The 54,169-nt window shown below is 64.2% G+C and carries 62 protein-coding genes and 1 pseudogene (1 of these 63 cut by a window edge); 28 read left to right on the forward strand and 35 right to left on the reverse strand.

Translation table 11 applies throughout. The features are described from left to right. Positions 1–721, reverse strand: a pseudogene (locus WBN73_RS20275) (hypothetical protein); the annotation flags it as partial. A 167-nt stretch (positions 722–888) separates the two neighbouring features. Continuing rightward, entirely contained in the window at positions 889–1,512 is a 624-nt protein-coding gene (locus tag WBN73_RS20280) for a hypothetical protein (RefSeq protein ID WP_207595419.1), read from the reverse strand. Positions 1,513–1,895: 383 nt separating this feature from the next. Between WBN73_RS20280 and WBN73_RS20285 the strand changes: the two genes are divergently transcribed. Both WBN73_RS20285 and WBN73_RS20290 read left to right on the forward strand, forming a co-directional pair. Beyond that, complete coding sequence (locus WBN73_RS20285) at positions 1,896–2,771, forward strand: PRC and DUF2382 domain-containing protein (protein ID WP_337341177.1); 876 nt, start codon at positions 1,896–1,898, stop codon at positions 2,769–2,771. Between the two features lie 113 nt (positions 2,772–2,884). Next, positions 2,885–3,145: a hypothetical protein gene (locus tag WBN73_RS20290; protein ID WP_337341176.1), complete on the forward strand. Its 261-nt coding sequence runs from the start codon at positions 2,885–2,887 to the stop codon at positions 3,143–3,145. On the opposite strand, the gene WBN73_RS20295 is transcribed toward WBN73_RS20290, so the two are convergent. Continuing rightward, positions 3,114–4,973 (reverse strand): glycoside hydrolase family 15 protein, encoded by a 1,860-nt coding sequence (locus tag WBN73_RS20295; RefSeq protein WP_337341175.1) that lies wholly within the window; start codon positions 4,971–4,973, stop codon positions 3,114–3,116. The two genes, WBN73_RS20290 and WBN73_RS20295, sit on opposite strands and share 32 nt — an antisense overlap. 10 nt (positions 4,974–4,983) lie before the next feature. Further along, positions 4,984–5,649, reverse strand: a complete 666-nt coding sequence (locus WBN73_RS20300; RefSeq protein WP_337341174.1) for a TetR/AcrR family transcriptional regulator — start codon at positions 5,647–5,649, stop codon at positions 4,984–4,986. 136 nt (positions 5,650–5,785) lie between these two features. Between WBN73_RS20300 and WBN73_RS20305 the strand changes: the two genes are divergently transcribed. Continuing rightward, entirely contained in the window at positions 5,786–6,838 is a 1,053-nt protein-coding gene (locus WBN73_RS20305) for an NAD(P)-dependent alcohol dehydrogenase (RefSeq protein WP_337341173.1), read from the forward strand. 65 nt (positions 6,839–6,903) lie between these two features. Here WBN73_RS20305 and WBN73_RS20310 read toward each other — a convergent pair whose 3' ends face one another. Continuing rightward, positions 6,904–7,776: an EamA family transporter gene (locus tag WBN73_RS20310; protein WP_337341179.1), complete on the reverse strand. Its 873-nt coding sequence runs from the start codon at positions 7,774–7,776 to the stop codon at positions 6,904–6,906. Positions 7,777–7,826: 50 nt separating this feature from the next. Beyond that, a complete protein-coding gene (locus tag WBN73_RS20315; RefSeq protein ID WP_337341172.1) occupies positions 7,827–8,450 on the reverse strand; it encodes a helix-turn-helix domain-containing protein in 624 nt (207 codons plus the stop codon). 130 nt (positions 8,451–8,580) lie between these two features. Here WBN73_RS20315 and WBN73_RS20320 point away from each other — a divergent pair, with 130 nt between their 5' ends. Together WBN73_RS20320 and WBN73_RS20325 are read left to right on the forward strand one after the other, a co-directional pair. After that, a complete protein-coding gene (locus tag WBN73_RS20320) occupies positions 8,581–9,477 on the forward strand; it encodes an SDR family oxidoreductase (RefSeq protein ID WP_337341171.1) in 897 nt (298 codons plus the stop codon). 120 nt (positions 9,478–9,597) lie between these two features. Then, complete coding sequence (locus WBN73_RS20325) at positions 9,598–9,858, forward strand: DUF6458 family protein (protein WP_089596786.1); 261 nt, start codon at positions 9,598–9,600, stop codon at positions 9,856–9,858. A 126-nt stretch (positions 9,859–9,984) separates the two neighbouring features. On the opposite strand, the gene WBN73_RS20330 is transcribed toward WBN73_RS20325, so the two are convergent. Further along, positions 9,985–10,782: a ZIP family metal transporter gene (locus tag WBN73_RS20330; protein WP_337341170.1), complete on the reverse strand. Its 798-nt coding sequence runs from the start codon at positions 10,780–10,782 to the stop codon at positions 9,985–9,987. Between the two features lie 115 nt (positions 10,783–10,897). Between WBN73_RS20330 and WBN73_RS20335 the strand changes: the two genes are divergently transcribed. Next, on the forward strand, positions 10,898–11,491 hold the full coding sequence (locus WBN73_RS20335; protein ID WP_337455661.1) for a TetR family transcriptional regulator C-terminal domain-containing protein: 594 nt from the start codon (positions 10,898–10,900) through the stop codon (positions 11,489–11,491). Between the two features lie 34 nt (positions 11,492–11,525). Further along, positions 11,526–11,810: a hypothetical protein gene (locus tag WBN73_RS20340; protein WP_337341168.1), complete on the forward strand. Its 285-nt coding sequence runs from the start codon at positions 11,526–11,528 to the stop codon at positions 11,808–11,810. Between the two features lie 9 nt (positions 11,811–11,819). On the opposite strand, the gene WBN73_RS20345 is transcribed toward WBN73_RS20340, so the two are convergent. Together WBN73_RS20345 and WBN73_RS20350 are read right to left on the reverse strand one after the other, a co-directional pair. Beyond that, complete coding sequence (locus WBN73_RS20345; protein ID WP_337341167.1) at positions 11,820–12,494, reverse strand: GAP family protein; 675 nt, start codon at positions 12,492–12,494, stop codon at positions 11,820–11,822. Next, positions 12,491–12,982: a TetR/AcrR family transcriptional regulator gene (locus WBN73_RS20350; RefSeq protein WP_337341178.1), complete on the reverse strand. Its 492-nt coding sequence runs from the start codon at positions 12,980–12,982 to the stop codon at positions 12,491–12,493. Before WBN73_RS20350 ends, WBN73_RS20345 begins: the two co-directional genes overlap by 4 nt. A gap of 166 nt (positions 12,983–13,148) precedes the next feature. Between WBN73_RS20350 and WBN73_RS20355 the strand changes: the two genes are divergently transcribed. Continuing rightward, entirely contained in the window at positions 13,149–13,400 is a 252-nt protein-coding gene (locus WBN73_RS20355) for a hypothetical protein (RefSeq protein ID WP_207595409.1), read from the forward strand. Between the two features lie 87 nt (positions 13,401–13,487). On the opposite strand, the gene WBN73_RS20360 is transcribed toward WBN73_RS20355, so the two are convergent. The 5 genes from WBN73_RS20360 to WBN73_RS20380 all read right to left on the reverse strand — a co-directional run bounded on the left by WBN73_RS20360 (position 13,488) and on the right by WBN73_RS20380 (position 19,452). Further along, positions 13,488–14,081 carry a histidine phosphatase family protein gene (locus tag WBN73_RS20360; protein ID WP_280624519.1) on the reverse strand — a complete coding sequence of 198 codons (594 nt, stop codon included), beginning with the start codon at positions 14,079–14,081 and terminating at the stop codon, positions 13,488–13,490. An 81-nt stretch (positions 14,082–14,162) separates the two neighbouring features. Then, a complete protein-coding gene (locus WBN73_RS20365; RefSeq protein ID WP_337341166.1) occupies positions 14,163–15,074 on the reverse strand; it encodes an alpha/beta fold hydrolase in 912 nt (303 codons plus the stop codon). 63 nt (positions 15,075–15,137) lie between these two features. Next, complete coding sequence (locus WBN73_RS20370; protein ID WP_337341165.1) at positions 15,138–16,763, reverse strand: amidohydrolase; 1,626 nt, start codon at positions 16,761–16,763, stop codon at positions 15,138–15,140. Then, the gene (locus WBN73_RS20375; RefSeq protein WP_337341164.1) at positions 16,760–17,998 is read right to left on the reverse strand and encodes a serine hydrolase domain-containing protein; all 1,239 of its coding nucleotides are present in this window, start codon (positions 17,996–17,998) and stop codon (positions 16,760–16,762) included. The genes WBN73_RS20370 and WBN73_RS20375 overlap by 4 nt, the downstream gene beginning before the upstream one ends. After that, on the reverse strand, positions 17,995–19,452 hold the full coding sequence (locus tag WBN73_RS20380; protein ID WP_337341163.1) for a purine-cytosine permease family protein: 1,458 nt from the start codon (positions 19,450–19,452) through the stop codon (positions 17,995–17,997). The genes WBN73_RS20375 and WBN73_RS20380 overlap by 4 nt, the downstream gene beginning before the upstream one ends. Before the next feature lie 112 nt (positions 19,453–19,564). On the opposite strand from WBN73_RS20380, the gene WBN73_RS20385 reads away from it, so the two are divergent. Together WBN73_RS20385 and WBN73_RS20390 are read left to right on the forward strand one after the other, a co-directional pair. Next, the gene (locus tag WBN73_RS20385) at positions 19,565–20,206 is read left to right on the forward strand and encodes a TetR/AcrR family transcriptional regulator (RefSeq protein WP_337341162.1); all 642 of its coding nucleotides are present in this window, start codon (positions 19,565–19,567) and stop codon (positions 20,204–20,206) included. Between the two features lie 231 nt (positions 20,207–20,437). Then, complete coding sequence (locus WBN73_RS20390) at positions 20,438–21,811, forward strand: serine/threonine-protein kinase (RefSeq protein WP_337341161.1); 1,374 nt, start codon at positions 20,438–20,440, stop codon at positions 21,809–21,811. A 49-nt stretch (positions 21,812–21,860) separates the two neighbouring features. Here WBN73_RS20390 and WBN73_RS20395 read toward each other — a convergent pair whose 3' ends face one another. Continuing rightward, the gene (locus tag WBN73_RS20395; RefSeq protein WP_337341160.1) at positions 21,861–23,090 is read right to left on the reverse strand and encodes a GAF domain-containing sensor histidine kinase; all 1,230 of its coding nucleotides are present in this window, start codon (positions 23,088–23,090) and stop codon (positions 21,861–21,863) included. Between the two features lie 78 nt (positions 23,091–23,168). On the opposite strand from WBN73_RS20395, the gene WBN73_RS20400 reads away from it, so the two are divergent. Next, complete coding sequence (locus WBN73_RS20400) at positions 23,169–24,578, forward strand: MFS transporter (RefSeq protein WP_337341159.1); 1,410 nt, start codon at positions 23,169–23,171, stop codon at positions 24,576–24,578. Between the two features lie 150 nt (positions 24,579–24,728). After that, on the forward strand, positions 24,729–25,106 hold the full coding sequence (locus WBN73_RS20405; RefSeq protein WP_207595399.1) for a DUF7793 family protein: 378 nt from the start codon (positions 24,729–24,731) through the stop codon (positions 25,104–25,106). A gap of 116 nt (positions 25,107–25,222) precedes the next feature. Here WBN73_RS20405 and WBN73_RS20410 read toward each other — a convergent pair whose 3' ends face one another. The 14 genes from WBN73_RS20410 to WBN73_RS20475 form a co-directional block, all read right to left on the reverse strand. After that, positions 25,223–26,227 (reverse strand): hydroxyacid dehydrogenase, encoded by a 1,005-nt coding sequence (locus tag WBN73_RS20410; protein ID WP_337341158.1) that lies wholly within the window; start codon positions 26,225–26,227, stop codon positions 25,223–25,225. After that, positions 26,224–27,135 carry a carbohydrate ABC transporter permease gene (locus WBN73_RS20415; protein WP_337341157.1) on the reverse strand — a complete coding sequence of 304 codons (912 nt, stop codon included), beginning with the start codon at positions 27,133–27,135 and terminating at the stop codon, positions 26,224–26,226. The genes WBN73_RS20410 and WBN73_RS20415 overlap by 4 nt, the downstream gene beginning before the upstream one ends. Continuing rightward, positions 27,132–28,112: a carbohydrate ABC transporter permease gene (locus tag WBN73_RS20420; RefSeq protein ID WP_337341156.1), complete on the reverse strand. Its 981-nt coding sequence runs from the start codon at positions 28,110–28,112 to the stop codon at positions 27,132–27,134. The genes WBN73_RS20415 and WBN73_RS20420 overlap by 4 nt, the downstream gene beginning before the upstream one ends. A gap of 60 nt (positions 28,113–28,172) precedes the next feature. Next, the gene (locus WBN73_RS20425) at positions 28,173–29,486 is read right to left on the reverse strand and encodes an ABC transporter substrate-binding protein (RefSeq protein WP_337341155.1); all 1,314 of its coding nucleotides are present in this window, start codon (positions 29,484–29,486) and stop codon (positions 28,173–28,175) included. A 141-nt stretch (positions 29,487–29,627) separates the two neighbouring features. Then, complete coding sequence (locus WBN73_RS20430; RefSeq protein ID WP_337341154.1) at positions 29,628–30,731, reverse strand: substrate-binding domain-containing protein; 1,104 nt, start codon at positions 30,729–30,731, stop codon at positions 29,628–29,630. Positions 30,732–30,810: 79 nt separating this feature from the next. Beyond that, positions 30,811–31,173 (reverse strand): hypothetical protein, encoded by a 363-nt coding sequence (locus tag WBN73_RS20435; protein WP_337341153.1) that lies wholly within the window; start codon positions 31,171–31,173, stop codon positions 30,811–30,813. After that, complete coding sequence (locus WBN73_RS20440; protein ID WP_337341152.1) at positions 31,170–31,805, reverse strand: Asp23/Gls24 family envelope stress response protein; 636 nt, start codon at positions 31,803–31,805, stop codon at positions 31,170–31,172. The genes WBN73_RS20435 and WBN73_RS20440 overlap by 4 nt, the downstream gene beginning before the upstream one ends. Further along, complete coding sequence (locus tag WBN73_RS20445; protein WP_207595392.1) at positions 31,802–32,386, reverse strand: RNA polymerase sigma factor; 585 nt, start codon at positions 32,384–32,386, stop codon at positions 31,802–31,804. Before WBN73_RS20445 ends, WBN73_RS20440 begins: the two co-directional genes overlap by 4 nt. Before the next feature lie 82 nt (positions 32,387–32,468). Further along, the gene (locus WBN73_RS20450) at positions 32,469–32,699 is read right to left on the reverse strand and encodes a CsbD family protein (protein ID WP_337341151.1); all 231 of its coding nucleotides are present in this window, start codon (positions 32,697–32,699) and stop codon (positions 32,469–32,471) included. 78 nt (positions 32,700–32,777) lie between these two features. Beyond that, complete coding sequence (locus tag WBN73_RS20455; RefSeq protein ID WP_337341150.1) at positions 32,778–33,419, reverse strand: hypothetical protein; 642 nt, start codon at positions 33,417–33,419, stop codon at positions 32,778–32,780. Then, positions 33,416–33,997 (reverse strand): hypothetical protein, encoded by a 582-nt coding sequence (locus tag WBN73_RS20460; RefSeq protein WP_337341149.1) that lies wholly within the window; start codon positions 33,995–33,997, stop codon positions 33,416–33,418. Before WBN73_RS20460 ends, WBN73_RS20455 begins: the two co-directional genes overlap by 4 nt. Continuing rightward, the gene (locus WBN73_RS20465; protein ID WP_337341148.1) at positions 33,994–34,371 is read right to left on the reverse strand and encodes a hypothetical protein; all 378 of its coding nucleotides are present in this window, start codon (positions 34,369–34,371) and stop codon (positions 33,994–33,996) included. Before WBN73_RS20465 ends, WBN73_RS20460 begins: the two co-directional genes overlap by 4 nt. Continuing rightward, positions 34,368–34,559: a DUF2273 domain-containing protein gene (locus WBN73_RS20470; protein ID WP_207595387.1), complete on the reverse strand. Its 192-nt coding sequence runs from the start codon at positions 34,557–34,559 to the stop codon at positions 34,368–34,370. Before WBN73_RS20470 ends, WBN73_RS20465 begins: the two co-directional genes overlap by 4 nt. After that, a complete protein-coding gene (locus WBN73_RS20475) occupies positions 34,556–35,056 on the reverse strand; it encodes an Asp23/Gls24 family envelope stress response protein (RefSeq protein ID WP_337341147.1) in 501 nt (166 codons plus the stop codon). The genes WBN73_RS20470 and WBN73_RS20475 overlap by 4 nt, the downstream gene beginning before the upstream one ends. A gap of 186 nt (positions 35,057–35,242) precedes the next feature. On the opposite strand from WBN73_RS20475, the gene WBN73_RS20480 reads away from it, so the two are divergent. From WBN73_RS20480 to WBN73_RS20505, 6 genes are all read left to right on the forward strand, one after another. Further along, positions 35,243–35,521: a hypothetical protein gene (locus WBN73_RS20480; protein ID WP_337341146.1), complete on the forward strand. Its 279-nt coding sequence runs from the start codon at positions 35,243–35,245 to the stop codon at positions 35,519–35,521. A 97-nt stretch (positions 35,522–35,618) separates the two neighbouring features. Beyond that, positions 35,619–37,520 carry a DUF2264 domain-containing protein gene (locus WBN73_RS20485; protein WP_337341145.1) on the forward strand — a complete coding sequence of 634 codons (1,902 nt, stop codon included), beginning with the start codon at positions 35,619–35,621 and terminating at the stop codon, positions 37,518–37,520. A 119-nt stretch (positions 37,521–37,639) separates the two neighbouring features. Continuing rightward, positions 37,640–37,828 carry a hypothetical protein gene (locus tag WBN73_RS20490; RefSeq protein ID WP_207595383.1) on the forward strand — a complete coding sequence of 63 codons (189 nt, stop codon included), beginning with the start codon at positions 37,640–37,642 and terminating at the stop codon, positions 37,826–37,828. A 138-nt stretch (positions 37,829–37,966) separates the two neighbouring features. After that, positions 37,967–38,767 carry a DUF1206 domain-containing protein gene (locus WBN73_RS20495; protein WP_337341144.1) on the forward strand — a complete coding sequence of 267 codons (801 nt, stop codon included), beginning with the start codon at positions 37,967–37,969 and terminating at the stop codon, positions 38,765–38,767. A gap of 104 nt (positions 38,768–38,871) precedes the next feature. Further along, the gene (locus WBN73_RS20500; RefSeq protein WP_337341143.1) at positions 38,872–39,798 is read left to right on the forward strand and encodes an SDR family oxidoreductase; all 927 of its coding nucleotides are present in this window, start codon (positions 38,872–38,874) and stop codon (positions 39,796–39,798) included. Between the two features lie 22 nt (positions 39,799–39,820). Next, positions 39,821–40,390, forward strand: a complete 570-nt coding sequence (locus WBN73_RS20505; protein ID WP_337341142.1) for a cysteine hydrolase family protein — start codon at positions 39,821–39,823, stop codon at positions 40,388–40,390. Here the strand turns inward: WBN73_RS20505 and WBN73_RS20510 are convergent. The 3 genes from WBN73_RS20510 to WBN73_RS20520 form a co-directional block, all read right to left on the reverse strand. Continuing rightward, the gene (locus tag WBN73_RS20510; RefSeq protein WP_337341141.1) at positions 40,387–41,256 is read right to left on the reverse strand and encodes an AraC family transcriptional regulator; all 870 of its coding nucleotides are present in this window, start codon (positions 41,254–41,256) and stop codon (positions 40,387–40,389) included. The genes WBN73_RS20505 and WBN73_RS20510 overlap by 4 nt on opposite strands. Positions 41,257–41,550: 294 nt before the next feature. Beyond that, positions 41,551–41,811: a hypothetical protein gene (locus tag WBN73_RS20515; protein WP_207595379.1), complete on the reverse strand. Its 261-nt coding sequence runs from the start codon at positions 41,809–41,811 to the stop codon at positions 41,551–41,553. Continuing rightward, positions 41,804–42,073 carry a GlsB/YeaQ/YmgE family stress response membrane protein gene (locus WBN73_RS20520; protein ID WP_089596629.1) on the reverse strand — a complete coding sequence of 90 codons (270 nt, stop codon included), beginning with the start codon at positions 42,071–42,073 and terminating at the stop codon, positions 41,804–41,806. Before WBN73_RS20520 ends, WBN73_RS20515 begins: the two co-directional genes overlap by 8 nt. 583 nt (positions 42,074–42,656) lie before the next feature. On the opposite strand from WBN73_RS20520, the gene WBN73_RS20525 reads away from it, so the two are divergent. After that, positions 42,657–43,103 carry a hypothetical protein gene (locus tag WBN73_RS20525; protein WP_207595378.1) on the forward strand — a complete coding sequence of 149 codons (447 nt, stop codon included), beginning with the start codon at positions 42,657–42,659 and terminating at the stop codon, positions 43,101–43,103. A gap of 56 nt (positions 43,104–43,159) precedes the next feature. On the opposite strand, the gene WBN73_RS20530 is transcribed toward WBN73_RS20525, so the two are convergent. Further along, the gene (locus WBN73_RS20530) at positions 43,160–43,888 is read right to left on the reverse strand and encodes an alpha/beta fold hydrolase (protein WP_337341140.1); all 729 of its coding nucleotides are present in this window, start codon (positions 43,886–43,888) and stop codon (positions 43,160–43,162) included. A gap of 192 nt (positions 43,889–44,080) precedes the next feature. On the opposite strand from WBN73_RS20530, the gene WBN73_RS20535 reads away from it, so the two are divergent. From WBN73_RS20535 to WBN73_RS20565, 7 genes are read left to right on the forward strand one after another with little or no spacing between them, the layout of a single operon-like run. Then, on the forward strand, positions 44,081–45,592 hold the full coding sequence (locus WBN73_RS20535; RefSeq protein WP_337341139.1) for a fumarylacetoacetate hydrolase family protein: 1,512 nt from the start codon (positions 44,081–44,083) through the stop codon (positions 45,590–45,592). After that, positions 45,585–46,271, forward strand: coding sequence for a GntR family transcriptional regulator (locus WBN73_RS20540; protein ID WP_207595375.1), 687 nt, complete (start codon positions 45,585–45,587; stop codon positions 46,269–46,271). Before WBN73_RS20535 ends, WBN73_RS20540 begins: the two co-directional genes overlap by 8 nt. 35 nt (positions 46,272–46,306) lie before the next feature. Next, positions 46,307–47,818 (forward strand): 5-carboxymethyl-2-hydroxymuconate semialdehyde dehydrogenase, encoded by a 1,512-nt coding sequence (gene hpaE / locus WBN73_RS20545; protein ID WP_207595374.1) that lies wholly within the window; start codon positions 46,307–46,309, stop codon positions 47,816–47,818. Between the two features lie 37 nt (positions 47,819–47,855). Continuing rightward, positions 47,856–48,947 (forward strand): 3,4-dihydroxyphenylacetate 2,3-dioxygenase, encoded by a 1,092-nt coding sequence (gene hpaD / locus WBN73_RS20550; protein WP_207595373.1) that lies wholly within the window; start codon positions 47,856–47,858, stop codon positions 48,945–48,947. Positions 48,948–48,950: 3 nt separating this feature from the next. Further along, positions 48,951–49,736, forward strand: coding sequence for a 2-oxo-hept-4-ene-1,7-dioate hydratase (gene hpaH, locus WBN73_RS20555; protein ID WP_018779811.1), 786 nt, complete (start codon positions 48,951–48,953; stop codon positions 49,734–49,736). Beyond that, positions 49,721–50,524: an HpcH/HpaI aldolase/citrate lyase family protein gene (locus WBN73_RS20560; protein ID WP_337341138.1), complete on the forward strand. Its 804-nt coding sequence runs from the start codon at positions 49,721–49,723 to the stop codon at positions 50,522–50,524. The genes hpaH and WBN73_RS20560 overlap by 16 nt, the downstream gene beginning before the upstream one ends. Positions 50,525–50,576: 52 nt before the next feature. Next, the gene (locus tag WBN73_RS20565; protein ID WP_337341137.1) at positions 50,577–51,014 is read left to right on the forward strand and encodes a hypothetical protein; all 438 of its coding nucleotides are present in this window, start codon (positions 50,577–50,579) and stop codon (positions 51,012–51,014) included. Between the two features lie 11 nt (positions 51,015–51,025). Here the strand turns inward: WBN73_RS20565 and WBN73_RS20570 are convergent, their stop codons facing one another. Beyond that, the gene (locus tag WBN73_RS20570) at positions 51,026–51,379 is read right to left on the reverse strand and encodes a nuclear transport factor 2 family protein (protein WP_337341136.1); all 354 of its coding nucleotides are present in this window, start codon (positions 51,377–51,379) and stop codon (positions 51,026–51,028) included. Between the two features lie 54 nt (positions 51,380–51,433). Next, positions 51,434–52,000, reverse strand: a complete 567-nt coding sequence (locus tag WBN73_RS20575; RefSeq protein ID WP_337341135.1) for a hypothetical protein — start codon at positions 51,998–52,000, stop codon at positions 51,434–51,436. A gap of 278 nt (positions 52,001–52,278) precedes the next feature. On the opposite strand from WBN73_RS20575, the gene WBN73_RS20580 reads away from it, so the two are divergent. Then, entirely contained in the window at positions 52,279–53,487 is a 1,209-nt protein-coding gene (locus tag WBN73_RS20580) for an aspartate transaminase (protein ID WP_337341134.1), read from the forward strand. Between the two features lie 33 nt (positions 53,488–53,520). Next, on the forward strand, positions 53,521–54,169 hold the 5' portion of the coding sequence (locus tag WBN73_RS20585) for a 4-carboxy-4-hydroxy-2-oxoadipate aldolase/oxaloacetate decarboxylase (protein WP_337341133.1). It continues 26 nt past the right edge of the window; 649 of the gene's 675 nt are visible here — the first part of the coding sequence; it begins with the start codon at positions 53,521–53,523; the stop codon falls past the right edge of the window.

The raw sequence follows: 54,169 nt of genomic DNA on the forward strand, positions 1-54,169 counted from the left end.
CTTCTCCGATGCCGATCCGCAACCGTGCGCGCAGGAACTGGGCCGCGTTCCGGTACCCGTCATCCAGAACACTGGCCGCTCCCGGAACCGTTACGCCCGGATCCGTTTCGCCCTTGGCCGGTTCGGTCCAGCCGGTCCGCCATTGCGGTGCTGCAGCCGAGGGTCCGGGCTTGGTTTGCTGGGCTTCGGTCCGGGTCCGTTCCACAGCCTGCGCCGCGACCACCTGCAAGTACTCCACCGACCGGGCGATCTCCTCGACCTTGCCGGCAAAATCCGCCGCTTCAACAAACCCAAACAGCCGCGCCTCACTGGCAGCTATCGATCGCAACGCGTCGGCTGCGGCGGCACCCTCAAATAGCGCCGCTTCCAATGTGGGCACGTCAGGTAATGACGGCTCGGCGGACAACGGGCCCCGACCTTCCCCTGGCGCGGATTTCGATCCCGCGGTCAGCGCCGCCCTTCGTGGCGCCACTGGCGCGGATGCCCCGGGTTTGGGCCACGCCTCAGGCACCTTTGGGGGCGCAGATCCCCGGTATTCGCGCGAGCCCGCGGACACCGCCGCCTCCAGCAATGCCTCAGGCAGAGGTTCACCGGGAGCGGGCAACGAATCGAGTCGAGGAAGCAGCCCGGAATTCAGGTCGGTAACAGCATCGCCGGCTGCCGGCGTCGGGCACGTGCGGACAGCGGGTCCGGTAATCGAGTCCAGAGAGAATGATGACATGTGAGGGGCGCCGGACGAACCTGCCCGCCGCGCCACGATCTGCCCTATGCCATCCATAAATCAAGCCTGTCACGATGGCTTGACCGCTATAAGCCCTCATCTGCGCTATGTGGAAAACTACCGTCGGAGGCTCCTGCAATACCTGCAGGCCACCGTCTAGAAGGCTTTTATCCGGCGACTCCGGTTTGGTGGTCGATGCCTGCTTGGTCCACCTTTCGGTGGAAACGCATGCCGGCCTTTCCGCCGACGATGGCGCCCAGAAGCGGGACGATCAAGGCGATGACGAGCCCGATGATGCCGCTGGCAGTCATCAGGCTTCCGTCGAGGGGAATCTGGGGTGCGCCGTTGAGGTCGTCGAGGATGTTGAACTGGTTACCTGCTACTGCCGCGAGGATCGCCACGAGAATGGCGACAATGATGCCCCACAACCACACAGCGAGCCCTTGCTTCGCACCATCGAAGCGGGCCATCCGGCCGGCGACGTAGCCGCCACAGTAGTAGGCCAGGAACAGGACGACTGCCAGCACGATTCCACCGACGATCCCCAGGGTTTCTGCGTTCTGCCGGGCCTGATCTGCTGCCTGACCGGCGCCTGACGGGTTCGCCGCTCCTACGCCAACCCCGATGGCCGTAGCCAAGGCGGTGAGAAGGACGGTCATCCCGACGGCCGTTAGCCAGCCAAAGAAGGCCGAGCCCCATTTGATGCCGCCAAAACGGTCCTTTTCCGCCCGGACGACCTCGTCCCTGCGGGCTTTGGGAGTGCTTGATCCCGAGTCATATCCATCAACCATGTCAGCTCCTGATCCGGTTGCCTGAACTTTGGTAAACCAAGCAAAACACCATCTTCAGCTAGAAAGCAAGGATGCTTACTAAAATGCTGTTACAGCAGTGGCGAGGGCAGGCCACGGCCAGCCCGCCAAGGATAGCGGCGGGTAGCACACAAGCGCACGACGGCGGCAGCTCGCCGTTGTGGGTTATCTAGCCTGCCTGCGCGGCGGATTCCGCTGGTTCTCACATTGAGTCTTGTCAAGCAAACACTAAGCATGCTTACTGTATTGGTGTTCCTTAAAGCCGACGGGTTGAATTTCTTCCCCGCTCCGGCGTTCGGAAACCATGCCTGGTGATGCAGCCCGCTTGGCAACCACATAAGAGAACCGCATTCCAAGGAGACATCATGCTCGCTAGGGAAAACATTGACCGGTTGATGGGCCTCAACGGACACGTCCGTACCACTGAAGGTGACAAGGTGGGCTCGATCGGCACGTTTTACACCGATGATGACACCGGCGAACCCACCTGGGTGACCGTCAAGACCGGACTTTTTGGCAGTTCGGAATCGTTCATACCGCTTCAGGACGCCGCCGTGGATGGTGACGACGTAGTGGTTCCCTACAGCAAGGACCACATCAAAGATGCTCCCCGGGTGGCCGAAGACGGGCACTTGGATCCGGGTGAGGAGAGTCGCCTGTACAACCATTACGGACTCGAGGGCGAGCGCGGCTTCAGCGGTCACGGCGATGATATGCGCGCCGACTCGACAACTGATCGTGATGCACATTTCGCCGGCACCGTGGGTACGCGGGACCCGGTGGGAACCCAGGATACGCTCGGCACCAGGGACGCGATGGACACGGGAGGCGCCTATCGTCCGGAGGCTGACAGGAACGACGACGACGCCATGACCCGCTCTGAAGAAAGGTTGAACGTCGGCACGGAGAAGCAGGCCACGGGTCGGGCACGCCTCAGGAAGTACATCACCACTGAGAACGTCACCACGACGGTCCCCGTGCAGCGCGAGGAAGTCCGTGTGGAGCGGGAGCCCATTACGGACGCGAACGCAGGCGATGCCATGTCCGGTGCCGAACTGACGGAGAGTGAGCACGAGGTCACCCTCCACGAGGAGAGGCCCGTGGTGGACAAGGAGACCGTCCCGGTGGAGCGCGTCCGCCTCGAAAAGGACACAGTGACCGAGGATGTTCGGGTGGACGAGGAAGTCCGGAAGGAGCGCATCGAAACCGAGGGGACCAGTTCGGACGACGTCCGCCGCTAAACGCATGGTGTGAGGCCCACTCTACGTACCACGTGCCCGGGTACGGGCGCAGAGCGGGCCCCGCATCGCGAATTTCGCTATCGCAAAAGGGCGGGGGATGGGACGATCTCCTTATGGGCGAACATGAGAAGGACCGGACTGCTGCGCGCTCGGACGCCGCACAAACGGACACGGGACAAACAGCCGCCGCACAAACGGACGCCGCGCCATCAGCCGCCGCGCCGGAGGACAGGGCAGACCCCACCACCCAGCAGTTGAGGACCGTCGGCCAGCGGCGGCGTGAGGCCGAACGCAAGTTGGATATCCACTTGGAAGAAGCGAGCCATAAAGGCGAAACCCCGCCTAACGCAGGCGAGGGTCATTCCGAAGGGTAGAACCGCTGGAGTGCCCCGGATGTTTTGGGTGCCCCAGCGGGGTGTCGCTCTTGTGTGCCTCTCCCTGATGCAGTTGCAAGGCGCTGTGAATGAGGGGGAAATGGCTGAAGGCCTGGGGAGTATTGCCCAGTTGCCGTTGGGCACGGGGGTCCCACTCCTCGCTCAGCAAACCCACATCGTTGCGCAGGGTGAGGAGCCGCTCAAAGAGCCCGGTTGCCTCGGTGGAGCGGCCGATGCCCAGCAGCGCATCCACCAGCCAGAATGAACAGGCAAGGAAGACTCCTTCGTCGCCAGGCAGGCCGTCGTGCCCGGACTGGGTTCTGTAGCGGAGGACCAGGCCGTCATCCGTGAGTCCTTTTTGGATGGCTTCCACTGTCCCTGCGACGCGTGGATGCCTGTGCGGGAGGAAGCCGACGCGGGGGACCAGAAGCAGGCTGGCATCCAGTTCCTTGCTTCCGTAAGACTGGACGAAGGTGTTGAGTTCCTCGTCGAACCCCTTGGTCATGACGTCGTGATGGATTTCGCTGCGGAGTGCTGCCCAGCGGTCATGCGGGCCGGGTAGTCCGGAGCTCCGGACGCCTTTGACCATGCGGTCTGCTGCCACCCATGCCATGACCTTGGAATGGGTGAAATGCTGCCTCGGTCCGCGCATTTCCCAGAGCCCGTTGTCCGGCTGGTCCCAGGCTCCTTCGAGGTACTCCATCAGGGCCACCTGGATGTCCCAGGAACTGTCCACGGTGCCGTCCTGGAAAGCCGCCCGGGTCAGGGAAAGGCCGTCCAGGACCTCGCCCCACACATCAAGTTGTAACTGCGGGGCTGCGGCGTTTCCGGTGCGGACGGGCAGTGAACCTTCGTAACCGGAGAGCCACGGGATGTCTGCCTCGGGGAGTCTCCGCGCGCCGTCGAGCCCGTACACAATCTGAAGCTCCGACGGGTCGCCGGCGATAGCGCGCAGCAGCCAGTCCCGCCATGCGGACGCCTCCTCCGTGTACCCGGCGGCGAGCAGTGATTGCAGGGTCAGGGTAGCGTCGCGCAACCAGCAGTAGCGGTAGTCCCAGTTCCGGGGCCCGCCGATCTGCTCGGGCAGGGACGTGGTTGCCGCTGCCACAATGCCTCCGGTGGGCGCATACGTCAGTGCCTTGAGGGTGATGAGGGACCGCTCCACCGGTTCCTTGTACTTCCCGGCCATTTCGCTGCGGCCAATCCACTCCAGCCAGAACGACTCGGTCACTGAGAGTGCACGGAAGGGGTCGATCCGTCGCGGCTCCCGCTCATGGCTCGGCGCCCAGCGCAGCACGAACGGGACCCGATCACCCGCGCGGACCGTGAATTCGCTGTAGGTGCGCTTGTCCCGGCCCTCGAGCGGGACGGGGGTGGTGAGGTAGGCCGAGTCGGGACCCGCTACCGCGCTGATGCCGTGCTTGCTGTGCCGGACCCACGGCACCACGCGGCCGTAATCGAAGCGCAGGACCAACTCCATCTGCATGGTGACTTCGCCGGAGATGCCCTCCACGATCCGCACCAGGTCCACGGCGTCGTCCCGGACCGGCATGAAGTCGATCACCCGGACCTTGCCGCCGTCCACTTCCCACTCTGTCTCCAGGATGAGGGTGTCCTCGCGGTAGCGGCGTCGGGTGCAGTTGCCGCCGTCGGGTGTGCCGGCGGGCGCCAAAAGCCAGCGGCCGGCGTCGGGCGTGTGCAGCAGTGACGCGAAGCAGGCGGGGGAGTCGAACCGTGGCAGGCACATCCAGTCAATGGACCCGCTCCGCCCTACCAAGGCAGCGGTGTTCAGGTCCCCGATGATCGCGTAGTCCTCAATCCTGGCCATGGATCAGATCCTAGTCCGCGTCTCCCGCCAGACGGCTCAAGCCGTCCAGAATGAGGTTCAGGCCGAACTGGAATTCGTCGCCAAAGTCGTAGCCGGGCTTAAGGACATGCTCGACGGCGATCTCCACCATGCGGGGATACTCACCGGTGGCGAAGCGCTCCAGGATGGGGCTGGTGATCTCGGCTGCGGTGTCCCGCCCCTCGAACGGGAGGGCCGCTTCCTGCACGGCAAAGCCGTAAATGTAACTGTCCAGCAGGGCGTAGGCGTGGGCAGTGAGCTGGACGGAGAATCCTGCGGTCCTCAGCGTCGCGAGCGTTGCTTCGTGATGCCGGAGCGTTGCAGGGCCAGGCGCGGACCGGCTCTCCAGCAACCCGACTGCCCAGGGGTGGCGCCTGAGTGCCGACCGCATCCGGTGGGCCCTCAACTCCATCTCCTTGCGCCAGTCCCCGTCAGGTGCCGGCAGCTCGATTTCGCTGAACACCATATCCACGATGCCGTCCAGGATCTCGTCCTTGTTGGCGACGTAGTAGTAGAGGGACATGGGTTTGGTTCCCATGCTGAGGGCGAGCGTGCGGATGGTCAGGGCGTCGATTCCGGACTCGTCGGCGAGGGTGACGGCGCATTCAAGGACCCGCTCCCGGCTCAGCGGGCTTCGCTGCGATGCTGCGGCGGGCACGGGCACTCCTCGACTGGTTGCTGGGCTCTAGCGGATTAGTACAGTGTACGGTAATCTCATTGGTACAGCGTACGAAAACCACACCAAACCACTGCTGCATCACTCACCCACCGCACAAGCACTGAAAGGTCCGGCCATGACCACTGGTCAGCAAGCCAAAGAATCCCGTCGCCACAAGGATCGGGCGTTGCCGGGTCCCACCATGCGTGCCATCGTGCAGGACGGCTACGGTTCCGCCGACGTTCTCCATGATGCCCGGGTTCCGCGTCCTGTCATCGCGGAGAACGAAGTACTGGTGAAAGTCCAGGCGGCCGGGCTGGATCGCGGCACCTGGCACATAGCCACCGGCCTGCCCTATGCGCTGCGCCTGGTGTATGGATTCAAGGCTCCCAGGCAGCCCGTCCCCGGGCTGGACCTCGCGGGAACCGTTGAAGCGGTGGGAGCAAAGGTGACCCGCTTTGCGGTGGGTGACCAAGTGTTCGGCTCGGGCAGGGGAACGTTTGCCGAGTATGCCGCAGCCCGCGAAAACCAGTTGGCCCACAAGCCGGCGAACATCACCTTCGAGCAGGCCGCGGTGGTGCCGGTGTCCGCGTGCACGGCGCTGATCGCCCTGCGTGCGGGCGGCATCGAGCCCAGCCAGGACCACCCGGCGCAAGGGCTCAAGGTCATGGTCACCGGAGCTTCGGGCGGCGTAGGCAGTTATGTGGTGCAGTTCGCCAAAGCTGCCGGGGCTGAGGTCACCGGAGTGGCCAGTGCTGCGAAAGTGCCGATGCTGAGGACCCTCGGTGCCGACCACGTGATCGACTACACCACCCAGGACTTCCTCGACGGCACTGAGCAGTACGACGTCATCATCGACATCGCGGGCAACCCGTCGGTTACACGTTTACGCCGGTCACTCACCCCGTCCGGGACTGCCGTGATCACCGGCGGCGAGGAGGGCGGCTCGTGGACGGGAAGCATGGACAGGCAATTGCGCGCCGTGGCGCTCTCGCCCTTCATCCGCCAGCGCCTCACCATGATCGTGGGTACCCAAAACGCACCGGATCTTGAGTACTTGGCCGGACTTCTCGAGGCGGGAACCATTACTCCCGTCATCGACCGGACGTACCCGCTGGCCCAGGTCCCGGACGCCATGCGCTACTTGGATGCCGGCAAGGTCCGCGGCAAGGTCGCCATCACCCTCTAAGCGGTGGGTGCAAGGCAAGAGCCAAAAGAAGGAGGCGGACGACGGCGGGAGGTCGCCGTCGTGCGTTAGTTCTCTTTGCCGGGACCGGTGGCGGATAAGGTCTCAGATGCGGGTCCCATGGTGGTGGGCTCGGCCAGGGGAGGCAGTTTCCTCTCGCCCCCGCGCTGGGAGGCGACGCCGGCAACAACAACCAGCGCGATACCGATGAATTGGACGATGGTGGGTTGCTGGTGCAGCACCAGCAGTCCCAGGAGAACGGCGAAGGCAGGTTCCAACGACATCAGCGTGCCGAAAGCCGTGGACGTCATCCGGCGCAGTGCTTTCAGCTCCAACACGAACGGCAGGACCGGCATCAGGATGGCGACGCCCAGGGCACCTGCCAGGATGCCCCAGTTGAGGTGCCCGGCAGCCTGTGGAATGCCGACGACGGCGGCCGTCGCGGCGGCGATGGGGACCGTCAGGGAGAGCGCTCCGATGCCGGTGAAACGGTCGCCGATCAGCTGCGTCAGCAGGATATAGGCGCCCCACCCAGCGGCGGCGATGGCCGCGAACATGATTCCCAGGAAGTCGACGCGGCCATGCCAGGGTTCGGTCAGCAGGACCACTCCCAGCAGCGCCAGCACCGGCCATGCCAAGGCGCGGCGGTTATGGCTGCGGATGGCCGCCACCGTCAGTGGGCCCAGGAACTCGATGGCGACGGTGGTGCCCAACGGGATCCGCTCCACGGCAGCGAGGAACATGATGGTCATGAGCCCGGTAGCGATGCCGAGGCCCAGGAGTGGCAGGATGTCCGGCCGACGAACCGATCGCAGGGGTGGGCGCGCGATGGCAAGGAAGATGATGGCACCCAGGCTGAGCCGCAACCATGCTGTTCCGGCCGCACCCACCTCCGCGATGAGGCCCACCGAGAGGGCGGAGCTGAGCTGCACCGAGAACATGGCTGCAACAGCAAGGCCCCAAGGCGGAATGGGGCCGCCTTTGCGGGCGCTCACTTGTTGATTCCCATGCCGCTGGGATCCGTGTCCTGCCGATGCCCTGAGCCCACGCCGGGCTCAAAAACAGCAAGGATGAATCGGGCCGGCGTAGCGCCAAGGTTGGCGTAGGAGTGGGCGATGTCGCCTGGGAAGGTCATGGCATCGCCACCTTCGAGGGTTACGGAGTGCTCCCCTGCATCTACGGTCACCGCACCGGCTTGAACCTGCAGGAGTTCCTTGGTGCCCGCCGTGTGGGCCTCGCTGGCATGGCTGTCGCCGGGGCCCAGGGTCCAGTCCCAGAGTTCCACTACGTCCGGTGATTCGGTCCCGGCCACCAGGATTCCCTGGCCGCCCTGTCCGCTGCTCCAGAGTGTTGCGCCTTCGCCGCTGCGGGTGATCTTGACGGGCTTGGGGCGCGGGGACTCCACCAGGGCCGGGAGCCCAACTCCCAGGGCGTCGCTGATCCGCAGCAGTGTTCCGATGCTGGGGTTCGCGGCTCCTTGCTCCACGTTGACGATCATCCGGCGGCTCACGCCTGCAGCCTCGGCCAGGTGGTCCAAGGTCCATCCCCGGGCTTGGCGTTCCTGCTTGACCCGGGTGCCGATGGCCAGGGAGAGGGTGGTGGTGCTGTCATCCATAAGTGCAGCATACTGCACTTTCGGTGCACTCTCGCTATCAGCGAGGCCGGAGGCGGGGTGAACCGGGGGCTGGCTGCCGTCCCGCGCTCGTGCTACCACTGACCCTAGGAACAAAACCAAAGGAGAAATCGTGGCCGAAGACCTTCCTGTCCTTGTTATTGGTGCCACGGGATTCCTCGGTGGCCAAGTGGTGGATGAGCTCCTGAAGCTCGGCAAGAACGTCCGGGCCTTGGTGAGGCCCAAATCCAATGCCGCCAAGGTCGAGGCCAAGGGAGTTGAGATCGTCCGCGGGGACATGCTGGACGCCGCCTCCTTGATCGCCGCGATGACGGGCGTTTCGGCGGTTGTCTCGACAGCCGCCGGCTATACGCGAAATGACAAGAACGCCCAGGCCATCGACACCTTTGGCAACAGCAACCTGGCCGTCGCCGCCAAGTATGCCGGCGTGCCCCGCTTCGTGCTGATCAGCATCGTCACCAGCGACCAAACGCCACAGATCCCGCATTTTTGGAACAAGAAGCTGGCTGAGGACAAGTTCCGGGAGTTCGGCGTTCCCTTTGTGGCTCTCCGCCCGGGTGCTTTCTTTGACCAGGCGGTGGGCATGGGCGGCGACCCCTTCGCCAAGGGCCGCTTTGTATGGCTAGGCTCCAAGGACGCCAGGCTCACTTTTGTCCTGGCCAGCGATGTGGCACGGTACCTCGCGGAGGCTGTTGACGCGGACATTGTTGAGGGGGAGCACATTGATGTTGGCTGGAGCCGCCCCGTCAGCATTCAGGACGCTGCGGACATTGCCGGCCAGCGGGCAGGCAAGCAGATCAAGGTGATGTCCATTCCCGCGGGCGCCATTGCCGGGCTCGGCAAGGTGACCTCGAAAGTCCTTCCGCTGGTAGGAGACATGGCCAGCATGGTGGCGTGGTTCGAGACCGGCAAATATGTTGCGGACACCACCCGCCAGGAGCAGGTGTTCGGGCCCGCGCCGACTCCCGAGGACGCCATCGCCCGGGTGGCCGCACGCTACGGCCACTGATGCAGGGCCCGTCGGAGGGCTTCGTATGGCTGGTGGGAGCCGTGGTTCATAAGTATGCTGACTGTATAGATTCGGCCGACGATCCCTGACCACGCGCCGAACGGACACGAGGAGCACGCTATGAGAATTGGTTCTTCCATTGCCCTGATTGCCATCGGCGCTATTTTGGCCTTCGCGCTCGCCCCGGGACTCATTCCCTTCCTGGACCAAGTCCTGGTGGGCTACATCCTGATGGTGGTCGGCGTCATTGGCCTCATCATCTCCATCGCCATGTCCAACAGGACCCGCCGGACGGTCGTCGAGCGCCGCACCGCCCCTGAAACAGTGGTCGAGCGGCGCGCCGCCCCCGAAACGGTTGTGGAGCGTCGCCCGGAGGTTTAGCAGCCGCCAGCAAGACAACAAGAAGCGCACGACGCCGGACTGCCGCCGTCGTGCGCTTCTTGCGTAGCGCGCTTCTTGCGTCGGGCGCCCAGTCGGCCGTCGTCCAGCAGTCCGGTCGCTCACCGCTCACACGAGTGAGAGGGTGAACGAAAGGACGAAGCCCGCTGCCGTGCTCAGTGCCACTGCGGGGCCGCCATGCTCGTAGGCCTCGGGCATGAGGGTGTCCGCCAGCGACGCGATCACCGCGCCGGCGGCGAACGCCAACGGCAGGGAGATGGTGGCGGGTTCGGCGGAGGACAGGGGCCCGGCGCCAAGGACCACGGCTGCCACCAGCAGCACGGCGCACACACTCCAGAGCAGCATGATCGACCCGGCTTGGCGGCCCTGGCTGCGCATGGACGAGGCCCCCACCAGGGCCTCGGGGAAGTTGGACACAAAGATGGCCGCCAGCAGTGCCAGGCCGCCGGATCCTTCTTCCAAGGAGATGCCCAACGCCACGTTTTCCGGTACGCCGTCCAGGGTCACAGCGGCCAGCAACGCCATTCCGGCAGCCTCGCGTGTGGAGGCGGACGTGGCTGCCCTATCCGACGCGGCGGCGTCGGTGTCCAGCTTCGGGCTGCCCTGCACTTCGTCTGCGGGCTTGGATTTCGATGTGCGGCCGGGTTGGGCCAGGCGATCCAGGAAGGCGCTGAGCGCGGTAAACACTATGGCCCCGGCAAGGAGCCCCACGGCCGCACGCACAATTCCGCCTTGCTGGTAGGCGTCCTCGAACAGTTCGAACGCCAGCGCGGTAATGAGTGAGCCGGCCGCGAAGGACAGCAGGATGGCGAGGAGCCGCTTCGGCAGCTCGAAACGCACACCGATGAGCGCGCCTATCACCAAGGCGCTGGAGGCAATCAATCCGAACCACAGTGATGCCATCACAATGCCATTATTGAAGTAAGTAACCTGATCTTCTCTAGGGTGAGGAGGCAGCGTTCGACGGCGGCAGCCCGCCGTCGAACGCTGCTTGCCTTGGGCGGGCGGTCAGGCCGTTCCGGTGCCCTGCCGCGCACCGGGTGAATCCTTGCTCCAGTCCGGCGACTGGAAGTGGGCGCCGCCGAACATCGGGAAGGGCAGCACGCCTTCCTGGTCCCGGAGTTTCGGCAGCCATGCCGAGATCATCGCTGCAGCCGTGCGCGCTTCCTCCGGCAGGTTTCTTGAGAAACTCGCCGAATCCGTTGACCCTGACATGAGCCCGACGGCGCGGCTCGCCGCCGTCATGAGCGCGGGCACTACTGCCGGACTGGACGACGACGTCTCCCGGATCCTTTACGAATACTGGCCCCACATGCTCCGTGACCCCGAGCAGCGGCGCATCCAGGACGAGCTCACCAGCGCCCAAGAGCAGATCTACCGCGACATCATCGACGCCGGAACCCGCTCCGGCGAGTTCTCTCCCCTTCTGGACCCGGCCAAGATCGCCAGGACCCTGGTTGCCCAGGAAGACGGGCTGGTGATGGATGTGCTGGCCGGAAGTGCCGGCAGTGAGTACGTGCTGGATCTCATGGGGAGCCTGGCGTCCGCCCTTCTGGGGCTGCCGGCTGGGGCGCTGCTGGAGCGCATGGGCGCACGATCGGCACCGGCCACGTAACGGCGAACGGCGCGCCCGGCGGTAGGCTGCTGGCATGGAGAAGTCATTCGATATTGAACTGGTCAATCAGAACGAATACTTGGTGCGCTGGGCCTCGGAAGGCCAAACCGGGGAATCCCTGGTCCACACCAACCCGGAGTTCCTTGCCGAGGCTGGCCTTGGCGGATTCGACGAGCAGATCGTTGTTGAAGAAACCACGTCGTACCTGGCCGAGCACCAGCCGGTGATCGACTTCCCCCAAACAGTGGACCTGGAAGAGATTGCTGCCGCCTATACGGATTACGCTGAACAGCTGAAGGCGCGGCTGGAAGCACGGTAGCCGGCGGGTCTATGCCCGCCCGTTAAGGCCAGAGGGCGATCGCGAGGACGCCGACCCCCAAGAGAAGATAGAGCACCGCTGCAGCAACCGATCGTTGGGTGGTGCCCGTGGCGAATCGGTCGTAGACCTTTTGAAGTTTTTGCGGACCTTGTCGCCGTGAGCGATGCCGAGGGCAAGCAGAATCAGGCATGGCACGCAATAGATGATCGCGTATCCGGCGAGGACAAGCAGGCCCGTTCCCGTGGATGTATCTGCGTCCACCATCCGTTCAATGGCAATGAAGTAGGGGAACGCGTTGGGAAGATCGGCGCCGGTGACCAGTACACCGAACGGAAATGCTGTGCCTATCCCGAACCAGGATGGCAAGCCGATGCCCTTTCGGGGGCGATCCTTGAGGCGTCGGTAGCCGGTGATGAACAGTGTTACGGCAGCCACAAGGAAGACGATTCTCCGGAGCCAGGCAAGTCCGTCACTGACGGTGTCTGCTGCTGCTCCGGCGCCGAGGAAGATCACTGTACCCAGAATGAATACGGTGCTCAAGGCGCCCACGACAAACGACAATGCCGAGGTCACCGGGTGCTTGCGGACCGTGAGCAGGATGAGGGTTATGGTCACGATTGTCGCCGGATTGAGGCTGTCCGCCAAGCCGAGACCAAGGATCGCCCACAGCAGGCCGGCGGTCATTCGGCGTTCCTTCGTGGCTCCAGCCACGTCAGGATGTTCTCGACCGGGGGAAGAGCCTCCCTCGTCAGGGAGTTCATCACCATGCCATCTCCAAGGAGTCGAACGATCGACGCTGCCACGGGGTCTCCGAGCTCGGCTGTCAGGAGTTGCTCCCAGCGCTTTGATGCCTCCGCTGAAAGGCTCAACAGCCCGTCTGCGTTCTCTCCCAGGTCCGTGAAGGACACGAGGAGCGCCCTGTAGAGATCCGCGTCATCTTGTGACATCGAGATGCGCAGCCACGTCTCAACCACGTTCCCCCTGGTGACGGCCGCGTTGAGGGCCTCATCCAAGGATTCGATGGCCTGGACTGCCAAGCCTTCGAGCAATGCAGCCTTGGTTCTGAAGTGATGCGTGAAGCCACCCTTTGACACCTTCGCCGCGGCTGCCACGGCATCCATGGACGGTATGGATCCGGTACTGATGGCGAGCTGACGGGCCGTGGCGAGAATCTATTGGCGCCGTGATCACGGCAATCCCTCCCAGGACCGGAATGTCCAGCTTGTGACCGCTGGTTGGAAGCCGCGCTGAGCGGCTGGCAGGGGACTTCTGCCCATTCCCGTCGCATCGAAGGCGCCCCTAATGTGGGGGTTCAAAGTAATCCAACAGGGGGTAACGATGAAAAAGCTCAATACGGTCCTGGCAACAGCAGTGGCGGGAATTTCTCTCAGTGCAGGGGCGCTGGTGATGGCCGCGCCAGCCCATGCTGACTACAACACCTACCAAGTGGTCAGGGCCACCAACGCTGCGTGTTCAGCAGAACTCCGTGCAGCGATCCAGGCTTATGGGGGTTCGGTAACTGCGGTTACTCCGTGCCACTGGAACAAGTACCAGCGGATGTACATCGGCAGCTTCGGCTACAACTACTAAGCTGCCCGCCGCCGAGGGTTCAGCCGTCGGGAGGGCGAAGGCGGTCGCCAACACCGGCGGCCGCTTTTCCTTGGACAAAACGCGAAATCAGGCCTCGACGTCGGCGGTGACGCGCTCGCCGTTGAAGTACTCCAGCTGCCAGCCGTCGGTCACGTGGTGATGGGCCAGGTTAAGCACCGCGTTCTGGACGCTGTCCAAGGTGCGGCCGATGGCGCGGCTGAGGGTCAGCCGGATCAACGTGCCGTGCGCGACCACGAGGACGCGCTTGCCGGCGAATTCTTGAGCCAATTCTTCCAACGCTGCGATTCCTCGATCGGCTGCGGCTTCATCGCTTTCGCCGCCGCGGAAACCGCCCGGGATGCGCAGGGCCTCCAGTTCCGGGCCGGCCTGCAGCCCTTCGGCGGGTCCAAAGCTGCGCTCGGTGAGCTCAGGAACCAGCCGGGCAACCTTCAAGCCAAGCCCTTCGGCGATGATCTCCGCAGTTTCGGCGGCACGGCCCAACGGCGAGGACACCACGGCGTCCCACGGCTGGTCCGACAGGAAGGCGACGGCTTCGCGCGCCTGGCCGCGACCGACGTCGTTCAGCGGAATATCGGTGGACCCTTGCAACCGGCGCTCCGCGTTCCAGTCGGTCTGGCCATGGCGGACGAGGGCGAAAGTTGTGAGGGTCATGCCTTCCATTGTGCCCTGCGTACCTGCGGGACCGCAGTTCCGTACGTCACGTAAGGAAGCGCACGACGGCGGGAGGTCGCCGTCGGGCGTTCAGCGGTGCCGCAGTTCGTCCAGCAGTTCCCTGACGAGGGTGGGTTGCTCGGCAATCGCGAAGTGGCCGCAGTTCGGCACTGTCATGGTCCTGACATGCGGCCCAGCGGAGGCCAGCTGATCAAGATCGGATGGGGGAGTGAACGCATCGCTGTCCCCGCGGATTGCAAGGATGGGACACCTGATGCCGTTCCACTGGGCAAAGTCGTACTGCGCCACGGCCCGCGTTGCTGCGCAGAAGGCCCGTGGGCGGGCGTTGCGTCCCAACCCGCGGATGACGTCCGCCGGAATGGCCGCAGGGTCCGCGAAGAGGGGCGACAACAGCAGCCGCATCAGTGGAGTGGCGCCGACACCCCGGATCAGGGCCAGGCCCCAGGCACCCAGGGCTGCCATGGCACGCATGAGCAGGAGCATCCCGACAAACCACGGCAGCGTCGCGAGCCCGCGCCACGGATGCCGGACAGAGTGGGCAACGCCGAAGGTCGTGGGCGATATCGCCGCAACGCTGCGTGTTCGTTCGGGCCACGCCGCAGCAAGATGAAAGGCAATGACGCCACCCATGGAGTGGCCCACCAGGTTCCACGTGCGGTAACCGAGGCTGTCCAGAACCTCGACCACGGCATCCGCCATGGCCTCGACGGTAGCGGACTCCAGCCGCGCATTTACGGTGGAGTCACCCCAGCCGGGCAGGTCCAGGAGGATTTGGTCGCGTTCACGGGAGCCGGGGAGCAGTGGTTGGAAGGTTGTCCACGATCCCGCGGCACCGTGGAGGTAGACGTCGGCGATGTGGTCACGCCTCCTCGGGGCTTCCTGAACGCGTACAGCGCACGGACCCAGTTGGGTGGGAATCACCTCCCGCCTAAAAACTGCGCTGCCCGGTAGGGACGCTTCCTGCAGAACTTCCGTGATCACCCGCTGCTCCTGGTCTTTGCCAGTGATTCGGAGCAGCGGGCGTTCTGGATCGGCGCGGTGGTTTCAGGCGGGTGATGGGTCCTGTTCGTAAACCGTGCGCCCGCCCACCACTGTCCGCAGGACCTTTGCGTCCAGGAGCGCACGCGGGGCTTCTGCAGTGAAAACGTCGGTGTCCAGGACCACGAAGTCCGCGTACAACCCAGCAGCCAGGCGGCCGATGTTGTGTTCCGCCCCGCACGTCCAGGCCGAATCACGGGTGGCGTGTTCGATCGATTCGGCCAGTGGCAGGGCGAAGTCCGGGACGTTGGTTCCGGCCGTGGCATCCAAGGCTGAGGCACGCGTGGTGGCCACGTACATGTTGGGCAGCGGCGCGTGCGGGGAGGTGGGCGAGTCCGTGCCAAAAGCCAGCCGGGCGCCGGCAGCGGTGATCCAAGGCCACGGGAAGCCGCGTTCCACGCGGTCATCGCCCAGCTTGGCGCACCAGTTTTCGCTGATGGCGGGATCAGCATGGACCGGTTGCATGCTCGCGGTAATACCCAGTGCGGCGAGGCGATCGACGTCGGCCCTGTCCGCCAACTCCAGATGCTCAATGCGGTGACGGCGTTCGCGGGGGCCGTTCTCCGCCACTGCGTGTTCCACGGCGCCGATGGCGATCCGCACGGATTCATCGCCGATCGCGTGCATGGCAACTTTCAAACCGGCAGCGTCTGCCGCGGCAACCACAGGCGCGAGTTCGGCAAGGCTCCAGATCGGTTCCGCATTCGAACCATCGGCGTAGGGCATCCCGAGGGTGGCAGTGCAGCCATCGATAGTGCCGTCGATGATCACCTTGATGCCCACCACGCTCAGGAAAGGAGATTCATGCTCGACGGCGAGCGCGGCCGCCCGCTGGACCTGGGCGATGTTCTCCTCGGCCGATCCCGCGTTGTTCACCCTCCAGTAGGCGATGAGCCGGCTGGTCAGGGTGCCGTCTTTGTCCGCACGCTTAAAGGCCTCAAGGTCGGTCTCGTTGAAGCCCATGTCGCAGGCGGTAGTCACGCCTGTTTCGCGGTAGGCCTGCTGGACTGCGGCGATGCTGGCCTCGTGTTCGTTTTCGCTGACCTGGGCATCGAGGTAGGGGAGCACGATGTCGTAGAAGGCGTTCTCGTCGATGTAGCCGGTGGCGTTCCCGCGGGAATCGCGCTTGATGGTGCCGCCGTGCGGGTTCTCGGTGTGGTGGTCGATGCCGAGTTCAGCCAGCGCCGCAGTGTTGACCCACACGGAGTGGAAGTCGTAGGCGAAGGCGTACACGGGCTTGTCTCGAACTACGGCGTCCAGCATCGCCGCGTCCGGCACGCCGCCCGGAATGGCGCCGTGCAGCCAGCCGGTGGCCAGGATCCGGTCAGCGTCCGGGCGTTCTGTGGCCCTTGCCTTGATGCGTTGCTGGATGTCCTCCACGGATTTGGCTCCCCACAGGCTGACCTGTCCCAGGGCTTCTCCAGTACCTACGACGTGCGCGTGACCGTCCACGAATCCGGGGACCACCAGGCGGCCTCCAAGGTCCACCAGTTCGGCGTCCGGGCAAAGGCGTTCGGCGGTATCGGCGTCGCCGACGTACAGGATGCGCCCGCCCTGGACGAGGATGGCCTCGGCCCAGCGGCGGGTGTCGGAGGTGAAGATGCGGGCGTTGGTGTAGAGCTGGGTGGTCACGCTGCGTTGTCCTTGCTTTCGGGTGCTGTTTCGGCTGCTGCTTCTTCCGTGGCGGCTGCTTCTGCCGCAATCCGGCTGTCCAGGGAATGGCTCACGTCCAGGAGCAACTGGTTTTGGAGTTGGTGGAGGTGCTCGCTTTCGGGCTCAGGCCAGGTGGACATCTTCACGATCACGGTATCGGTGGCGGGGTCTATCCAGAGGTACTGACCGTAGATGCCGATGCCGGTGACGTTGCCTCTCCCGTTGCCCGTGCACCACCACTGACGGGTGTAGGAGCCCTGCGGGTGGATGGCTGTGAAAGAGGAGTCTGCCATGGCTTCACGGTCCCCGCCGTTGAGGATGCTCCCCACCCATTCCGGGGAAACCACCCTGCCAAGGGGACCTTTGCCGTCGTCGAGCATTAACTGCCCAACCCGGGCGAGGTCCCGGGCGGTGCAGGAGACCCCACCGTTCGCGAAGCCGAAGCCGGCGGAATCCACGGTGATGGTGGCATCCCGGTCGGCGTCGAGTTTGGACCACAGATACGTGGACAGCGCCTCGGAGTAGCGCAGCCCTGTGACGCGTTCGATGATCCAGGCAAGAACATCGGTGTTGGCCGAGCAGTACTGGAATTCGGACACTGTGCCGTTGCCGGTGAGCGTGGTCAGGAACGCGTAGGTGTCCTGGGGATCCTCGGGACGACGGGTGCGCCACCCTGCGGAGCGGTCATGGGTTTGAACCTCGGACGCTGGGTCCACATAGTCCTCGCTGTAATTGAGGTGAATGGCCATATCCAGCACGTGCTGGATGGTGGGCCCGTCGTAGGCGGAGCCGGCCAGCTCTGGAACGTAGTCCACCACGCGGGCGGACGGGATAATCTCTCCCGAATCGATCAGGGCCCCTACCACCAGGCCACACATGGACTTGGATACGCTCATCACCAGGTGCAGGTCATCCGGTGCGAAGCCGGGGCGGTAGTACTCTCCGATGACCTGGTTGTGATGCAGGACCAGGAAGGCATCGGTATAGGTCTCTTCGAGCCGGCGCTTCAGGCCCGGGAGCCCCAGTCCGTCCAGGCTGTCAGCAGCCGCAACGCGGTTGTCCCGACGGCGGCGGGCAACTACCGCCGTCGGGACTATCTCGCCAAGGTGCGCGAACGTCCAACGGTTGTGCGGTCCTTCCTGCCAGGTGTCCAGCGTCGGCTGGCCGGTGGCGCCGGGATAGCGGTCAGGGTGGTGGCCGGTGGGGGCGGTCATGCGTGCGCTCCTTGGATGACGGATGGTGTGGTGGTACTGCGGCGCAGGGAAGGGGTCAAGGCGACGTACGCGCCGGCGGTGACGATCATGGAAACGGGTACGGAGAGATCCAGGAAGCCCATGGCTGCCGAGACGGGTCCGGTCCATACGGCGTTGGTGAGGAAGAGCGAGGCCACGGTGGCGCCGAGGACCACCGCGAGCAAGCCGGGGATATGCCAGCCACGGCTGTACCAGAACGGGCCGCCCGGTTTCTCGTTGAAAAGGTCTTCACCTTTGTATCGATTGCGGCGAAGGATGACGTCCACGGCGAAGATGGCCATGGTGGGGCCGGAGATCAGGACCAGCAGTTGCAGCATCAGGTTGACGGCGTCCAGGAGGCTGGTGGACATGACGAGGTAGATGGTCAGTGCTGTGCCGATGGCCCCCACCACGATGGCCGAAGGGATGCGCCTGATCGGGACGCCGATGGACTGGAACGCCATGCTGGCGGTGTAGGTGGTCATGCCGTTGAGCGAGATCGTGTTGATGATGACCCCCACCACGAAGATTGGTCCCAACCAGGCAGGGAGCAGGGCCAGGAGTGCCGACTCGATGCCGAGGTCCATGGCTGCTGGGCTGATGCCGGTGGCCAGCAAAGCTCCCACGGCCGTGAAGAACATGCAGGGCAACGCGCCGCCAAAGGCCGTGGCCGCGATGATGTGGGAGCGTTTGGTGGTCTCCGGGAGGTAGCGGGCCAGATCCGGGCTGTTGGTGTAGGAAAGCGGGGTGGAGGCCAGGATGGCGATCCCAATGGTCACGGCAGACCACAGCGGTGCTCCTTCCAATGGTGCCGGAGCCGCATATCCCCACTGCACGTGGGGCAGGACGAACACTGTGACCAGCAGGAAGATGGCCAGCAGCACCGAGGCCACTACGGGGTAGCTGCGGAGGATCAGGCTGTGGCCGAAAACAGCTACCAGCACGGTAACCGCGGCAACAACGATGGTGACGATCACCGGGCCGGCTACGGGATCCGTGAAGCCAAGCTGTGCCAGGAGTTCAGCGCCCATGAAGGAAGAGGCGAGCCAGTTCAGGGCCAGGAAGACGGCGGAAATGAACCAGCCGAAGAAGGCGACGACAACCCTGTTGCCGCGGATTCCGTAAATGGCGCGGGTGATGACGGAGCCGGATGTTCCTGCGGCCGGGCCGCTGGTGGCCACGATCCCGGTGAGGATCCATGGGAGGCTGCCGGCAACAATGACCAGAAGGGCCTGCCACAGTTCCAGGCCGAGCAGGATCAGCGAGGCACCCACGGTGAAATTCAGGACGCTGACGTTGGGGGCCGCCCACACGGGGAAGAGGTCGCGGGCGCGGCCGTGCCGTTCGGAGGCTTCGATGAGTTCGATGCCGCGGGTTTCGGGATGGGCAAGGGGTTCCGGGTAGCTGACCGGATCGGTGACATGGGGCTGGGACAACGCTGTTCCTCTCGGGCAAGGTCCGGCTCACGACGATGGGATACCGGGCCATTGGTGCTATTGGTCATGCGACCAACGTGCTATTGGTCACTAATCCAATAGACTGAGGAGCATGGTGTCAAGCCCCACATCCCAACGCGTTCGAAAATTACCCGGCGAGCGCCGTGCCGAAATCCTCGCCGAGGCCGCGTCGATTGCCCTGAGTGAGGGGCTCGAGCGGATAACCCTCCGTGCTGTCGCGGACCGATTGGGTGTGCGACCCGGTCTGATCAGCCACTACTACCCCGCTGCCGAGGATCTGGTGGTCGCAGCCTTTGTTCTGGCGGTATCGGAAGAGCGGGAAGAGTTGTTTCCCGACGGCGGAACGCCGCTCGCCCGGATGGCCCACCTGATTTCCCGCATCGAGGGCGGCGGCGCCTTGGAGCTCACCCGGCTTTGGCTCAATGCGAGGCACCTCTGCCGCTTCACGCCAGCGTTGGCGGAGGCCATGCTGGCCCAGGAATATCTGGACCGGACACGGCTTACAACCCTCATTGAGCATGGCGTGACGTCCGGTGACTTCGTCGTGGATGACCCCTTCGCGGCCTGCATCCGGATCTGGGTGGCGATCGACGGTGTCGGCTCCTACGTCAACAACCCCGGAACCTTCGACTATGAAGCGTTCACTCGGTTCGTCGCCGATGTTGCCGAATGGTCCCTTGGCGTGCCCGCGGGAACGCTGCGGGCGGCGGTGGATCAGGTGCGCGAGGCCTGATTCCCGCCGTAACGCAGCACTCCGCATTGCCCTTCCAGCTCCTTAATCAGTATCCTGATGACTTATCTGGTGAAACCGGATGATGCTGTTCGGGCTCCTTGCCTGGGCCGCACGTGGCTGAAGCAGTCGGCCGCGCGGCCATCGTGAAAGTTTGATTGACGGCATTGCTTGGTGACGCAAGGACAGCGTTTGGGTCCGGGGCTCCAGGTTTGCCTGAAGGACGTGACATTCGTGGGCACCATTGACGAGGCTGTGGACTCCCCCGTCCCTGATTCCATTGACGACACACTTGACGGCCGCTACCAGCTGGGGCCCGTCCTTGGCCGTGGCGCCATGTCGGCTGTCTACCGTGCGACAGATCTGCTGCTGGGCCGCGAGGTGGCCATCAAGATCTTCCTGCCCGGCTCAGGCGACGAGTCATTCCGGGCCCGCCAGGAAAACGAGATGCGGCTCCTCGCCGCCTTTGACCATCCAGGGCTCGTGGCGGCATTCGATGCCGGCGTGGACACCAGGAACGACGAAGAGCGCGCCTATCTGGTCATGGAACTGGCGGAAGGCCGGGACCTGCGGGCCGTGCTGTCGGATGGACCGCTCACCGTTCCTGAGACCGCCCGCATAGGGATCCGGTTGGCCGGGGCGCTGTCCCAGGTTCACAAGCAGGGCGTCATCCACCGTGACATCAAGCCTGCCAACATTCTGGTATCCGACGACGACGCGCTGGGGGAGTCGGTGAAGTTGGCGGACTTCGGCGTGGCGCTGGTGATGAACGACAACCGCCTGACCGCCACCGGATTCACCGTGGGCACGGCACAGTACCTGAGTCCCGAACAAGCCCAGGGTTTGCATCTGACCCCGGCGAGCGACATCTACTCTCTGGGCCTGGTGCTCCTTGAATGCCTCACCGGCAAGGCAGAATATCCGGGGACGCCCATTGAAACGGCATCAGCGCGCCTGCATCGAGCGCCACAGGTCCCCATGGAATTGCCCGCCCCGCTGAGGGAGCTCCTGGAAGCCATGACGGACATGGATCCCGACAAGCGTCCCAGCGCCCACCATGTGGAACAGTCACTGGCCAAAGAAGGCATCCAGTCCGGCCGCAGGACTGCGTTGCTGCCGACCGTGCTTCCGAAGCGTCCGCTGCGTTCGTCGACCCGGAAGCAGGCGACGGTTACCAGCATCCTTGACTTCGGCAGGCGCCGGCCCAAGACGGTCAGGGGTGTCGCAGCAGCCGCCGTCACCATCCCGCTGGCGCTGCTGATTTTCTCGCAGGGGATCAATCCGTCCGGCAACAACACTGCCGATCCGTCACAGCCCGCTGATCCCGGCGTATCGCAGGCCGAGCCGCAGCCAAGCAGTCCTGCCGCCCCGGCTGCGCCCGTGGATCCAGTAATCGCGGATCCGGTCCCTGCGGAGACTGGGCCAGGTGGGAGCGTGCAGGCGGAAGTGGTGGACCTCTCGGAGGCAACCCGCCCGGAGCAGGTTCCAGCGCCCGCCAACCCGCCCGCCGTTGAGCAGGCGCCCCTCACAGGCAAGGACCTCGCAGGCCAGAAAAGCGAGGGCAAGAACGACAAGAAGTCCGAGAACAGCAAGGGCAACGGGAAGTAGTCCAAGCGCTGGTGGCCAACGCACGACGGCGACCTGCCGCCGTCGTGCATCAACTTCCGGAGGGAAAGCTCACTGCCACGGTGGTTCCGCCGCCCGGGGTTTCCGCGAGGGTGAGGTCGCCTCCGTGGGCTTTGGCGATGCTGCTGCAGGTGGCAAGTCCCAGGCCGGAACCCGGGCCATCGCCCTGCCTCCGCAGGCGTACCAACGGTTCCAGGACCTTGGCGCGGTCCTCGGGGGCGATCCCCTTGCCGTTGTCCGCAACGTAGATGGTGGCCCCATGGTAGTTGGAAACGCCGCTGATCCGGATGCGGAGGTCGCGGTCCGGGCTGCGGTAGTTCATGGCGTTGGACAGGAGGTTCTGCAGCAGGGTGCGGAGCTGGCCGCGGTCCGCGTGGAGCCCGAGCTCCTGGACCTCCACGATGCCATCGTTCTCGATGCCAAGGTCCCGGGCAACCTCCTGGGTGACCTCGTGCAGGGAGACGTTGGTGGGCTGGATGCCACCGCCCACGCGGGAGTAGCTCAGGACATCTTCGAGCATCCCGAGCATCCGGCGGCCGCTGGCACCGATGCGGTCCAGGTACCGCGCAGCAGTGCTGTCGGGTTCCACGTCCGGATCATCCTCCACCAATTCCACGTAGCCGAGGATGGTGGTCAACGGGATGCGGAGATCGTGGCTGACGCGGCCCGCAAATCCGGCGAGTTTGGCGTTGCTGTCCCTCAACTCGGTGTAGGTGCGGTCCAACTGGACGGTGCGGTGCTGCAGCTCGAGCAACTCCACTACTTGCTTGGCCAGGACCTCCAGCATGCTGACCTGTTCGGGGCGCAGCTCCTGGGTCTTATCAGAGAAAACACACAGGGTCCCGGGGACGAACCCGGACTCTGTTTGCAAGGGAACCGAGGCATAGAAGCGGACTTTGCCGATTTCCCCGGTGACAAAGGGATTGTCCGCGAAGCGCGGATCCTTGGATGCGTCCGCCACCACCGTCCTCTCGCGGGAGAGGAAAACCTTGGCACACATGGAGTCTTCGCGGGAGCAAACCCCCGGGTCCACGCCCCAGGCCCCTATCTGGTGCTGGTACTCGGCGCTGATGATGTTGACCACGCCAAACGGCGCCCCGCACAGCTCCGTGGCCAGCCTCACGAGGTTCTGCAAGGCGCTCATGACGGCGGCATTGGGCAGGAGCGTCGAATCCAAGGCGGGGTCGAGCCCGTATTCCTGGAGTTCCAAGTCCCTGCCGGCGTCCTTGGTGAAGGACAGCTGCCCCTGAATTTCCGTCATAAAAACAATCCCCCCAGCGTCTCGTGAATTCCCTGCCGATACTACCGGGAGGTTGGACCCGGTGGTTTACTGGAACGCATGACCGAGCAGGAACCGGCCACCGCCGCGTCTACTGACAACATCGATCTCTCCCTACGGACCCCGGCACAAAGATCCCGCACGTTCACCGGGATCCTGGTCAATACAGCCATGGCCAACATCACCACGAGCTATCTCTGGTTCGCGTTGACCTTTTGGGTGTACCTGGAGACCCGCAACGTCATTGCCACGGGGGTAATCGGCGGCGCCTACATGCTGTTGATTGCCCTCTCCAGCATCAGCTTCGGAACCTTCGTGGACCGTTACAGGAAATTGGCAGTGATGCGGTTCGCCGCCGCGTTCACCCTTGTGATGTTCGTGCTGTCCGGGGTCATGTTCCTCCTGACACCGGAGGAAGCCCTGCTTGACCTGACACAGCCCTGGTTCTGGATCTTCACCATGATCATCCTGATCGGCGCGGTGGTGGAGAACATGCGCAACATCGCGCTGTCCACCACGGTCACCATCCTGATAGAGCCTGACCGCCGGGCCAACGCCAACGGGCTGGTGGGTATGGTGCAGGGGCTCATGTTCATTGTTACCTCGGTGCTGTCCGGGTTGTCCGTGGGGCTGCTGGGCATGGGGTGGACCGTGGTTGTCGCCCTGGTGCTTACGGCGTTGGCCTTCGGACACCTGCTGACGCTGCGCCTGCCGGAAGAAGTACGGGCAGCCGCCTCCGACGCCGAAGGTGGATTCGACCTGCGCGGCTCTTGGGCTGCCGTTATGGCAATTTCCGGACTGTTCGCACTGATTCTCTTCTCCACGTTCAACAACTTCATCGGCGGCGTCTACATGGCGCTGATGGACCCCTACGGCCTGGAAATGTTCTCCGTGGAGATGTGGGGAACCGTCTTCGCGATAGGAGCCACCGGGTTTGTGGTGGGCGGCGCGCTGATCGGCAAGTTTGGCCTGGGACCCAACCCCTTGCGGACCATGCTCATCGCGGTGGGGCTGATGGGCCTCATCGGTGCCGTGTTTACGCTGCGGGAATGGGCCTGGCTCTACATTGTGGGGATCTGGCTGTACATGGCGTTGGTTCCGGTAGTGGAAGCAGCCGAGCAGACAGTTATCCAGAAGGTGGTTCCGCTGACCCGCCAAGGAAGGGTGTTCGGCTTCGCCATGGCATTCGAGTCGGCGGCCGCACCCATCACCGCCTTCCTCATTGCCCCGATCGCCCAGTTCTGGATTATCCCCTACGCCCGTTCGTCCGAGGGGGCAGCACAACTGGAACCGCTGCTGGGTGAGGGCATATCCCGTGGTATTGCCTTGGTATTCCTGGTGGCCGGCCTCATCATGATTGCCGTGGCGCTGCTTGCCTTCCTGACCCCGGTCTACCGGCGTGTCTCGGCCTCGTATGCGCAGACAGCAGCGGAGGAACCCGAGAACGCGGACTCTTCAGCGGCAGGTTGAGGTGTTGATTCCGCCTGACTGACCCGAAACCAGGGCAGACGAGCACCCAAAGATCACTCTTTTCGGATGAGAGGGCATGATTGTCCCTGGGTGCAGGGTTGAGTCAGACCGTGGCGCCGGGGGCAGCGCCACAGAGAGGGAGGTACTTCCATGGAGGAGAAGGATCCCTGCGACTACGTCATTGGCTTTGAACCGGACGACGTGATGTTTTTGGTGTGGAATTCCGGGGTCCGCATCGAAGCTGCCAACGCGCGGGCCGCCGTCGAGGCTGTGAACGACCTCGCCGCAGGCAGCAGGTACCCCCTCTTGGTGACCATGGCCGAGACCGCGCATCTTAGCCGCGCAGCCCGCGACGTCTTTGTTGAACCCTGCGCTGCCTCGAGGATTGCTTTGCTGGGGAACAATCCCGTGGACCGCATGCTCGCCGACTACCAATTGGCCGTCCAAGAACCGCCCTGCCCCACGCGCTTTTTCACCTCCCACACGGAAGCTCTCTCCTGGCTCCGGGAAACCTCCGAGGGGTCTTAAAGCGCCCAACGCCAAGCCAAGAATGACGCGCGCTGAGCCGGCCACCAGCAAAAGCGGCAAACGCACGACGGCGGGAGGCCGCCGTCGTGCGCTGTTTCGGCTGCGCTGTGGTGCGGTCAGGCTGTGAACGCCAGGTCTTCCAGCCTCACCGGGAACCGCAGCGTTTCCCCGCGGGACAACCGCAGGGCCTCGTTCACGGCGCTCGCCGCCATGCGCTCCAGCTCATTGCCCAGTGACCCCGCCACATGCGGGGTGAGCAGCACGTTGGGATGCGTGTAGAAGCGGGATTCGGCGGGCAGCACCCACGGGGTGGTCACGTCCAGGACCGCGTAGAGGTCGCCGCGTTCTATCCGTGCGAGCAGTGCATCCTGGTCCACCAGTTCGCCGCGGGAGGTGTTGATGAACGTGGTGCCCCGCTGCATCCGCTCGATCAACCCCGCGTCCATGATGTTCCTGGTGGAGGGCAACGACGGCGCATGGAGGCTGACCACATCGCTGCCTGACACCAGCTCCTCCAAACTGACGAGCCCGACGCCGAGGACGGCCGCTTCCTCGGGGGATAGGTAAGGGTCGGCCACCACTACCTCCAGCTCGTACGGAGCCAGCAGCCTGATCACGTGCCGGCCGATCTTCGAGGCCCCAATGATGCCGACCCGCTTCCGGTAGTTGCCCATGTCCGGGAAGAGTTGCTCAGCCAGGACGTCGGTCCGGGTGGTGTGCAGGGCGCGGGCGATCTGGAGGACGCGCTTGTTGGCGAGGATGATCATGGCCACGGTGTACTCGGCCACCGGGATGGCGTTGGCGTCCGCGGCGGAGCTGACCTGGATGCCCCGTTCCCAGCAGGCGTCACCGATGTGGTGTTTGACGCTGCCCGCGGCATGCAGGACATAGCGCAGACGGGGTGCGGCATCCAGCACGGTGTGGTCGATCATCGGACACCCCCAACCGGTGATGAGGATATCGGCCTCCGCCAATACGGCGCGGCCTTCCGCAGTGGTGAAGTCCTGAATGGGGTCACGGCTCAGCAGCGTCAGTGCTGGCTCCAGGGGATCCAGGCTCCTGGGCGGGAACACCGCCCGTGCTGTGTGGGACGGCATGGCCAAGGCAACGTTCAAGTTCACTTGACGCTCCCTGCTGTGAGGCCGGACTTCCAGAACCGCTGCAACATGACGAACGCGAGCAGCAGCGGGATGATCGAGAGCAAGGAACCGGTAATGACCATAGGTGTGAATTCGGGCTGGGGGATGGAATAGCCCTGCCAGATGGAGATACCCACACTGACGGGCAACAGCTTCTGGTCCTGGAGCATCACCAGCGGGAGCATGAAGTTGTTCCAGACGCCCACAAACTGGAACAGGGCGATGGTGATGTACCCGGGCATCATCATGGGAAGGCCCAAAGAGAAAAAGGACCGGATGGGCCCGGCTCCGTCAACGCGGGCTGCCTCCAGGGTCTCGGCAGGAACGTAGGCCGCCGAATACACCCTGGCCAGGTACACCCCGAACGGGTTGCAGAGCACCGGGATGAGGATGGCCCAGATGGTGTTGGTGATGCCGAAAACGGAGGCCAAGAGATACATGGGCAGAACCGTGGCCGTGTTGGGAATCAGCACGCCCACCAAGACGATCCCGAAGAACGAATCCTTGCCGCGGAACTGGAATTTGTCGAATGCGTAACCGGCCATGACGGAGATGAGGCCGCCAAGAACTGCTCCGAAGGCGGCGTAGAACATGGAGTTGGCCATCCAGCGGAGGAACATCCCGCCGTCCTGGTTCACGACCGCCAGGACGTTCTCGAAGAAGGCCGGTTCACCAAAAGCGTAGGCGGCTGTTCCGTAGAGATCCGCAGTGTTTTTGGTGGAGGCGAAGAACAGCCACACCACGGGAAGCACCATGTAGGCGCAGCCCAGGATGAGCAGGGCATTCACGGTGAACGTGCTCGCGAAGCCGCCGTTGCGGGCGTGCCGGCGCCTGCCCTGTGACGGCGCGGGGGCTTCGGCTGGGGTGCGGGACATCGTGGAGGTGCTCATGCTGTGTTCCTTGAACTGAAGCGGGTCACGGCCCAGGACAGGACTGCGGCCATGAGCGCGATGATGATGGAGGCAGCCGCGGCCTGGTTGAGGTTGTGGCGGTTGAACGCGGCGTCGTAGGCCCACATGTTGGGCACCCACGTGCTGGTTACTGATGCCGTGGCCTTGGAGATGATGTTCGGCTCGGTGAAGAGCTGCAGCGTGCCGATCACGGTGAAGAGCATGATCACGCTCAGCGCCGGGAGGATCAGAGGCAGCTTGATGCTCATGGCTGCACGGATCTCTCCTGCGCCGTCCACACGGGCAGCTTCCAGGATTTCCCGGGGCACTGCCTGCAGGGCAGTGAAGAGCACAATGACGTTGTAGCCCGTCCACTCCCACACGGCGATGTTCACGATGGACGGCAGGATCAGCTGGTTGTCCAGGAAGTTCAGCGAGATTCCGCCGGTTTCCAGGACTGAGACGATCGGGCTGACTCCGGGTGTGTAGAGGTAGGCCCAGATCAATGCGGCGATGACGCCGGGCACTGCGTGGGGGAGGAAGACGAGCAGTTGGAACAGTTTCCTGGCCCGCGCGACGGCCGAATCCAGCAGCAGCGCAAATGCCAGGGCGCCGCCCATCATCAAGGGGATGTAGAGCAGGCAGTACAGGACAAGGCGTCCGATGCCGCCAACGAAGCTCTCGGACTGCAGGACCTGGACGTAGTTTTCGAAGCCCACAAACGCGGTCTTGGCCTCACCGAAGCCGAGCCCGGACTTCTGCTGGGCGAAGAAGCTGAGCACCATCGCGTAGATCACTGGCGCAACCATGGCAAGGGCAAAAATGGTGAAGAACGGCGTCAGGAACAGTGCAGCCGTCCGGCCCCCGGTTCCGGACATTGCACGGGGTTTCTTCGGGTTTCGAGGCTCCACGGCGGTGGCTGCCTTGTGCGGTGTGGGTGAAGTGGTTGCTGTGGACGGTGTGGCACGGTCGGCCATGATGATTCTCCTCGTTGGCAGGGCGGCTCCGTAAGTGCGGAGCCGCCCCACCGTGCGGGCCTACTCCTTGACGGAGAGGCCGTTCTGCTTGAGCCCGGCCACTGTGGCGTCCTGGGCGGTATCGACGGCGTCCAGGACCTTGCCGCCGCTGGTCAGCGTGCCGTAGGCGTCCTTGAGCGCGGTGTTGGTGATGTCCCAGTTGGGACCCCACTGCCAGCCCGGCGTGATGGTGGAATATGCCTTGTCGAAGACCTCGTAGATGTCGTTGCCGAAGTAGCTGGCATCGAAGGCCTTCTGCGCCACAGGGGTCAGGCCCGGGTAGGCAAGGAACGCAGAGCCGGTGTTGCCGCGGGCAGAGATGGCCTCTTTGCTGGTGGCAAGGAACTCGATGAATTTCGCCGCGGCGGCCGGATTCTTGCTGCTCTTGGTGATGTTGAAGCTGGAGCCGCCGTAGAACGCGTCCGCCGGAGTGCCCCAGTTGGGCACCTCGGCAGCGATCCACTGACCCTTTTGGCCGCTGGCCTCCGTCCGCTTCTGGATACCGGTGGCGCTCCAGTTGGCACCCAGGACTCCGACGACGGCGCCGCTCGCCAGGTCTGCGGACCATTCGTCACTGAAGGACTGCTGGACTTTGACGATCTTCTGGTCGATCAGCTTCTGCCAGTACGTGGCGACTTTCCGGGTGGCTTCGTCGTTAACACCAACCTTCCAGCTGTCGCCTTCGGTGCCGAACCACTTGCCGCCCGCCTGCCAGGACAGCGCAGCAGTCAGCGCAGCCTCGTTCGGGTTGAAGCTGGCCAAATGCGCTTCGGGGGCAACGGCCTTGAGCTTCTTGCCGGCCTCCTCGAACTCCTGCCAGGTCTTGGGTGTGGAGACTCCGGCCTTGTCCAGCATGTCCTTGCGGTACCACATGATCATCGGCGCGGCATCGTAGGGGAGTGCGTAGGTCTGCTCGCCAAACTGCACCAGGGCCTTGGTTTCATCCGTGAGTTTGTCCACGGTTTCAGCCTTGTTGATGTAGCCGTCAAGAGGCTGTAGCTGGCCGTTGCTGACAAATTGGGGCAACTGCGGATATTCGATGGTGGCGACGTCCGGGCCGTTGCCTGCGGTGATGGCAGTGGAGAGCTTGGCATAACCGCCGGCTCCGCCGTTGGGGATGGTTTCAAACGTGACTTTGATCTTGTCCTGGCTGGCGTTGAACGCTTCCGCCACCTTGTCCATACCGGCCATGGAGGACCAGAACGTGATGTTACCTCTGGGGTCTTCCACCAGGGTGGGGGTCGGCGTGGCGGCCGTGGTGCTGCCACAGCCGGTGACGAGTGCAGCGCTGGCCATGAGGCTGGCTGCTCCAAGCAGAAGCTGGCGACGCTTCATTCTGTTCTCCTTTGAAGTTCACGATGCGAAAGTCGTGGTGCTCTGGGGGCACTTTCGGACTAGGCACCATGAAATCCACAAAAGTGAACATCATCAACAAAATGAACAGAAGTAAACAGTCGAATCGCAGGTGTGGGCAGGCTACACCTGCGTGGAGCCGCGCACCTCCAGCGCCGGGGACAGGTTCACCCGTTGCAGCGCGGACGTGCTTCCGCGCCGCGCCCCGATGCGGCTCAGGCACATCACCAAAGCCTGGTGGCCGACGTCGTATTTTGGCGGCGCCACAGCGGTAAGCGGGACGGCGCCGAGGGCGGCGATCTCGTCGTCGTAAGAAACGATAGCGAAGTCCTCCGGCACGCGGATCTGCCGTTCCAGGCAGGCACTGACGAACTGGAGCGCGTCCTCGTCGGTGTGGACAACAGCGGCCGTCACCTCCGCCGATCCGCACCAATCCAGGATCCGGTCCACCAGTTCACGGTGGGCCTGGGGATCGTTTTGGGCGCGGGACATGGCACGCACCATCGAGTCGTCGCGGGCATGTCCGGCACGGTGCATGGCCAGGTGGAAGCCATCGATGAGTTGCGGGGCGGTGGGGCTGTTTTCACGGAGGCAAATGGCGATTCTCCGGTGGCCCAGGCCCAACAAGTGGTTCACGGCGATTTCCGAGCCGCGGACATGGTCGCTCCGCACGGCTTCGAGCCGGCCGTGGTCCAAGGCGTCGTCGATGGACCGTTCCACCACTACCACCGGCACCTCTGCCTCGGCCAGCAGGTCCAGTGTTTCGGTACCTGCCAACGATTGCCCGCTGGGCGTAATGAGGATTCCATCCACGCCGTGTTCGTAAAGCCGCCGCAGCTGCCGCCGCTCTTCCGCGTCTGAATAGTTGGTGACGCCCAGCACCAAGCGGACGCCTGCTTCCTGCGCGGCGGCTTCGGCGCCGCGAATGACGCCCGGGAAATAGTACGACGCCGACGGCACGATCATCCCGATGGTGGCCAAAGGCCGCCTCCCGCCAGGCCGCCAGGACGTGGAGGGCTGCGTAGCGGGTCCTGCCGACGGCTTGCCGCCCACCGGGATGGCGCCGCCGTGGACCCGTTCGAGCAGGCCCTGTTCAGCGAGCACTGCGAGGTCCCGCCGCACGGTCATCCCAGAGGTGCCCAGTTTCGCCGCGAATTCGCTGGCATTGAGGGAACCGTTCAGGGCGAGTTCCCTCAGGATGAGCTGTTGACGATCCTCGGTCAGCATGCAGGTGTCCGCCTATAAAGTTCACTTGTGTTCAGTTTGTTCATTATGAACCAGAACCCGGCTGCGTGGACCCTGTCGGCTAACTGCCCAGCTTCACCACGGATATCTCGACGACGGCGGCCCGGGGGAGAAGGTGCCTGCGGATCGCGGCGGCTGCTTCGCGCGTCACAGCCGGAGCAGGACGGGAAGCATCCACGCCAATCCTGACTTTCACTGCCAGTGTGTCGGCGGTCCCCGCCAGGCCGATCAGGGGAAGTGTCTCGCCGGTGACCGCGGCCAGGGCGGCGCCGGCTATGGACTGCCACAACGGCTGCGCGGGATAGACCGAGTGGACCCCTTCCACCGCCTGGACGAGCACGAGCAGTTCCTCAGCCAGGGTGGTTGACGGGGCTGCCGACCCGCCTGAAGGGGAAGTGTTCGCGGCTTCCAAAAACTCCGTCATGGCTGGTCCTCCGTGCTCAGCGGTCCGGTGGTGGCGGGTGTATCTGCGGGCTGGACCGGCGGTGCCGGCGGCTCAAGGACGTCCGTCACGGTGATATTGATGGCTTGGATGTTCAGTTCTGTCTGGGCTGCCAGGGTCCTTGCCAGCTCGTCGCGGAGGGTGGCTGCGCGTTCTTCCATGGGATGTCCGTACACCACGGCCACTTCCACCTCCACGGTGATGGGGGCTCCCATGGTGGTCACCTCTCCCTGCAGCCGGCATTTGCCGGCGGCTGTTCCAGGGAGTGCATCGGCCACGGACCGGATCAGGGCGGAGATGGCTCCTTCGGATTCCCAGAGCGTGTCATCCGGGTGTTCCGCCTGCAAGGGAATGCTCCGTCCGGGCCGCAGTTCCAGGCGCAGGTTGTCCAGGATGGACTGCATCCAGTCGTCATTGCCTGAGCCCGCGTCTGCTACATCGGACCGGAGCAACTCTCCGCCGAGTTGGGAGAGATGGCGCAAGGAGGCCAACGCGGCCTGGCATTCGGGGCACCTCTCCAGGTGGGCTGGATCATCAATCTGTCCCGTGTCCAGGTAGGCACTGAGATCCGCAAGGCTGTGCCCGCATTCGAGGGTGTCGCTGGGGGTGTTCATCGCCATTCCTCCATGGTGCGTGCGAGCGTGATCCGTGCCCGGGCCAACCGGCCGCGGACACTGGCTGGGCTGATGTTCAACGTCAGCGCAATCTCTTCGTAGCTCTGGTCATTGAACTCCTTGAGTACCCAACAGCGTCGTTGTTCCTCGGGGAGTGCGGCCAGTGCGGCCTTGAGGGCTTCCACCCGGGAGGCATTGACTGCGTTGTTTTCCGGATCCTGGGTTCTCGTCCGGGGGCTGTCATCGCGCTGGTTTTCCACGTCGTCCAGATCCATGTGGTGGCGTCGTTTCCTGAGGTGGTCGATGCTGCGGCTGCCAAGGATCCTCAACAGCCAGCCTTTGACGGCGGCAGGCTCCCGGAGGGTGTCCAGCTGTTTCCAGGCCTGCACCAGTGTTTCCTGGACCACGTCATCGGCGTCCGCCAGGCTGCCGGTCAACCGGCGGGCGGTGGCCCGCATCAGAGGGCCGTGGCGACGGGCAAGCGCTTCGAACGCTGCCGTGTCACCGTCTGCTGCCCGGCCGGCCAGCAAGGCATCCGGAACGAGGTCCAGTTGGTGCTGCGCCACGGGTGAACCAGTCACGTTCTGCCTTCCCAGTGGGGTCGAGGTTAGTGGAGGAAAGGGGCCGGCCCCGCCATCGGTAAGGGGCCGGCCCGGGAGGGGCCTACTTCCCGGTGAAACCCTCTTTGAGTTTCCGGGCCGCATCTTTGATGTTGTCTCCGATGTCGGCGGCAGCGTCCTTGACCTTCTCGCCTGCCTGCTGGAGCTTTGCCTGGGCCTGATCGTGCTGGCCTTCGCGCTCCAGTGACTGGTCGCCGGTCAGTTTTCCGGCACCTTCCTTGGCAGCGCCGAGGTGTTCGGTGGCAGCGTTGTTGATCTTGTCGTTGATTCCCATGGTGTTCCCTTTTCTTTTCAGTGCGCGTGCTCTGTGGTGCCGCGCATGGTTTGAGTGGAGAGAAGTGCGTTCCAGCGGTTACCGTGCACGTCGGGATCCTGACACCTGGGTTCGGGCGCCGATGGTAATTCGGATCAGGACGGGGATGGGATGTCCCAGCAGGGCATCTATTTCGCGGATGAGTTCTTCGGCAGTGTCGGCAAGTTCGCGTGGCGAGCTTCCCTTGCGGGCTTCCACGCGGAGCCGGAGGGCGGTTCCCCGCCGTGACTCCCACGCCGAAACGGACGTGGCAAGGACGTCGCGGTTCCCGCTTAGGGCTTCCCGGAGGGCTGTGGAGACCAGGCTGACATCCACCACTGTCCGGCCCCGGGCCCCGCCTGTCCCCGTGGGTCCGTTGCCTGCGACCGTCCCGTCCAGTTGCTCGGCGAGGCGAGGAGTGCGTCCTCCGCCTTGGGAGGCGAGCCAGGCTGCGTTGAGGGCGATCCCCACAAGCAACACGGCGATTCCTGCCACCAGCCACCAACTCCGGACGGGGTCCGGTAGAGGTGCGGCGCCCACGAGGTTCCTGGCGGATTCGCGGACGGACGATGCCACTGCTGTCCAGGTATCCGCTGCTCCCGGCATGGTGCCAGCTGCAATGACTGCGCCACCGGCTCCCAGCAGTGCAAGGCCCAGGATCGCAAGCAGGATACGGTTCAGTGCACGGTTTGTTTGCCTCATTGCCCCACTGCTCCTTGGTTCAATACCTGGACATCAGATGAGGTCCGGCGGTCCAGCGCAAAGGCGGCCAGTTCGCCGTCGACCACTGTTGTCACGGACTCAAGGTCCAACGGAACGCCCGACGTCGGACGCACCTGGACGCGTACGGACCGTCCACCGACGGTGGTGGTCACCTGCCCGGGGGCCAGGCCGGCGGCGAGCCGGGTGGTGCTGGAGAGAGCTGCGGCGATCACGTCGTCGTCCACCACTACGGCGGCGCGCCGGCTCGCCAAGGAGCGTCGGGCCTTCCGTCCCTTGCCCACGGCAAGTCCCAGCAACAGCAGACCCAGAATTCCAAGGCCCGCTCCCGCAGCTGCCATTCCCACCGGGACTGTGGTGACCGGAAGGTCCACGAGCCACTGGAGCATCTGTGCGGGGCTTGCCAGCAACGCCTGGTCCTTAAGGATCCACAGCACGGCTTCCACTGCGAGCCAGAGGAAGACGACCATGAGGATGCAGGCGGAAAGGATGGACGGAAGAGCCCGCGAAGAGTGCGTTTCCCGACGGATCATCCGCCGTTGGGTTCGGTCCTGGTTCAAAGCACCCTCCTTTCCTTGAGTCGTTCCGTGGAGTGTTCCTTGGTACGGGGCTGCTCCTTGGCTCCGGCGAGGCGGATATCCACCCGGCCGATCTCGAGCCCGGTCAGCTCCAGGCCGCGGGACACCAGTTGTGTTCGTGCTGTTTGAGCCTGCTGAAAGACGGTGGCTGTGGTTTTCCGCGGGCCCGGAAGCGGCGCGAGCGACAGCTTGACGGAGAGGCTTACTCCGAGCTTGCCGGCATCGTCCTCCAGCTCGGCTGCCACGTTTCCCACTCCCACCCGGAACGCCTGGGCGGTGACGGCTTCCAGGGTTTTCCGGAGGGCGTGCTGGGTGATGCGGGTATGTCCGGCGCGGTTCGTTCCGGCGCGGTTCATGATGAGGAGCGCTTGCCCCGCAGTGCATCCAGCACGCCACGCAGGTCAAGCTTTCCCTCGGCGGAACGGCCCAGCACGGCCCCGGCACCCATGAACAGTGCCGTCAGCAGGAGGCCCCAGAAACCAAAGGCCAACCCTGCCAGGGCCAGGACAGCTCCGATGGCTATGCCGGCGATGGTGGGGTTCATGCGACCCTCGGCTCGCGCCCGGCGTCGTCTGCGTCTTCGTCCTCGGAAGGAACGTGGATGTCGGTGATGGTGATGTTGACCTCGGTCACTTCCATGCCCACCAGGTCCTCGATGGCGGTGTAGACGGCGTCGCGGGCGTTGTCCGCTACTTCCTGGAGCGGGTGCGGGTACTCAACAACCAGGGTGACATCTACGGCCACCTGGGTTTGGCCCACTTCAACGCTGACGCCCTGGGTGAGGTCCTTCTGGCCCACCTTCTCGCGCAGGTTGCCGATAGCGCGGGCAGCACCGCCGCCGAGGGCGTGGACGCCCGGGATTTCCTGGATGGCGATGCCGGCGATTTTGGCGACGACGCCGTCGGCAACCGTGGTGGCCCCGCGGCCATCCTTGCCCTTATTCAGTGCAGGAGTGGTGGTGTCATGGGCCGCTGTGGGGTTGTCGCCCCCCGTGGTGTTCCTGGCCGGGACATCTGCGGGGGTGTGCGTCTGGATTGTCATGGCGATTGCTCCTGTCCGTTGGTTGCAGCGCTTGGTGTGCGCCGTCATGAATAAGACGTGCCGATGCAGGGATTCCTCACGCTCGAGTTTTAGTGATGTGCATCACCCCCACCGCAACTCGCCAATTTAGCTAGATTCACATATAACTAGTTTGTCGAGACACATTCTTACACGGGAAGGCACCAAGTGACTGCAGTAGTTGTGAGGGAATCGCAAGGTGGAGCTTCCCTCGAAGTAACGCCCCCAGTACTGATCACCGAGGCCGCTTCGGCCCGAAGAACCGGAGTGTTGGACGAAGTGTGGACAGCTGCCGCCAGGGTGGAGGGGTTGCAGTGGGAAATGGACGAGGCTGAGGATTGCCTGGTACGGGCCATGCGAAACGCGACGGCGGCGGGAGCGGGCCTTCCGGACCTTGCGATTGCCTCGGGCCTGGGCTTTGCCGACATCGAGCGCCTCATGCAGTAGGCCTGGCGTCGGGTTCACTATTGTTCAACTCGCGTCATGCGAAGGGTGGAACTCCTAGTGTGGTGGGGCTACTACTACGTGCCCCTGCAGGAGAATCATGGCAACCGCAATCACCATGCCCGCCCCGGATTTTAACCTCAGCCCCATCACGGGCTGGACCCGGGAACACTGGGTAGCCTTCGCTGATCAGCAGTTGCTCGCGGTGCGCCCCCACTTCTCCCCGCTGAAGGCGGCCATCCGGCTGGGTGGCCGCCCGTCTTCGTCGGGAGCTGTGTCCGATGGCCTGGAGGGCTTCGCGCGGACGTTCCTGCTGGCGGCCTTCCGGGTGGCGGGGGAGCAGGGCAGCGACCCCTTCGGGCATCTGGACTTTTACCGTGAGGGCCTGCTTCACGGCACGCAGAACAACGGGCCTGAAGCGTGGCTGCCCATCACCGACCGCTCCCAACCCATGGTGGAAGCCGCCTCCGTGGTCCTGGGGCTCCAGCTCACCAAGCCCTGGTTGTGGGACACGCTGTCCGCTGCGCAACAGGATCGGGTGGCTGCCTGGCTGCGGGGTTCCTCGCGCAGCACCTGTGTGGACAACAACTGGGTGCTCTTCCAAGTGATGATCGCCGAATTCCTGGCCGGTGCGGGCTTTGAGTACAACGCAGCCCAGATAGGGCATGGCCTGGACAGGCTGGACGACTGGTATGCGGGCGGAGGTTGGTACCGGGACGGAGACAACGACGGCACCGGCGACTTCTTCGACTACTACTGCGGTTGGGCCATGCACTTGTACCCCATCCTGTGGGCCGAGTTTGCTGCCGGCCGGCATCCACAAGCCGATCACCGGCTTGAAATCTCCCGCCGCCGCCTCGCCACCTTCCTGGAGGACCATGTCAGGTTCTTCGGCGCCAACGGTGCCCCGATGTTCCAAGGCCGCTCCCTGATCTACCGTTACGCCGCCGTCGCGCCCCTCTTCATGGGGGAGGCGATCGGCGCAACGCCGCTCGCCCCCGGCCAGACCCGCAGGATCGCCAGCGGTGCAGCAAAGTACTTCCTCGACAACGGAGCCTACGACGACGGCCTGCCGTCACTGGGATGGCTCGGCGCTTTTGAACCGATGACCCAGGAATACTCCGGGCCGGCCTCGCCGTACTGGACCTCCAAGGCATTCGTCGGGCTGCTCCTTCCCGCCGACCACCCGGTGTGGACCGCCGTTGAGGAGCCTTCGCCCCTGGAAGCCGCAGACGGATTAAAGCATGCCGAGGCCCCCAACTACCTGCTCCACTCCACTGCTGCGGACGGCATCGCCCGCCTCCTCAACCATGGCAGCGACAAGTACTATGCGCCCGGCCCGGATGATCCCCTCTACCGCCGCCTCGCCTATTCAAGCCATACGGCGCCGCTGTTCACGGAGCACCCCGTCGACAACCACTTCGCCCTCCTCAACGATGCTGGGACGCCAAGCCGGCGCTCGCGGATCCACCGGCTGCCTGCGGGGCCGGGGCAAGCAGCCAGTTGGCACGCCCCGGTGTGGAACGATGCCGAGGATCCCGCTGATTCGGACTGGCGCGCCGCGACGGGGACCGCCGCTGCAGGCGGATACGAACTACGGGTGCACGCAGTGGAGGCGCCGGACAGCTCCATCCTCGCGGTCCGGGACGGCGGATACGCGCTCGCGGGTGATCAGCCGATGCCAAGCAGCGGCGTCCTTGCTGACGGCCGGCTGCACACAGCCATCTGGCCGCTCCACGGCTACACGGACAGCGGCACGTATCAGGGCCATGGGGTGTCCCCTTTTGGCGCCTTTGCCAGCTGCCGCTATCTGGAGGGCAGGCTGTCCGGGGAGCGCAGCTGTTTCGCCTCCCTGGTGTACCTCGGCGGCGAGCCGCCTGTCTGGGTTCCTCCCGCCGTCGGGCCTCCTCCCGCTTTTGAGCTGTTCGACGACGGCGCCAGCGTCAGCGCCCGCCTCGCCTTGGGCCCGGATCAGGTGCTGGAAGTGGAGTTCGCCCTCTAATGTGCCGGCCCGGAATCTTGAGCGAATCTTGAGATGACCCGGCGCCCTTCTTGAGGGCTCCGTCCGATGGTTGAAACATCAGCCAACCGCTGACGGAGCTTCCAGGAAGGACCACCCAAATGACTGACCAGATCTCCACCCAGTCCCAGAACGCCAGCGTCGTTCATGACGCCCTGTCAGGCACCGCAGAGGCCGTCCGGCATGCCGGCGAGGTTCTCGGCCAGACGCGTGTGGCCGTCCGTGAGCAGTTCAACCCGCTGGGCGTAGGACTGCGCAGCATCTGGCCGCAGTCGGTGGTCGGTTTCTAAAAGGGTCGTACTGACCCAGAAACCTGGAGCTTTAAAGCGGGCAGGCACCTCCCCCATCCGGGAGGTACCCTGCCCGGCGTCCTTTAAGGGACGATGGATGCAGCTCAATAAATAAGGAGGCTTGTCATCAAGGAAGAGATGAAGAAGGCCGCCGAAGTGGCTGAGGAAGCGTCGAATTCGCAGGCCTTTGCCGCTGTTGCGCGCGGCGGGTATGTGGTCAGCGGAATCCTGCACGTGCTCATTGGCGTCATTGCCCTCCAACTGGCGTTCGGAAGCAGCGGCGAAGCCGATGTCAGCGGGGCCGTGACGTCCCTAGCCAGCCAGCCCTATGGGCCGCTGCTGCTCTGGGCGTGCTTCGCTGCCTGCGCCGCGCTGGCACTGTGGCAACTGGGAAACGCCATCCTTGGCCACCGGAACGGCTCGGACAAGATCACCAAGAAGCTGTCCGCCATAGGGCAGGCGATCGTCTTCGCCGCTCTCGCCACCACCATCGTCTCCTTCATTGCCGGCAAGGGCCAGAACAGCCGGGAGTCCAGCAGTGACTTCACCGTCACGCTCCTCAAGGCCCCGTTTGGGGTGTTTCTGCTGGTCGCCGTTGGTGCCGGCATCGCCATCACGGGAATCGTTTTCGCAGTGCGGGGATTCCGCCGGAAATTCACCAAGGACCTGACGTTGTCCTCCAACAGTTCGGTGAAGAAGTTCCAAATGGGGGTAGGCGTGGTGGGGTACATCGCCAAGGGGATCGCCCTCTTCCTGGTGGGCCTGCTGGTGGTCATCGCGTCGGTGCGGGCCCAACCCGAACAGTCAACCGGGCTCGACGGCGGTTTGAAGGCGCTCAGGGAGCAGCCCTACGGGGTGTACCTGCTGGCTGCCGTGGCAGTGGGGCTGATCGCGTACGGCCTGTTCCTGATGGTCAAGGCGCGGACCCTGCGGACATAGCTTTTCCGGACTGTTATGTCGGGAAGGGCGGATACGGATTCAGCGGTAAGTGAGAGAAGCGGTCAGCGCGGTTAGGCGGCGCCGAATGCGGGTAAGGAACAATCATGACTCATCATGATCCGGACAACTCCGGCCAGCCACAGAACCGTCTCACCTCTCCGCCGGCGGACCCCCGTCGCGGATACCACTCCGGCGAGTTCCCACAACAGGAGCAGGAACAACCGGGCCTGACCCGGCCCTTGGATCCGCAGCCGGACCACGGCGAGAAGAGTTACGTGGGACACGGCCGGCTGCAAGGCAAAACCGCGCTTATCACGGGCGGAGACTCCGGGATCGGCGCCGCTGTGGCTATCGCCTACGCCCGCGAGGGCGCGAAGGTGGCCATCAGTTACCTGCCGGAGGAAGAAGAAGACGCAAGGTCGACGGCGGAATGGATCCGTGAGTGCGGCTCGCAGGTGCTCCTCTTGCCCGGTGATGCGCGGGAAGAGGCGTTCGCGGCCGAGATCGTGGAGCGGACCGTGCAGGAACTCGGCGGTCTCAACGTGGTGGTGTTGAACGCCGCTTACCAAAAGAACCGTGAAGGCCTGGAAACCATCCCCACGGAGGAGTTCGACCGCGTCTTCAAGACCAACCTGTACTCACTCATCTGGACTGCGCAGGCGGCCATTCCCCACCTGAGGCCAGGAGCATCGATCATTGTCACGGCCTCTATCCAGGCCTTCAACCCCTCCGCCCAGTTGGTGGACTACGCCATGACCAAGGCTGCCCAGGTGGCCTTCACCAAGGCCATGGCCGAAGAACTGGGGCCCAAGGGAATCCGGGTCAACGCCGTGGCCCCGGGACCCATCTGGACCCCGCTGATTCCCGCTACGGAATGGCCGGACAAGCTTCCCACGTTCGGCCAGGACACGCCGCTGGGCAGGGCCGGGCAGCCTGCTGAGCTGGCCCCGGCCTACGTGTTGCTTGCCTCAGATGAAGGCTCCTACATTTCCGGAGCCGTGCTTCCTGTGACGGGAGGCAAGGGATTGTGAACCGCTTGGCCGGAGGGCGCCCATGATTGCAGTGCTGGTCATCGACATGCAGAACGCTTACTTCGAGGACCCCGCATTGAAGGCGCGCCAGGAAGAAGTTGTTGCTGCCTGCAACTCCCTGACCAGCGCAGCGCGTGAAGCGGGCGCATACGTGCTCTTGGTGGGAACCGTGCATGAACGGGACAAATCCACGTGGAGCCTGAATATGCTGGACGACGATCAAGGTTTCATCTTCCGGGGCAGTGGGCAGGCAGAGTTCGTACCCGGCCTGCTCACTGCCGACCTTCCCCGGCTCTTTAAGACCCGGGACAGCGCCTTCTTCGGGACAGACCTCGCCATGCGGCTCCGGAACTGGGAGGTGGACACTGTGATCCTGGCCGGAATCTCCGCCCATAACTGCATCGCGCAGACTGCGGCCGACGCCTTCGCCCACAACATCAGGGTGATCTATGCTGCAGAGGCCACCGGCACGGAGAACGCCGAGGCCGCCGAGTCGGTGTTGCGGGTCTTCACCCGCGAATACCGGCAAGCCGTGCTGCCGCTGGAGGAGATCCTGCGGTTCCTCGAAGCCGGGCCCCCAGCCTGGTCCTAGCGATCGCCTGGTTCTTCCCGCTCCACCGGAATCCAGAGCTGTCCGCGGCCGCGGTTGCCCCCTTCCTCCGCCTGGACGCTGAGCAATTCCGGCCCCGGTGCCCACCTGTACGGGTTGGCCGGAAACCACTCAGTAGCAGCGTCCGCCCACATGCTTTGCAGGACCTCCGGGAAACTCCCCTCGGTTTCGAAAACCACCCACAGGCCCGCTGGAATGTCCAGGACGTCAAACCCCTCCGGTGCCGGCTGGCTGGACGCCACGGCATGCCAGTAGTCCAGCCCGCTTCCCTCGCTCCGCTGCTCATCGATGTTGTCAGTGACGGACAGCGGGCCCGCCGGCTCCATGTCTGACAGCCCCAGCAGGCGCTGGGTGACAGCGGGGTCCAGGCCCCGCTGAAATTCGATGATGGCCTGGTTGGGTCCTTCGTGGACCAGGGGGACGCGGGCTTTCAGGCCAATGAGGCGGAAAGCGGATTTGTCTTCTATACGGTGTTTCATGTCGGTATTCCCTTCGACTCGCAGGTGGAACCTCAGCTGAGGTTGGGAATGAAGCACGGCGCCGGCCGGCCTCGCTTCAGACGGCGTGAGGCCGTGCATGGCCTTGAACGCACGGGTGAACGCCTCAGCAGAGGCATAGCCGTAGCGGACAGCAACGGCCAGGACTGTGCCGCCGTCGATGATCTCCGCCGTGGCCGCTGTCAGGCGGCGCCTCCGGATGTACTCCGAAACCGGCAACCCGGCCAAGGAGGAGAACATCCGCCGGAAGTGATACTCGGACGTCAAGGCGATCCTGGCCAAAGTCGCCACGTCAATGTCTGCCGTGAGGTCCTGCTCGATTGCCTCTATTGCCCGGTTCCACTCCTGCATGCTGACCTGTTCCTCGCCTTGTTTCCCTACCGTGTCTTCATTCCTGCCCTTGACACTACGGAGGGCTTGGGACCGATGCCCCACCTATCCTTGCCCGAAAATATCAGGGCCCGCTTCGATGGCCCGTTGCGATCAGAGCCGGTCGGACGGCACGCCGCGCAGCGAAGCCCCGAAACCTGGCCACCTTCGCTGCCGGAATCCGATGCAACGCAAGGACCCGGAGGCTGCGGCTGCAGCACTCCGGGTCCTTGGTGTTATTCAGTTACTGCCGGTTAGGTGACAACCGGTTCATTCTTACGGGCGACTGGAGCCGGATGCTTCTTCATCCGGTTCGGATGAGAAGGGCCGGTCCTCAGGGATGTCTTCCGTGTTGTGCTCGTCCAGCTCAGCGTCGGCCGAGGGTACCGTCTTCTCGGCGTAGTCCCCTGCGGTGTAGTCGCCTCCGGCGTCTTCTTTCAGGGTTTCCGGGGATACCCCGGAATCGCCGTAGTCGCCCTCGGAGTACTGGCCTTCGAGGTCGTCGCCGTTGGCGTCGCGGTTCTGGTTGTTAGCCATGGTGGGTCCTGCGGCTGGTGACCAGGCCGTAGATCAGCAGCACGATGATGGAGCCGCCGATAGCCAGGAGCCAAGTGGTCAAGGAGAAGAATTCCTGCAGGCCCGTACCGAAGATCAGGCCACCGATCCAGCCGCCCAGAAGAGCGCCGACGACGCCCAACAGGAGGGTGATCAGCCAGCCGCCACCCTGGCGGCCCGGAAGGATAAGTTTAGCGATAGCGCCGGCCAGAAGACCGAGCAGAAGAAAACCAAAGAAACCCATTTTTGGTCCTACTTTCTTGTTGATGGAAATTCCATGAACGTGATGAAGCGAGTAAGTTCACCGGGTGCCTGTTCCGAGGTATAGGCACCGTAATGGGGCCCCTGGAGGCCCTATGGAATGTGGGGATTGGAACTGTTTATGCAACCCCGATGAATTTATGAAAAGCAGCCAATAAAGCACTCCTGCCGATTGGGTCGGTCTCGGTACTACACCAGTAACGCTAGCGGCTCCCGGGGCTAGTAGCAAGTAACCTGACTATTAGCTCAGCCTTGCTTGCGGGCCCGGAATGCCGGGGATCCGCGCCCCAGTGGCCCTCGGGGGAGTCCACTACGCCCTTAATGGCGGCCTCGATTTTCCCACCCGACCGCTGGTGGTCTGCCTGAGATGGCCCGCCGTGCCCAGGCCTGGAGGCCGCCGTCACCGGTGTTGCTTCCCGCGGTTACCCGCTGGCTGGCTTTGCGGTTATTCCAAATGTTCTATTTCGGCAAATTACTATTGAGCATGCCGTAATCAATGGGCAGGTGACAGGTCATGCCCGCCGGGACTAGTGTCGAAGAATACCGCCTCGAAAGGAGTGATTCCTGTGAAAGGGAAAGCATTGTTCGCCGTTGGAGTGGCCGTTGGCTACGTCTGGGGATCCAAGTCCTGGCCGGAGGTGTATCGGCGCCTCCGCGGAGGCACTGAAAAGGTCTGGAAGAATCCGGAAGTCCAGGAGAACGTCCACCATGCAACTGAAGCTGTCCAGGAGTCGGTTCCGGACATCTTGGACAACCTCTATGAGGCCGGCAAAAAGCTGATGGAGAAGGCCGAAAGCATGTTCCCCGGCATTACCTCGCCGAAGGCGGACCAGCGGTCTGGTCCCTCACATACCAGCAACTCTTCCACTGGCCCTACTGTCACCACCGTCCCCACGGTCACGTCCGACGTCGTGTCGGACCCAGCCCGTGATGACACCACCGGAAGTGACTGGGCGGATGAGGGTGGCGCAGTGCCGGAGGGGCCCGCCACGAACACGCCGCCCAAGGCCTAAATCCCTCGAGCGTAGTACCCCTCACGTTGGACGGCCCCGGTCCCTGGGCTTCGGTGTCAGGGGAGGGCCGGCGTCGGGGGCTGCTTGGCGTGCTCCGCAGCGGTCAGGATCGCCTCTCCCAGTTCCTTCGGCTTGGTGAATTGCGGCCAGTGGCCCGTGGGAAGGTCGATGTAGTCCACGTCCCGGATCCGTGCGAGTTCGGCGGTGAATGGGTGCCCGGCGTCCATCCATTCCTTGAGGAGCGACGACGGGAACTGGCACGCGATGATCGTGGCCGGAACGTCGTACCTGCGGACGTCGCTCAGGTGCTGCTGGTCGAATGCCACTCCCTTGGGCTCGGGGATGGCGCGGGCGCGGAAAGTTTCCTTCAGGTCATCGGTGAGGTCAACCAGGTCTTCGTCTTCGAACGCTTCCCATGGCGGCAGCGGGATGTCGTCGCCGTCGTCGGGCAGCTCATCATTGATGACCCCACCCTCGCCAAGTGGTCCGCTGTCCACATAGATGGCGCGGGCCACACGGTCCGGGCGGGCGTCGACTGCGCCGTGGATGATGGCGCCGCCGCCTGAGTGGCCCACCAGGATAACGTTGCCCTCCAGCGAGTCCACTTTCGCCACCACGGCCTCGATGTGCGCCCGAAGACCGATGCCGGCGCGTGGAGCATCGGCAGATTCCAAGCCGGGCAAGGTCAGTGGGTGAACTGTATGGCCGGCGGCAACCAGCGGGGGAGTCACCTCCTCCCACGACGATGCGTCCAACCAGAAACCGGGTACGAGGATGATGTCCATGCCGGTACCCTACGGGAGGCCTCCGACAGGATGTAAGGGTGGTCGGCTAAGCGGCCTCCCACTGCCCCCACCAAGGACCAGCATTCCCACCCGCTTGGGCGCGGAAAGGGGGGTTGACGCGGGTCACATATCGGGTTCATAGTTATCGTATACGATTTCGTACCTGATGCAGCTCGAGGAAGAGGAGGCGCCGTGACAGTGGAGTTCCGGACCCAGGAAGTCAGCCAGGACATGCTGGCCCGGACGCGCAAAGTCATTGCCGTCCACATCAACTACCCCAGCCGCGCGGCCCAGCGCGGGCGCACTCCCGATCAGCCGTCGTACTTCCTGAAACCGCCGTCGTCGTTGGCGCTCGGCTCCGCCGACGCCCCGGGCACTGTTGAGCGTCCCGCAGGTTGCGAACTGCTTGGCTATGAGGGCGAGATCGCGCTGGTGATTGGCAAGTCCGCCCGTCGCGTGGGTCTCGAGGATGCATGGAGCCACGTCGAGTGGGTCACGGCGTCCAACGACCTTGGTGTGTACGATCTCCGCTATGCGGACAAGGGCTCCAACGTCCGGTCCAAGGGCGGCGATGGTTTCACCCCCGTTGGCCCGGCGCTGATTCCGGCCGACGCCGTTGATCCCGCTGCTCTAAGGATCCGCACCTGGCACAACGGCCACCTCGTCCAGGATGACACCACCGAGGACCTGCTCTTCCCTTTCGCGCAGCTCGTTGCGGACCTTTCGCAGCTGCTCACGCTCGAGGAGGGCGACATCATCCTCACCGGAACACCGGCAGGCGCCTCGGTGGCCAAGCCGGGTGACGTCGTCGAAATCGAGGTCACCGGCGGTGACTTCAGCAGTGGCCGCCTGGCCACCAAAGTCACGGAAGGCACGACGCCGTTCGCGGACTTTGGTGCCCGCCCCAAGACTGATGATACTCAGCGTGAGGAGGCCTACGGATCGCGGGAAGCTGCCGGTCTGGAGGCTTCGGGACCGGCAGCTGCCGAGAGTGTCCTGACGCCGGAGTTGAAGGCGAAATTGGAGTCCGTCGCCACCGCCACCCTGTCCTCCCAGCTCCGCAAGCGAGGGCTGAACAATGTGAGCATCGACGGCCTGCAGGCCACGCGCCCGGACCGCAAAGTCGTGGGCCTCGCGCGAACGCTGCGGTACGTGCCCAACCGGGAGGATCTCTTCAAGACCCACGGCGGCGGGTTCAATGCCCAGAAACGCGCTATCGATTCCGTCAACGAAGGCGAAATCCTGGTCATGGAAGCCCGGGGAGAGAAGGGGACTGGCACTGTTGGGGACATCCTCGCACTGCGGGCCCAGGTCCGTGGAGCGGCGGCGATCATTACCGACGGCGGCGTCCGCGACTACTCCGCCGTGGCCGACTTGGAGATGCCCACCTACTTCGCCAATCCGCACCCGGCAGTCCTCGGACGCCGGCACATCCCGTGGGACACGGACATCACCATCGCCTGCGGTGGTGCAACTGTCCAGCCCGGCGACATCATCGTGGCCGACTCCGACGGCATCCTGGTGATTCCCCCGGCCATCGCCGAGGAACTGGTGGACGACTGCATCCAGCAGGAAAAGGAAGAGACCTTCATTTTCCAGATGGTCCAGGAAGGCAACAGCGTGGACGGGCTGTACCCGATGAACACGGACTGGCAGGCACGCTTCCAGGAGTGGCAGAGCCGGCAAGGAGCCCACAGTGACTGAAACCGCCGTCGGAAGTACCGCCGTCGAAAACGCCGGAGCCCAAAGTAAGTCCCAGCAGGCGTATGCCGCCGTGAAGGCGAGGATCGTTGAGGGCGCTTATACGCCGGGTTACCGCTTGGTACTCGCCAAGATTGCTGAGGACTTGGGTTTCAGCGTGGTCCCGGTTCGCGAAGCGATCCGCCGCCTGGAGGCTGAAGGGCTGGTGAAGTTCGAGCGGAACGTGGGCGCTACGGTGTCCGGAATCGACCCCACCGAGTACCTGTACACCATGCAGACCCTAAGCATCGTGGAAGGTGCGGCCACGGCGTTGTCCGCGCCGCTGATTGACTCGGTCTCCATTGCCCGTGCCCGTGCGGTGAACGAGGAGATGCGGGAGTGCCTGGAGCACTTTGATCCGGTCCGCTTCACCTCCTTGAACCAGGACTTCCACAGTGTTCTGTTTGAGCACTGCCCTAACCCGCACATTCTTGACCTGGTCCACCGGGGCTGGAACCGGCTGGCCTCCATCCGGTCCTCGACCTTCCGTTTCGTCCCTGGCCGAGCGCAGGAATCGGTACGGGAACACGAAGCTTTGCTGCAGCTCATCGAGAGCGGTGCAGACGCCGACACCATCGAAAAAGCAGCCCGCCAGCACCGCGCTTCCACCCTGGACGCCTACCTGGCCCAAGCCAAGCAATAACTACCAACCACTGATCGCTAGTTAGGACTTCAACGATGACGACCTCAGTAGAGACCGCCAAGCACTACATCCCAGAGAACCTGCCGTCCCACATCCAGCACTTCATCAACGGCGAGTTCGTTGATTCGGTATCCGGCAAGACCTTCGATGTCCTGGACCCGGTATCGAACGGCAACTACGCCACCGCTGCCGCCGGCCAGAAGGAAGATATCGACCTCGCCGTCGCCGCGGCACGTGAGGCATTCGTCAATGGCCCGTGGCCGAAGATGAAGCCGCGCGAACGCGCCCGGGTGCTGAACAAGATCGCCGATGCCGTCGAGGCACAGGAAGCCCGCCTCGCCGAGCTGGAGACGTTCGATACCGGTCTGCCAATCACCCAGGCCAAGGGCCAGGCACTCCGGGCTGCCGAAAACTTCCGCTTCTTTGCTGATCTGATCGTGGCGCAGTTCGACGACGCCATGAAGGTCCCCGGCTCGCAGATCAACTACGTGAACCGGAAGCCGATTGGCGTCGCAGGCCTGATCACGCCGTGGAACACCCCGTTCATGCTTGAGTCCTGGAAGCTCGCCCCGGCGCTGGCCACCGGCAACACTGTGGTGCTGAAGCCGGCCGAGTTCACGCCTTTGTCCGCCTCGCTCTGGGCGCAGATCTTCAAGGATGCGGGCCTGCCCGACGGCGTGTTCAACCTGGTCAACGGCCTGGGCGAAGAAGCCGGCGATGCCCTCGTGAAGCACCCGGACGTGCCGCTGATCTCCTTCACCGGCGAGACCACCACGGGCCAGACCATCTTCCGCAACGCCGCCGCCAACCTCAAAGGCCTGTCCATGGAGCTCGGTGGCAAGTCCCCGTGCGTCGTGTTCGCCGATGCCGATCTGGACGCCGCAATCGATTCGGCGCTGTTCGGGGTGTTCTCCCTCAACGGCGAACGCTGCACCGCCGGCTCACGCATCCTCGTGGAACGTGCCATCTACGACGAGTTCTGCGAAAAGTACGCCGCCCGGGCCAAGAACATCGTGGTGGGCGATCCCCACGACCCCAAGACCCAGGTGGGTGCCTTGGTTCACCCGGAGCACTACAACAAGGTGGCGTCCTACGTGGAGATCGGCAAGTCCGAAGGTCGGCTCCTCGCCGGCGGCGGCAGGCCCGACCACTTGCCCGAAGGCAACTACATCGCACCGACGGTGTTCGCCGACGTCGCGCCTGACGCGCGGATCTTCCAGGAGGAAATCTTCGGTCCCGTCGTGGCCATCACGCCGTTCGAGAACGACGACGAAGCCCTCGCCTTGGCCAACAACACCAAGTACGGCCTGGCGGCCTACATCTGGACCCAAAACCTGACCCGGGCCCACAACTTCTCCCAGAACGTCGAAGCCGGCATGGTGTGGCTCAACAGCCATAACGTCCGTGATCTCCGCACCCCGTTCGGCGGCGTGAAAGCCTCCGGACTGGGCCATGAGGGCGGCTACCGCTCCATCGATTTCTACACCGACCAGCAGGCCGTGCACATCACCCTCGGAGCTGTTCACACTCCCAAATTCGGCGCCTAGCGCTTCCCACCAGACCTTTCAACGAAGAGAGAATCCCATGAGCAACTTCACCGGCCCCATCCCCACCCCCACAGTCCCGGCCCCGGACATCGTCCGCTGCGCCTACCTGGAACTGGTGGTCACGGACCTGGCCAAGTCCCGCGCGTTCTACGTGGACCTCCTCGGCCTGCACGTCACCGAAGAGGACGAGAACACCATCTACCTACGCTCCTTCGAGGAGTTCATCCACCACAACCTGGTCCTCCGCAAGGGCCCGGTCGCAGCCGCTGCAGCCTTCGCCTACCGCGTAAAGTCCCCGGCGGAGGTGGACGCCGCCGAGGCCTACTACCGCGAACTGGGCTGCCGGGTGGAGCGCCGCAAGGAAGGCTTCACCAAGGGCGTGGGCGACTCCGTCCGCGTGGAGGACCCGCTGGGCTTCCCGTACGAGTTCTTCTACGATGTGGAGCACGTCGAACGCCTCACCCAGCGCTACGACCTCTACTCCGCCGGTGAGCTGGTCCGCCTGGACCACTTCAACCAGGTCACCCCGGACGTCCCACGCGGCCGCAAGTACCTGGAGGACCTGGGCTTCCGCGTCTCGGAAGACATCAAGGATTCCGACGGCGTCACGTACGCCGCGTGGATGCACCGCAAGCAGACCGTGCACGACACCGCCCTGACCGGTGGCAACGGACCCCGCCTGCACCACATCGCCTTCTCCACGCATGAGAAGCACAACATCATCCAGATCTGCGACAAGATGGGTGCCCTGCGCATCTCCGACAGGATCGAACGCGGACCCGGACGCCACGGTGTGTCCAACGCGTTCTACCTCTACATCCTGGACCCGGACGGCCACCGCGTGGAGATCTACACCCAGGACTACTACACCGGCGACCCGGACAACCCCACCGTCACCTGGGATGTCCACGACAACCAGCGCCGCGACTGGTGGGGCAACCCCGTCGTCCCGTCCTGGTACACCGAGGCTTCCCTGGTCCTGGACCTCGACGGCAACCCCCAGCCCATCATCGAGCGGACTGATGCTTCTGAGATGGCTGTCACCGTCGGCGCCGACGGCTTCTCCTACACCCGGCCCGAGGGCGCTTCAGATACGGCGGAGGGCTTCAAGCTGGGAGCCCAGGTCTAAACCATGCTGGACGCGAAGACGATCGAAGCCATTGCCGACGAGCTCCTCGAAGCCGGCCGGAACCGTAAACCGGTCCCGCGCCTGACCGCGCGCTACCCCGACATGACGGTGGAGGACTCCTACGCCGTGCAGCAGCTGTGGATGCGGCGGAACGAGGAAGCGGGGCGCACGTTGGTGGGGCGCAAGATCGGCCTCACGTCCAAGGCCATGCAGGCCGCCACGGGCATCACCGAGCCGGATTATGGTGCCATTTTCGATGACATGGTCCTGGAAACCGGCTGTTCCGTGGAGTGGGACAAGTACACCCATCCCCGGGTTGAGGTGGAACTGGCCTTCGTGTTGAAGTCCGGCCTCAAAGGGCCCGGCTGCACGATTTTCGATGTCCTCAACGCCACCGACTACGTGGTTCCGGCCCTCGAGATCCTGGACTCCAGGATCGAAATGGAGGGCCGGACCATCGTGGACACCATCTCGGACAATGCCGCGATGGGTGCCATGGTGGTGGGTGGCCGCCCGGTTCGGCCCGACGCGGTCGACCTCCGTTGGGTGTCCGCCATCCTGTACAAAAACCAGACCGTGGAGGAGACCGGAGTGGCCGCCGGGGTGCTGGATCATCCGGCCAACGGCGTGCACTGGCTGGCAAACAAGATCGCCGCGCACGGGGATTCCATGAAGGCCGGAGATATCATCCTGGCGGGCTCGTTTACGCGCCCACTCTGGGTGTACAAAGGTGATACCGTGCACGCTGACTACGGACCGTTGGGAGTTGTGACATGTCACTTCAGCTGAGCCCCACCTTCTATTCGGCCCTCTCCGAGGCTGGCCGTCCGTTGGCCGGCATGTGGGTTTGTTCCGGTAGTCCCTTGGTTGCGGAAATTTGCGCCGGTTCCGGCCTGGACTGGGTCCTGATCGACGCCGAGCACAGCCCCAACGGACTGGAATCCATCCTTGCCCAGCTTCATGCCGTGAGCGGATACCCAGTGCAGGCCATGGTCCGGCCACCCGTCAATGACACCGTGGTCATCAAGCAATACCTTGACCTCGGCGTGCAAAACCTCCTCATTCCCATGGTGAACTCGGCTTTCGAGGCCGCGTCCGCCGTCGCCGCTGTCCGCTATCCGCCACATGGTGTCCGCGGTGTTGGCTCGGCACTCGCCCGGGCTTCGCGCTGGAACCGGGTCCCCGACTATTTGGCGTCGGCGTCGGAATCCATCAGCCTCACGGTCCAAATCGAATCCGAGGCTGCGGCGTCGGCTGTGGAGGAGATCCTGGCCGTCGACGGTGTCGACGGCATTTTCCTCGGGCCCTCGGACCTCGCCGCTTCCATGGGCCTGCTGGGACAGCAGGAGAATCCCTTGGTGAGGGCCGTCGTCGAGCATTGCCTGGCAGCCGCCAAAGCGGCTGGAAAGCCGGCGGGCGTGAACGCCTTCAACGAGACAACCGCGCGGGCGTATCTCGACGCCGGTGCCTCCTTCGTGCTGGTCGGCGCGGATGTTGCTGTGCTGGCCCGCGCGTCGGAAGCGTTCGCGTCCACGTTCATTCCTGTGTCCGAAACGGCTGACCGCGAAAGCTACTGACCGTCCCCATTGGGTTAGGCTCGACGGAACGAGAGCCTGAGGGGGCAGAGCCATGAATCGTCGTGTCTTAGCCGTGCTTGTTGTTGCAGCCGGGATTGGACTTGCCGGCTGCTCGGCGCCGGCGGGGCTGAAAGCGCTGGACAGGGAAGCGACGGCGGAGGACAAGCTTCCGGAGTCCATGAGCCTTACAGGCGTGGATCTGAACGTCGACGCCGGGACAGTCCGGTTGCTGGCAACCGACGACGGCGTGAGGTACTTCGCAGCCCGTGGTTCCACTGCGGGGACCGTCTGCTTGATCGTGGCCCCCGAAGCTGTCCCGGAACGGTGGCGTGCTGCCTGCGGCGGAGCGGCGACGGACGAGGAGATCCTTGCCCTGACTGGCGTTGACGGGTCCACGACGAAGTTCATCAGGGACGGAGTCGACGCCAGCCAACCGAAGTACGAGGGCTGGAAGCAGATTCACGAGAATGTGCTGATCGTCGCCCGCTGAACCGTGGAAGGCTACTTCCGCGCCATGAACCATTCAGTGAATTCGCGGGCGCGGCCATCCTCAGCGAAGCGGATGACCCACAGGTTGTCGTAGGTGGGGTCACCGTTCAGGTACGTGGTCAGGCCTTGGACGAACGCTGTGTCACCGTCCTTGCCCAGGAGCGTCCATTCGAAGGTCCAGTCCTCCGGCTTGTCACCGGCGTCGGCCCACGCCTTGACGATTTCCTCGTGGCCGTTCCATGGTTGCGCCGTGTTGGGGCGGTCGTTGTAGACGGCGTCCTCGGTGAAAAGTGCCCTGATTTCCTCAGGGTCATTCGAGGTCCACGCCCGTTCGTACTGGTCCATCCAAGAGTTCACGTCGCTCATTCCTCCGTTCTACCCTGCTGCTGGGCCGGGGTTCAACGGGACGCTGCCATGAAACTAAGCAGGACGCGCGATTCCCCGGGTGGACCTGCGGATGTGGTCCGGTGTCAGCCCTGTCAGGGAAGCCAACTCAAGGTCATCACAGACCTGGTTCCGCAGGGCCATGACGATCAACGCTTCCCGGCGGTCAGTGATCTGGTCCCGATGCCGTTCCGCAGCTGCCAACTCGGTGCTTTTGGCCCTCAACGCCGCGACGTGTGCATCGCGGGGGAGTCCGCTTGGGTGGAGATCCTCATAAGCCAAACCGATGGTCCGGACGGCGCGCAGATTCTCTCCAGTCACCGCAGATACCGTGGTCAGAGTCAGCCCGTCCTCCAGGGCTTGGGCGATCAGCTCGTTCCTCGCGGCTGTCAGGGTCCGGATGGCGCTTGACGCATGGGAGAGGAGTTGCCGGTGCGCGGCGAGGGCACGCGCGAGCCTGGCATGCTCCCCGTCGACCTGCGACCGCGGCGCCTTGGCCCGGTAGGTGTACCTGCCGGTTACTGAACGGCCTTGCCGTGGCTGGACCGGGGAGGGCAGGGCGGACCGGCTGCGGGTTGGCATGGGCTCCCCTTCGAAACTCATTGACTGACTCTTCTGACACCTCGAATCTAGGCAGCGTTCACCGCACCAAGGAAATACCAATACCGCGTGAACCCATAAGCAAAGTGCATGGAAGGGTACCCATATGCGCACAGATGTGCCCGTTTGGGAGCAGGGAACCCATAAAGGCCCCCGTGTCATAAGACCCCCTTATAGATCCACGCACATTAGGTCTTATCCAGCGCGCGAACCAATCCCTAGTCTCGAAAAAGGGGATACGCGAATCCGCGCGTCCTGAGTTCCACATTCCTGGAGGAGACATGTCCGACTACATGCCGGCGTCGAGGGTCACCCGCATCAAGTCCTCAGCGAGCGTCGCCGCGGCCGCCCGCGTCCGCGAACTGAAAGCTGAAGGCATCCCGATCATCGACCTCACCGTCGGCGAGCCGGACTTCGACACCCCTGACCACATTAAGGCCGCCGCGATCGACGCCATTAAAGCCGGCGAGACCAAGTACACCTCGGTGACCGGTACACCTGAACTGCAGACCGCCATCCTCCGCAAGATCGAAGGCCACACGAGCCAGCACTACGAGCGGAACCAGCTGACCATCGGCGGCGGCGCGAAACAGGTCCTCTACGTTGCGCTGATGGCTTCGCTTAACGAGGGCGATGAAGTGATCGTCCCGGCCCCGTACTGGGTTTCCTACCCGGACATGGTGCTCGCCAACGACGGCACCCCTGTGATCGTCCCCTGTGGCGAAGACACCGGTTTCAAGCTGACCCCTGATGCTTTGGCCAAGGCCATCACCCCCAGGACCAAGTGGCTCATCCTGAACGCACCATCCAACCCGACCGGTGCCGTCTACTCCCGCGAAGAGCTCCAGGCCCTGGGCGCGGTCCTCGAGGAGAACCCGCATGTCTTCATCCTCACCGATGAGATCTACGACGAGGTCTACTTCGGTGACGGCCGCGTCACCAGCCTGGTCACCGCGGTACCCGCCTTGAAGGACCGCATCCTGCTGGTCAACGGCGTGTCCAAGGCCTACGCGATGACCGGCTGGCGCCTCGGCTACGGCGTCGGACCTGCCCCACTGATCGCGGCCATGAACAAGCTGCAGTCCCAGACGTCGTCGTGCCCGTCGTCGATCAGCCAGGCTGCCGCCACGGCGGCGCTGAACGGCGACCAGTCCTTCGTCCGCGACAGCGTGGAGGTGTACCGCAAACGCCGGGACACCGCCGTCGACGGTTTGAACGCCGTCAACGGCCTGTCCGTTGCGCCCGCGGAAGGCGCGTTCTACGCGTACGTGAACTGCAGCGGTGCGATCGGCAAGACCACGCCCGACGGCAAAGTCATCGAAAACGACCAGGACTTCACGCTCTACTTGCTGGACGCTGCGCGCGTCGCCGTCATCCAGGGCTCGGCTTACGGACTTGGCCCGTACTTCCGGATCTCCTTCGCCACGTCGCTGGAGACCATCAACGCCGGCGTGGACTCCATCCGCGACGCCGTTAACGCCCTCACCTAAGCCCTCACCAGGCCCCCACAGAAAGATCCCACCATGATCCACGTCAAAACCAAGTTCGAGCGCCCCGACGCTGACGTCGTCAGCCGCCTCGCAAAGTTCTCCTCTGCCACGATCCACGAAGCCCAGGGCCGCCGCGGCGCGCTGAGCTCCAAGATCAAGCCGATCGACCGCTCCATGTCCTTCTGCGGTCCGGCAGTCACTGTGGCCTGTGCTCCGCAGGACAACCTCATGCTCCAGGTCGCCATCCACTACGCCCAGGCTGGCGACGTCGTCCTGGTAGGGGCGCAGGAGATGGCCGAGGCCGGCACGTTCGGTGACGTCCTGGGCAACGCCATGAAGGCCAAGGGCGTCGCCGCCATGGTCACCGATTCAGGCGTCCGCGACACACAGGACCTGATCGAGCTGGGCCTGCCTGTCTTCTCGGGCAGCGTCAGCATCAAGGGCACGGTCAAGGAAACGCTCGGCCCCATCAACCACCCCATCGTCTTCGGCGACGAGATCATCTACCCCGGTGACATTCTCCGCGGCGATGCCGACGGCGTGGTGGTGGTCCGCCGCGAAGAGGCTGAGGAAGTCATCGCCCTCTCCCAGGCGCGCGACGACCACGAGCGCGAGCTCATCAAGCTCTACCATGACGGCGGCAACACCATCGAGCTCTGCGGCCTCACGGAAAAGCTCAAGG

This window comes from Paenarthrobacter sp. CCNWLY172 (assembly GCF_037402035.1).
GTDB lineage: Bacteria > Actinomycetota > Actinomycetes > Actinomycetales > Micrococcaceae > Arthrobacter.

Coding starts and splice junctions, on each gene's coding strand:
- WBN73_RS20420 (WP_337341156.1), bottom strand. CDS start 28,112: ATGGCCGACCGTGCCACACCGTCCACAGCAACCACTTCACCCACACCG.
- WBN73_RS20405 (WP_207595399.1), top strand. CDS start 24,729: ATGGAGGAGAAGGATCCCTGCGACTACGTCATTGGCTTTGAACCGGAC.
- WBN73_RS20570 (WP_337341136.1), bottom strand. CDS start 51,379: ATGAGCGACGTGAACTCTTGGATGGACCAGTACGAACGGGCGTGGACC.
- WBN73_RS20305 (WP_337341173.1), top strand. CDS start 5,786: ATGACCACTGGTCAGCAAGCCAAAGAATCCCGTCGCCACAAGGATCGG.
- WBN73_RS20440 (WP_337341152.1), bottom strand. CDS start 31,805: ATGAACACCCCCAGCGACACCCTCGAATGCGGGCACAGCCTTGCGGAT.
- WBN73_RS20425 (WP_337341155.1), bottom strand. CDS start 29,486: ATGAAGCGTCGCCAGCTTCTGCTTGGAGCAGCCAGCCTCATGGCCAGC.
- WBN73_RS20290 (WP_337341176.1), top strand. CDS start 2,885: ATGGGCGAACATGAGAAGGACCGGACTGCTGCGCGCTCGGACGCCGCA.
- WBN73_RS20450 (WP_337341151.1), bottom strand. CDS start 32,699: ATGGGAATCAACGACAAGATCAACAACGCTGCCACCGAACACCTCGGC.
- WBN73_RS20465 (WP_337341148.1), bottom strand. CDS start 34,371: ATGAACCGCGCCGGAACGAACCGCGCCGGACATACCCGCATCACCCAG.
- WBN73_RS20340 (WP_337341168.1), top strand. CDS start 11,526: ATGGAGAAGTCATTCGATATTGAACTGGTCAATCAGAACGAATACTTG.
- WBN73_RS20395 (WP_337341160.1), bottom strand. CDS start 23,090: ATGACGGAAATTCAGGGGCAGCTGTCCTTCACCAAGGACGCCGGCAGG.
- WBN73_RS20400 (WP_337341159.1), top strand. CDS start 23,169: ATGACCGAGCAGGAACCGGCCACCGCCGCGTCTACTGACAACATCGAT.
- WBN73_RS20375 (WP_337341164.1), bottom strand. CDS start 17,998: ATGACCGCCCCCACCGGCCACCACCCTGACCGCTATCCCGGCGCCACC.
- WBN73_RS20575 (WP_337341135.1), bottom strand. CDS start 52,000: ATGAGTTTCGAAGGGGAGCCCATGCCAACCCGCAGCCGGTCCGCCCTG.
- WBN73_RS20475 (WP_337341147.1), bottom strand. CDS start 35,056: ATGACAATCCAGACGCACACCCCCGCAGATGTCCCGGCCAGGAACACC.
- WBN73_RS20580 (WP_337341134.1), top strand. CDS start 52,279: ATGTCCGACTACATGCCGGCGTCGAGGGTCACCCGCATCAAGTCCTCA.
- WBN73_RS20385 (WP_337341162.1), top strand. CDS start 19,565: ATGGTGTCAAGCCCCACATCCCAACGCGTTCGAAAATTACCCGGCGAG.
- WBN73_RS20470 (WP_207595387.1), bottom strand. CDS start 34,559: ATGAACCCCACCATCGCCGGCATAGCCATCGGAGCTGTCCTGGCCCTG.
- WBN73_RS20560 (WP_337341138.1), top strand. CDS start 49,721: ATGTCACTTCAGCTGAGCCCCACCTTCTATTCGGCCCTCTCCGAGGCT.
- WBN73_RS20355 (WP_207595409.1), top strand. CDS start 13,149: ATGAAAAAGCTCAATACGGTCCTGGCAACAGCAGTGGCGGGAATTTCT.
- hpaH (WP_018779811.1), top strand. CDS start 48,951: ATGCTGGACGCGAAGACGATCGAAGCCATTGCCGACGAGCTCCTCGAA.
- WBN73_RS20285 (WP_337341177.1), top strand. CDS start 1,896: ATGCTCGCTAGGGAAAACATTGACCGGTTGATGGGCCTCAACGGACAC.
- hpaE (WP_207595374.1), top strand. CDS start 46,307: ATGACGACCTCAGTAGAGACCGCCAAGCACTACATCCCAGAGAACCTG.
- WBN73_RS20430 (WP_337341154.1), bottom strand. CDS start 30,731: ATGCTGACCGAGGATCGTCAACAGCTCATCCTGAGGGAACTCGCCCTG.
- WBN73_RS20360 (WP_280624519.1), bottom strand. CDS start 14,081: ATGGAAGGCATGACCCTCACAACTTTCGCCCTCGTCCGCCATGGCCAG.
- WBN73_RS20510 (WP_337341141.1), bottom strand. CDS start 41,256: ATGCAGGAGTGGAACCGGGCAATAGAGGCAATCGAGCAGGACCTCACG.
- WBN73_RS20495 (WP_337341144.1), top strand. CDS start 37,967: ATGAAGAAGGCCGCCGAAGTGGCTGAGGAAGCGTCGAATTCGCAGGCC.
- WBN73_RS20435 (WP_337341153.1), bottom strand. CDS start 31,173: ATGACGGAGTTTTTGGAAGCCGCGAACACTTCCCCTTCAGGCGGGTCG.
- WBN73_RS20325 (WP_089596786.1), top strand. CDS start 9,598: ATGAGAATTGGTTCTTCCATTGCCCTGATTGCCATCGGCGCTATTTTG.
- WBN73_RS20280 (WP_207595419.1), bottom strand. CDS start 1,512: ATGGTTGATGGATATGACTCGGGATCAAGCACTCCCAAAGCCCGCAGG.
- WBN73_RS20565 (WP_337341137.1), top strand. CDS start 50,577: ATGAATCGTCGTGTCTTAGCCGTGCTTGTTGTTGCAGCCGGGATTGGA.
- WBN73_RS20520 (WP_089596629.1), bottom strand. CDS start 42,073: ATGGGTTTCTTTGGTTTTCTTCTGCTCGGTCTTCTGGCCGGCGCTATC.
- WBN73_RS20515 (WP_207595379.1), bottom strand. CDS start 41,811: ATGGCTAACAACCAGAACCGCGACGCCAACGGCGACGACCTCGAAGGC.
- WBN73_RS20315 (WP_337341172.1), bottom strand. CDS start 8,450: ATGGATGACAGCACCACCACCCTCTCCCTGGCCATCGGCACCCGGGTC.
- WBN73_RS20345 (WP_337341167.1), bottom strand. CDS start 12,494: ATGACCGCCGGCCTGCTGTGGGCGATCCTTGGTCTCGGCTTGGCGGAC.
- hpaD (WP_207595373.1), top strand. CDS start 47,856: ATGAGCAACTTCACCGGCCCCATCCCCACCCCCACAGTCCCGGCCCCG.
- WBN73_RS20490 (WP_207595383.1), top strand. CDS start 37,640: ATGACTGACCAGATCTCCACCCAGTCCCAGAACGCCAGCGTCGTTCAT.
- WBN73_RS20455 (WP_337341150.1), bottom strand. CDS start 33,419: ATGAGGCAAACAAACCGTGCACTGAACCGTATCCTGCTTGCGATCCTG.
- WBN73_RS20295 (WP_337341175.1), bottom strand. CDS start 4,973: ATGGCCAGGATTGAGGACTACGCGATCATCGGGGACCTGAACACCGCT.
- WBN73_RS20415 (WP_337341157.1), bottom strand. CDS start 27,135: ATGAGCACCTCCACGATGTCCCGCACCCCAGCCGAAGCCCCCGCGCCG.
- WBN73_RS20530 (WP_337341140.1), bottom strand. CDS start 43,888: ATGGACATCATCCTCGTACCCGGTTTCTGGTTGGACGCATCGTCGTGG.
- WBN73_RS20505 (WP_337341142.1), top strand. CDS start 39,821: ATGATTGCAGTGCTGGTCATCGACATGCAGAACGCTTACTTCGAGGAC.
- WBN73_RS20485 (WP_337341145.1), top strand. CDS start 35,619: ATGGCAACCGCAATCACCATGCCCGCCCCGGATTTTAACCTCAGCCCC.
- WBN73_RS20500 (WP_337341143.1), top strand. CDS start 38,872: ATGACTCATCATGATCCGGACAACTCCGGCCAGCCACAGAACCGTCTC.
- WBN73_RS20310 (WP_337341179.1), bottom strand. CDS start 7,776: ATGTTCTCGGTGCAGCTCAGCTCCGCCCTCTCGGTGGGCCTCATCGCG.